General features: G+C 63.9%; 54 protein-coding genes and 1 tRNA gene (2 of these 55 only partly in view). 39 read left to right on the top strand and 16 right to left on the bottom strand.

Annotation, left to right across the window (positions count from 1 at the left end):
* On the top strand, positions 1-359 hold the 3' portion of the coding sequence (locus FHS78_RS08320; RefSeq protein ID WP_167093098.1) for an HlyD family secretion protein. It extends 751 nt beyond the left edge of the window; only the last 359 of its 1,110 coding nucleotides appear in the window; its start codon lies off the left edge, out of view; it ends in the stop codon at positions 357-359.
* A 22-nt stretch (positions 360-381) separates the two neighbouring features.
* Complete coding sequence (locus FHS78_RS08315; RefSeq protein WP_167093079.1) at positions 382-1,974, top strand: DHA2 family efflux MFS transporter permease subunit; 1,593 nt, start codon at positions 382-384, stop codon at positions 1,972-1,974.
* Between the two features lie 119 nt (positions 1,975-2,093).
* On the opposite strand, the gene FHS78_RS08310 is transcribed toward FHS78_RS08315, so the two are convergent.
* The gene (locus FHS78_RS08310; protein WP_167093077.1) at positions 2,094-3,266 is read right to left on the bottom strand and encodes an acetyl-CoA C-acetyltransferase; all 1,173 of its coding nucleotides are present in this window, start codon (positions 3,264-3,266) and stop codon (positions 2,094-2,096) included.
* Positions 3,267-3,547: 281 nt separating this feature from the next.
* Between FHS78_RS08310 and FHS78_RS08305 the strand changes: the two genes are divergently transcribed.
* Together FHS78_RS08305 and FHS78_RS08300 are read left to right on the top strand one after the other, a co-directional pair.
* Positions 3,548-4,816: a cytochrome P450 gene (locus FHS78_RS08305; RefSeq protein WP_167093075.1), complete on the top strand. Its 1,269-nt coding sequence runs from the start codon at positions 3,548-3,550 to the stop codon at positions 4,814-4,816.
* Positions 4,817-4,925: 109 nt separating this feature from the next.
* The gene (locus FHS78_RS08300) at positions 4,926-6,248 is read left to right on the top strand and encodes an MFS transporter (protein WP_167093073.1); all 1,323 of its coding nucleotides are present in this window, start codon (positions 4,926-4,928) and stop codon (positions 6,246-6,248) included.
* Between the two features lie 4 nt (positions 6,249-6,252).
* On the opposite strand, the gene FHS78_RS08295 is transcribed toward FHS78_RS08300, so the two are convergent.
* The 5 genes from FHS78_RS08295 to FHS78_RS08275 all read right to left on the bottom strand — a co-directional run bounded on the left by FHS78_RS08295 (position 6,253) and on the right by FHS78_RS08275 (position 12,846).
* Complete coding sequence (locus FHS78_RS08295; RefSeq protein WP_167093071.1) at positions 6,253-7,749, bottom strand: bifunctional 3-(3-hydroxy-phenyl)propionate/3-hydroxycinnamic acid hydroxylase; 1,497 nt, start codon at positions 7,747-7,749, stop codon at positions 6,253-6,255.
* Positions 7,750-7,771: 22 nt separating this feature from the next.
* On the bottom strand, positions 7,772-8,644 hold the full coding sequence (locus FHS78_RS08290) for a fumarylacetoacetate hydrolase family protein (protein ID WP_167093069.1): 873 nt from the start codon (positions 8,642-8,644) through the stop codon (positions 7,772-7,774).
* Positions 8,645-8,660: 16 nt separating this feature from the next.
* On the bottom strand, positions 8,661-9,590 hold the full coding sequence (locus tag FHS78_RS08285; RefSeq protein WP_167093067.1) for a VOC family protein: 930 nt from the start codon (positions 9,588-9,590) through the stop codon (positions 8,661-8,663).
* A gap of 43 nt (positions 9,591-9,633) precedes the next feature.
* Entirely contained in the window at positions 9,634-10,320 is a 687-nt protein-coding gene (locus tag FHS78_RS08280; RefSeq protein WP_167093065.1) for a TetR family transcriptional regulator, read from the bottom strand.
* A gap of 162 nt (positions 10,321-10,482) precedes the next feature.
* Positions 10,483-12,846 (bottom strand): efflux RND transporter permease subunit, encoded by a 2,364-nt coding sequence (locus FHS78_RS08275; protein WP_167093063.1) that lies wholly within the window; start codon positions 12,844-12,846, stop codon positions 10,483-10,485.
* A 622-nt stretch (positions 12,847-13,468) separates the two neighbouring features.
* Here FHS78_RS08275 and FHS78_RS08270 point away from each other — a divergent pair.
* The 11 genes from FHS78_RS08270 to ccoS all read left to right on the top strand — a co-directional run bounded on the left by FHS78_RS08270 (position 13,469) and on the right by ccoS (position 26,924).
* Entirely contained in the window at positions 13,469-14,527 is a 1,059-nt protein-coding gene (locus FHS78_RS08270; protein ID WP_167093061.1) for an HlyD family secretion protein, read from the top strand.
* A 16-nt stretch (positions 14,528-14,543) separates the two neighbouring features.
* Positions 14,544-17,273: a ribosome-associated ATPase/putative transporter RbbA gene (gene rbbA, locus FHS78_RS08265; protein ID WP_167093059.1), complete on the top strand. Its 2,730-nt coding sequence runs from the start codon at positions 14,544-14,546 to the stop codon at positions 17,271-17,273.
* Position 17,274: 1 nt separating this feature from the next.
* On the top strand, positions 17,275-18,399 hold the full coding sequence (locus tag FHS78_RS08260; RefSeq protein ID WP_167093057.1) for an ABC transporter permease: 1,125 nt from the start codon (positions 17,275-17,277) through the stop codon (positions 18,397-18,399).
* A 272-nt stretch (positions 18,400-18,671) separates the two neighbouring features.
* Positions 18,672-20,321: a cytochrome-c oxidase, cbb3-type subunit I gene (gene ccoN / locus FHS78_RS08255; protein WP_246220408.1), complete on the top strand. Its 1,650-nt coding sequence runs from the start codon at positions 18,672-18,674 to the stop codon at positions 20,319-20,321.
* 16 nt (positions 20,322-20,337) lie between these two features.
* Complete coding sequence (gene ccoO, locus FHS78_RS08250) at positions 20,338-21,072, top strand: cytochrome-c oxidase, cbb3-type subunit II (protein ID WP_167093053.1); 735 nt, start codon at positions 20,338-20,340, stop codon at positions 21,070-21,072.
* 51 nt (positions 21,073-21,123) lie between these two features.
* Positions 21,124-21,345 (top strand): cbb3-type cytochrome oxidase subunit 3, encoded by a 222-nt coding sequence (locus FHS78_RS08245; protein ID WP_167093051.1) that lies wholly within the window; start codon positions 21,124-21,126, stop codon positions 21,343-21,345.
* Positions 21,342-22,223 (top strand): cytochrome-c oxidase, cbb3-type subunit III, encoded by an 882-nt coding sequence (gene ccoP / locus FHS78_RS08240; RefSeq protein ID WP_167093049.1) that lies wholly within the window; start codon positions 21,342-21,344, stop codon positions 22,221-22,223. Before FHS78_RS08245 ends, ccoP begins: the two co-directional genes overlap by 4 nt.
* Positions 22,224-22,403: 180 nt before the next feature.
* Complete coding sequence (gene ccoG, locus FHS78_RS08235; protein WP_343041942.1) at positions 22,404-23,906, top strand: cytochrome c oxidase accessory protein CcoG; 1,503 nt, start codon at positions 22,404-22,406, stop codon at positions 23,904-23,906.
* Positions 23,903-24,427 (top strand): FixH family protein, encoded by a 525-nt coding sequence (locus FHS78_RS08230; protein ID WP_167093045.1) that lies wholly within the window; start codon positions 23,903-23,905, stop codon positions 24,425-24,427. The genes ccoG and FHS78_RS08230 overlap by 4 nt, the downstream gene beginning before the upstream one ends.
* Positions 24,428-24,467: 40 nt before the next feature.
* Positions 24,468-26,717: a heavy metal translocating P-type ATPase gene (locus tag FHS78_RS08225; RefSeq protein ID WP_281356605.1), complete on the top strand. Its 2,250-nt coding sequence runs from the start codon at positions 24,468-24,470 to the stop codon at positions 26,715-26,717.
* An 18-nt stretch (positions 26,718-26,735) separates the two neighbouring features.
* Positions 26,736-26,924: a cbb3-type cytochrome oxidase assembly protein CcoS gene (ccoS, locus tag FHS78_RS08220; protein ID WP_167093043.1), complete on the top strand. Its 189-nt coding sequence runs from the start codon at positions 26,736-26,738 to the stop codon at positions 26,922-26,924.
* A 6-nt stretch (positions 26,925-26,930) separates the two neighbouring features.
* On the opposite strand, the gene FHS78_RS08215 is transcribed toward ccoS, so the two are convergent.
* Positions 26,931-27,728, bottom strand: a complete 798-nt coding sequence (locus tag FHS78_RS08215) for a DUF2189 domain-containing protein (RefSeq protein WP_167093041.1) — start codon at positions 27,726-27,728, stop codon at positions 26,931-26,933.
* Between the two features lie 222 nt (positions 27,729-27,950).
* Here FHS78_RS08215 and msrA point away from each other — a divergent pair, with 222 nt between their 5' ends.
* Together msrA and msrB are read left to right on the top strand one after the other, a co-directional pair.
* Complete coding sequence (msrA, locus tag FHS78_RS08210) at positions 27,951-28,637, top strand: peptide-methionine (S)-S-oxide reductase MsrA (protein WP_167093039.1); 687 nt, start codon at positions 27,951-27,953, stop codon at positions 28,635-28,637.
* A gap of 33 nt (positions 28,638-28,670) precedes the next feature.
* Positions 28,671-29,207 (top strand): peptide-methionine (R)-S-oxide reductase MsrB, encoded by a 537-nt coding sequence (gene msrB / locus FHS78_RS08205; protein ID WP_167093037.1) that lies wholly within the window; start codon positions 28,671-28,673, stop codon positions 29,205-29,207.
* On the opposite strand, the gene FHS78_RS08200 is transcribed toward msrB, so the two are convergent.
* The gene (locus tag FHS78_RS08200; protein ID WP_167093035.1) at positions 29,204-29,668 is read right to left on the bottom strand and encodes a YaiI/YqxD family protein; all 465 of its coding nucleotides are present in this window, start codon (positions 29,666-29,668) and stop codon (positions 29,204-29,206) included. The genes msrB and FHS78_RS08200 overlap by 4 nt on opposite strands.
* A gap of 68 nt (positions 29,669-29,736) precedes the next feature.
* On the opposite strand from FHS78_RS08200, the gene FHS78_RS08195 reads away from it, so the two are divergent.
* The 5 genes from FHS78_RS08195 to FHS78_RS08175 all read left to right on the top strand — a co-directional run bounded on the left by FHS78_RS08195 (position 29,737) and on the right by FHS78_RS08175 (position 32,748).
* A complete protein-coding gene (locus FHS78_RS08195) occupies positions 29,737-30,996 on the top strand; it encodes a TIGR03862 family flavoprotein (RefSeq protein ID WP_167093033.1) in 1,260 nt (419 codons plus the stop codon).
* A gap of 65 nt (positions 30,997-31,061) precedes the next feature.
* Entirely contained in the window at positions 31,062-31,388 is a 327-nt protein-coding gene (locus FHS78_RS08190) for an ArsR/SmtB family transcription factor (RefSeq protein ID WP_167093032.1), read from the top strand.
* 10 nt (positions 31,389-31,398) lie between these two features.
* Positions 31,399-31,716, top strand: coding sequence for a rhodanese-like domain-containing protein (locus FHS78_RS08185; protein ID WP_167093030.1), 318 nt, complete (start codon positions 31,399-31,401; stop codon positions 31,714-31,716).
* 167 nt (positions 31,717-31,883) lie between these two features.
* Positions 31,884-32,138, top strand: coding sequence for a DUF5132 domain-containing protein (locus tag FHS78_RS08180; RefSeq protein WP_167093028.1), 255 nt, complete (start codon positions 31,884-31,886; stop codon positions 32,136-32,138).
* 1 nt (position 32,139) lies between these two features.
* Positions 32,140-32,748 (top strand): HMA2 domain-containing protein, encoded by a 609-nt coding sequence (locus tag FHS78_RS08175; RefSeq protein WP_167093026.1) that lies wholly within the window; start codon positions 32,140-32,142, stop codon positions 32,746-32,748.
* 20 nt (positions 32,749-32,768) lie between these two features.
* On the opposite strand, the gene FHS78_RS08170 is transcribed toward FHS78_RS08175, so the two are convergent.
* Both FHS78_RS08170 and FHS78_RS08165 read right to left on the bottom strand, forming a co-directional pair.
* The gene (locus FHS78_RS08170; RefSeq protein ID WP_167093024.1) at positions 32,769-35,822 is read right to left on the bottom strand and encodes a cation-translocating P-type ATPase; all 3,054 of its coding nucleotides are present in this window, start codon (positions 35,820-35,822) and stop codon (positions 32,769-32,771) included.
* A 203-nt stretch (positions 35,823-36,025) separates the two neighbouring features.
* Positions 36,026-36,232, bottom strand: a complete 207-nt coding sequence (locus FHS78_RS08165) for a dodecin (protein ID WP_167093022.1) — start codon at positions 36,230-36,232, stop codon at positions 36,026-36,028.
* Positions 36,233-36,399: 167 nt separating this feature from the next.
* Between FHS78_RS08165 and FHS78_RS08160 the strand changes: the two genes are divergently transcribed.
* Together FHS78_RS08160 and FHS78_RS08155 are read left to right on the top strand one after the other, a co-directional pair.
* Positions 36,400-37,815 (top strand): NfeD family protein, encoded by a 1,416-nt coding sequence (locus tag FHS78_RS08160; protein WP_343041941.1) that lies wholly within the window; start codon positions 36,400-36,402, stop codon positions 37,813-37,815.
* Positions 37,816-37,824: 9 nt separating this feature from the next.
* Positions 37,825-38,577, top strand: coding sequence for a slipin family protein (locus FHS78_RS08155; RefSeq protein WP_167093020.1), 753 nt, complete (start codon positions 37,825-37,827; stop codon positions 38,575-38,577).
* Between the two features lie 78 nt (positions 38,578-38,655).
* Here the strand turns inward: FHS78_RS08155 and FHS78_RS08150 are convergent, their stop codons facing one another.
* The 3 genes from FHS78_RS08150 to FHS78_RS08140 all read right to left on the bottom strand — a co-directional run bounded on the left by FHS78_RS08150 (position 38,656) and on the right by FHS78_RS08140 (position 40,556).
* Positions 38,656-39,363, bottom strand: coding sequence for a sulfotransferase family 2 domain-containing protein (locus FHS78_RS08150; RefSeq protein WP_167093018.1), 708 nt, complete (start codon positions 39,361-39,363; stop codon positions 38,656-38,658).
* A gap of 153 nt (positions 39,364-39,516) precedes the next feature.
* On the bottom strand, positions 39,517-40,272 hold the full coding sequence (locus FHS78_RS08145; protein ID WP_167093016.1) for a glycosyltransferase family 25 protein: 756 nt from the start codon (positions 40,270-40,272) through the stop codon (positions 39,517-39,519).
* A 194-nt stretch (positions 40,273-40,466) separates the two neighbouring features.
* Positions 40,467-40,556, bottom strand: a tRNA-Ser gene (locus FHS78_RS08140).
* Between the two features lie 171 nt (positions 40,557-40,727).
* Between FHS78_RS08140 and FHS78_RS08135 the strand changes: the two genes are divergently transcribed.
* The 15 genes from FHS78_RS08135 (at position 40,728) to FHS78_RS08065 (ending at position 54,911) form a co-directional block, all read left to right on the top strand.
* Complete coding sequence (locus tag FHS78_RS08135) at positions 40,728-41,495, top strand: CDP-alcohol phosphatidyltransferase family protein (RefSeq protein ID WP_167093014.1); 768 nt, start codon at positions 40,728-40,730, stop codon at positions 41,493-41,495.
* Between the two features lie 154 nt (positions 41,496-41,649).
* On the top strand, positions 41,650-41,961 hold the full coding sequence (gene rplU, locus FHS78_RS08130) for a 50S ribosomal protein L21 (RefSeq protein WP_167093012.1): 312 nt from the start codon (positions 41,650-41,652) through the stop codon (positions 41,959-41,961).
* Between the two features lie 22 nt (positions 41,962-41,983).
* Positions 41,984-42,259 (top strand): 50S ribosomal protein L27, encoded by a 276-nt coding sequence (gene rpmA / locus FHS78_RS08125; protein ID WP_167093010.1) that lies wholly within the window; start codon positions 41,984-41,986, stop codon positions 42,257-42,259.
* Between the two features lie 119 nt (positions 42,260-42,378).
* A complete protein-coding gene (locus FHS78_RS08120; RefSeq protein ID WP_167093008.1) occupies positions 42,379-42,921 on the top strand; it encodes a GNAT family N-acetyltransferase in 543 nt (180 codons plus the stop codon).
* A gap of 11 nt (positions 42,922-42,932) precedes the next feature.
* Entirely contained in the window at positions 42,933-43,988 is a 1,056-nt protein-coding gene (gene obgE, locus FHS78_RS08115) for a GTPase ObgE (protein WP_167093005.1), read from the top strand.
* Positions 43,985-45,121, top strand: coding sequence for a glutamate 5-kinase (proB, locus tag FHS78_RS08110; RefSeq protein ID WP_167093003.1), 1,137 nt, complete (start codon positions 43,985-43,987; stop codon positions 45,119-45,121). Before obgE ends, proB begins: the two co-directional genes overlap by 4 nt.
* Positions 45,122-45,364: 243 nt before the next feature.
* Complete coding sequence (locus tag FHS78_RS08105; protein ID WP_167093240.1) at positions 45,365-46,639, top strand: glutamate-5-semialdehyde dehydrogenase; 1,275 nt, start codon at positions 45,365-45,367, stop codon at positions 46,637-46,639.
* 33 nt (positions 46,640-46,672) lie between these two features.
* Positions 46,673-47,326, top strand: coding sequence for a nicotinate-nucleotide adenylyltransferase (locus FHS78_RS08100; protein ID WP_205305248.1), 654 nt, complete (start codon positions 46,673-46,675; stop codon positions 47,324-47,326).
* A gap of 165 nt (positions 47,327-47,491) precedes the next feature.
* Positions 47,492-47,923 (top strand): ribosome silencing factor, encoded by a 432-nt coding sequence (rsfS, locus tag FHS78_RS08095; RefSeq protein WP_205305247.1) that lies wholly within the window; start codon positions 47,492-47,494, stop codon positions 47,921-47,923.
* A 75-nt stretch (positions 47,924-47,998) separates the two neighbouring features.
* A complete protein-coding gene (gene rlmH, locus FHS78_RS08090; RefSeq protein WP_167093001.1) occupies positions 47,999-48,481 on the top strand; it encodes a 23S rRNA (pseudouridine(1915)-N(3))-methyltransferase RlmH in 483 nt (160 codons plus the stop codon).
* 123 nt (positions 48,482-48,604) lie between these two features.
* Complete coding sequence (locus FHS78_RS08085; protein WP_167092999.1) at positions 48,605-50,182, top strand: hypothetical protein; 1,578 nt, start codon at positions 48,605-48,607, stop codon at positions 50,180-50,182.
* Entirely contained in the window at positions 50,175-51,530 is a 1,356-nt protein-coding gene (locus tag FHS78_RS19650; RefSeq protein ID WP_167092997.1) for a peptidoglycan DD-metalloendopeptidase family protein, read from the top strand. The genes FHS78_RS08085 and FHS78_RS19650 overlap by 8 nt, the downstream gene beginning before the upstream one ends.
* On the top strand, positions 51,531-52,859 hold the full coding sequence (locus FHS78_RS08075) for a S41 family peptidase (RefSeq protein ID WP_167092995.1): 1,329 nt from the start codon (positions 51,531-51,533) through the stop codon (positions 52,857-52,859).
* 115 nt (positions 52,860-52,974) lie between these two features.
* Positions 52,975-54,336: a divergent polysaccharide deacetylase family protein gene (locus FHS78_RS08070; protein ID WP_167092993.1), complete on the top strand. Its 1,362-nt coding sequence runs from the start codon at positions 52,975-52,977 to the stop codon at positions 54,334-54,336.
* A 50-nt stretch (positions 54,337-54,386) separates the two neighbouring features.
* Complete coding sequence (locus FHS78_RS08065; RefSeq protein WP_167092991.1) at positions 54,387-54,911, top strand: RNA pyrophosphohydrolase; 525 nt, start codon at positions 54,387-54,389, stop codon at positions 54,909-54,911.
* A gap of 3 nt (positions 54,912-54,914) precedes the next feature.
* Here the strand turns inward: FHS78_RS08065 and FHS78_RS08060 are convergent, their stop codons facing one another.
* The 3 genes from FHS78_RS08060 to atpD form a co-directional block, all read right to left on the bottom strand.
* Entirely contained in the window at positions 54,915-55,739 is an 825-nt protein-coding gene (locus tag FHS78_RS08060) for a ferritin-like domain-containing protein (RefSeq protein ID WP_167092989.1), read from the bottom strand.
* Between the two features lie 172 nt (positions 55,740-55,911).
* Positions 55,912-56,310 (bottom strand): F0F1 ATP synthase subunit epsilon, encoded by a 399-nt coding sequence (locus FHS78_RS08055; protein ID WP_167092987.1) that lies wholly within the window; start codon positions 56,308-56,310, stop codon positions 55,912-55,914.
* A 53-nt stretch (positions 56,311-56,363) separates the two neighbouring features.
* A protein-coding gene (gene atpD / locus FHS78_RS08050; RefSeq protein WP_167092985.1) for a F0F1 ATP synthase subunit beta crosses the window boundary here: on the bottom strand, positions 56,364-57,007 show its 3' end. The gene runs 793 nt beyond the window's last position; only the last 644 of its 1,437 coding nucleotides appear in the window; its start codon lies off the right edge, out of view; it ends in the stop codon at positions 56,364-56,366.

Raw genomic sequence — 57,007 nt, 5'->3', positions numbered from 1 at the left:
ACTTCAAGGAAACGCAGATCGAGAACATGAAGGTCGGCCAGACCGCGACCATCGTCGCCGATGCCTGGCCGGATACCGAGATCGAGGGCAGGATCGAAAGCTTCTCGCCCGCCAGCGGCCAGGTCTTCAGCCTGCTGCCCGCCGAAAACGCCACCGGCAATTTCACCAAGATCGTGCAGCGCGTGCCCGTGCGCATCGCCATGCCCGACGACAACAAGCTCGCCGGATATCTCCGCCCCGGCCTTTCCGTGACCGTCACCGTGGACACGCGCACCGGCAAGAGCGGCCGCGCCGCCAATGCCGGCGACGTTTTCGGCACGGCGCCCGAAAAGCATCACGCGCTGGCGAAGTCCCGCTAGGCGACGCTGAAGGGGACACGCCATGGCAAGCCTCGATACAACCGATGACGGCGGCGCGGGCGAATTCTCCGCCCGGCGCGTGGCGGGCTTCCTGTTCATGGTCGTCGGCATGTTCATGGCGATCCTGGACATCCAGATCGTCGCCAGTTCCATCGGCGACATTCAGGCCGGGCTCTCCGCCAGCACCGAGGAAATCAGCTGGGTCCAGACCTCCTACCTGATCGCCGAAGTGGTGATGATCCCGATGTCGGGCTGGCTCTCCCGGCTCCTGTCCACGCGCTACATCTTCGTGATTTCCGCGGGCGGCTTTACCTTCATGAGCCTGCTCTGCGCCACCGCGACCAATATCGAAACGATGATCGTCTATCGTGCGCTGCAGGGCTTCATCGGCGGCGCCATGATCCCGTCGGTTTTCTCCGCCGCCTATGGCAATGTCTTCCCGCCGGAAAAACGCGCCAATGTCTCGGTGATGATCGGCCTTGTCGTGACGCTGGCGCCCACCATCGGCCCGACGCTGGGCGGCTACATCACCGATGCGCTGTCATGGCACTGGCTTTTCCTCATCAACGTCATTCCCGGCATCGTCGTCGCCACGGCGGTGTGGTTTCTCGTCGATCTCGACGAGCCGGATTTCTCGCTCCTGAACAAGATCGACCTCGCCGGCATCGGCCTGATGGCGCTCTTTCTCGGCTCGCTCGAATATGTGCTGGAGGAAGGCCCCCGCAACGACTGGCTCAACGACAACACCATCTGGTGGTTCAGCGTCGTCTGCGTCATCTCCGGCGCCTATTTCATCGCCCATGTGCTGACGCGCGACGACCCGATCGTCGACCTCAAGGCCTATCGCAATGCGAATTTCGCCATCGGCTCCATCCTCAGCCTCTTTCTCGGCGTCGGCCTTTACGGACTTACCTATCTCTACCCGCTTTTCCTGTCCGAAGTGCGGGGCCTAAGTGCAAGCCAGATCGGCCAGATCATGTTCGTCACCGGCATCTGCCAGTTCCTGTCCGCCCCGCTCGCAGGCGTTCTGAGCCAGAAAATGGACATCCGTATACTGATCTCCATCGGCTTCGGCATGCTGGCCGTTTCCAACTACCAGATGCTCGGCATCACATGGGAATGGGGCTTCGACCAGCTCTTCTGGCCGCAGGTCATTCGCGGGATCGGCCTCATGTTCTGCATCGTGCCGGTGAATACGCTGGCGCTCGGCACGCTCTCGCCCGAACAGCTCAAGAATGCGAGCGGCCTTTACAACCTGATGCGCAATCTCGGCGGCGCGCTGGGCCTTGCCGTCATCAACACGGTGCTGATCAACCGCATCGACCTTCACAAGGACCGGCTGCGCGACTTCTTCGTCCATGGCCGCGCGGCGACGGATCAGGCGCTCGCAGGCCTTAGCGCCCATATCGGCCAGACGCCCGGTATCGACGCGCCGCTTGCGACCGTGAAGCAGCTCTACGGGCTGATGACGCGCGACGCGACCGTGATGGCCTTTGCCGACTGCTTCTTCGTGCTCGCGATCTGCTTTGCCGCCATGCTTCTGACCATGCCGATCCTGAAAAAACCGGAAGTGATCGGCGGCAGCGGCGGAGGAGGAAGCGGCGGCGGGCACTGACCCGCGGCGGCATTTGTTCGCGTCTCCCCCTCGCGTGTCCCCTCCACGCTGGCGCGAACAAAAAGGGCGGAGCAGCCTGGCTGCTCCGCCCTTCGATTTTCAGGTGACGAAAAACGCGATCAGAGGCGCTCGACGATCGTCACATTGGCAAGGCCGCCGCCCTCGCACATGGTCTGCAGGCCGTAGCGCTTGTTGTTGTTCTTCAGCGCATAGACCAGCGTGGACATGAGCTTGGTGCCCGACCCGCCCAGCGGATGGCCGAGCGCGATGGCGCCGCCATTGACGTTGAGGCGTTCCGGATCGGCGCCAAGCTTCTGCAGCCAGGCCATCGGCACCGAGGCGAAGGCTTCGTTGACCTCGAAGATGTCGATGTCGTCGATCTTCATGCCCGCGCGCTTCAGCGCCTGCTCGGTGGCCGGGATCGGCGTTTCCAGCATGACGACCGGGTCGCCGCCCGTCACATGCATGTGATGGACACGCGCCAGCGGCGTGAGGTTGTGACGCTTCAGCGCCTCTTCGCTGACGACGAGCACGCCGGAAGAGCCGTCGCAGATCTGCGAGGAAGAAGCCGCGGTCAGCGCGCCGCCCTCGGCCAGAAGCTTCACGCCCTGAATGCCTTCGAGGCTCGCATCGAAGCGGATGCCTTCATCCACCTTGTGCATTTCCTTCGAGCCGTCTTCCAGCGTCACTTCCACCGGCACGACTTCCTCGTCGAAAGCACCGGCCTGCGTCGCCTTGATCGCCTTCTGATGGCTCTGGAAGGAGAACTCGTCGAGCTGATCCTTGGACAGATTATATTTCTTCGCGATCATCTCCGCACCCGCGAACTGCGAGAACTGCACGTTCGGGTACTTCTCGACGATCTTCGGGCTCATATAGTTGCCGAAACCGTTCTTGGCCGGCAGCGCCGCGGAAAGGCCCATCGGCACGCGCGTCATGCTTTCGACGCCGCCCGCGAGCACCATGTCCATCGCACCCGACATCACCGCCTGCGCCGCGAAGTGAAGCGCCTGCTGCGAGGAACCGCACTGACGGTCCACCGAGGTCGCGGGCACATGTTCCGGCAGCTTGGAAGCGAGCACGGCATTGCGCGCAATGTTGATCGCCTGTTCGCCGACCTGGCCCACGCAGCCGAAGATCACATCTTCCACTTCGCCGCCATCGATGCCGGTCCGCTCCACGAGCGCATCGATCACCGCGCCGCCGAGATCGGCCGGATGCCAGTCCTTGAGACGGCCGCCCTTGCGGCCGCCGGCCGTGCGCGCGGCTGCTACGATATATGCTTCAGCCATTTCCTCATCTCCTTCGAGTGCTTGGTGACACCGGCAAAAGCCCTTGCCACACCGCCTGTTTCATCTGTTTCTGCAGGCACGATGCCAGCCTTTTCGGCGCCATCTTGTACATGGAATCGCGCTTGTCCAGCCCCGCATGGCTGGCCTATCGTCCTTCACGACACTGAAAAACGCGTCGCAGGGAATTGACGCAACGTAACCGCCGCGCCCGTCCGGGATAAGAAGAAAAACAAAATCCGGACCCCGTTTGCGGCACGCCGAAGCCTGAGGAAAACCCAGCCATGTTTGAAAATGCAGACCGCAAAACGATCGACAATGCCGTTGCCGACCCGCTGACCTATGCCCATCCGGAGCGCTATCACGACCTCTTCGCCTGGCTCCGGAAAAACGATCCCGTGCGCTGGGTGGAGCCGGACGGCTACCGCCCCTTCTGGGTCGTGTCCAAGCACGCCGACATTATGGAAGTCGAAAAGCAGAATGACATCTTCCTGAACGATCCGCGCCTGACGCTCCAGACCGTCGAGACCGAACAGGCGGTGCTCGACTATACCGGCGGCAGCCACCACATCGTCCGCTCGCTGGTGGATATGGACAATCCCGACCACCGCAATTATCGCGGGCTCACACAAGCCTGGTTCATGCCGCCAAACCTGAAAAAGCTCGAAGCCGATATCGGCGATCTCGCCCGCATGTATGTGGACCGCATGGAAGCCCTTGGCGGCGAATGCGACTTCGTGTCGGAAGTCGCGGTCTGGTATCCCTTGCGCGTCATCATGACGGTGCTGGGCGTTCCGGCGGAAGACGAAGCCTTCATGCTGAAACTGACGCAGGAGCTTTTCGGCTCCACCGACCCGGACATGAAGCGCGAAGAGAACACCGACTTCAACAACACGGTCGCCGACTTCTTCAACTACTTCACGGCCATCACCGAAGACCGCCGCAAGAACCCGCGCGACGATGTGGCCACCGTCATCGCCAATGCGACGATCGACGGCGAACCCATCGGCCATCTCGAAGCGATGTCCTATTACGTCATCGTCGCGACGGCGGGACATGACACGACAAGCTCCTCGACGGCGGGCGGACTGCATGCGCTGCTGGAAAACCCCGGCGAGCTCGCCAAGCTCCGCGCCAACCCCGAAGAGATGCTGCCCAAGGCGGTGGACGAGTTCATCCGCTGGTCGACGCCGGTAAAACACTTCTTCCGGACGCCGAACGCGGAATACGAACTCCGTGGACAGAAGATCAAGCCGGGCGAAAACATGATGATGTGCTACTGGTCGGCCAATCGCGACGAGGAGGTGTTCGAGGATCCCTTCACCTTCCGTATCGACCGCACCCCCAACAAGCACCTCCCCTTCGGCTACGGCGCGCATCTGTGCCTCGGCCAGCATCTGGCCAAAATGGAAATCCGTTCCCTCTACAAGGAACTGCTGAACCGGCTCGACCATATCGAACTGGCGGGCGATCCCGCCTGGGTGCAGGCCTCCTTCGTCAGCGGGCTGAAACGCCTGCCGATCCGCTACTCCATGAAGAAGAACGCCGCCTGAGGCAAAACCGGCCCGGCGCCCGACACGCATAAGGGCGCCGGACTTGCCTCCGGGCGCGGACGGCCTATTCTCTCTCGCCATTCACGGGCAAGGGGGCCTTCCGCGCAGCATGGCAACGCAGGACACGACACTTTCAAAACAGATCTACGATCTCGCCATCGGCGAGGATGCCGCACGCCTCTGCCGCGACATTCCCGAAGCCGCCTGCCACGAACAGCCCCGCAATTTCGTCCGCACCACGCTGTCGCAGGCGATGAGCCAGATTTCCGACGGGCTGGTCAATCCCAAGACCGTGCTGCCCTGGCTCCTCGCCGCCATCGGCGCGCCCGCCTTCATGCTGAGCCTTCTGGTGCCGATCCGCGAGGCGCTGGCGCTCTTCCCGCAATTGATCGTGGGCAGCGTGGTACGCCATTTTCCGGTCCGCAAATGGTTCTGGGTCGGCGGCGCCGTCGCGCAAGGCCTGGCGGCGCTCGCCATGGCGGGGATCGTGCTGGCCGGGCTCGGCGGCACCGCCACGGGCTGGTGCATCGTCGGGCTGCTGACATTTCTGAGCCTGGCGCGGGGCGTCTCCTCCGTCGCCTCCAAGGACACGCTCGGCAAGACCGTCTCCAAGAACCGCCGAGGCCGCGTCTCCGGCTATGCCACGCTGATCGGCGGTATCGTCATGGCCTGTGTGGGCGCGGCCGTCGCCCTGATGCCGGAACTGCGCGAACGACAGGACGTCATTCTGGCGCTGATCGCGGCGGGCGGCGCCTTCTGGATCGGAGGAGGCATCGTCTTTGCCGGGGTGGAGGAAGTGCCCGGCGCGACGGAAGGCGGCGTCGGCTTCCTGGACAGCCTGAACGAGATGCGCGGCATTTTGCTGAGCGACCGGGAGTTCCGGCATTTCCTCGCCGCCCGCATCCTGCTGCTCAGCTCGGCGCTGTCGCCCCCGATCTATGTCTCCATCGCGCATGACGCGACCGGCGGCGCGCTGTCGAGCCTCGGCCTGCTGATAGCGGCAACCGGCGTCGCAGGCGCGGTCAGCGCCTCCATCTGGGGCTCGCTTGCCGACCGCTCCAGCCGCATGGCGATGGGGCTCGGATCGGCCATCGCGGGCATCCTGGCCGCCATCGTCGCCGCGCTCTGGGTCTTCGCGCATTCGGCGCTGGCATATCCGCCGGTGCTGGTGGCCGCGCTCTTCATCCTCTCCATCGCCCATGCAGGCATCCGTATCGGCCGCAAGACGCAGCTCGTGGATATGGCGACCTCGCAAACGCGCGCGCAATATACCGCGCTCGCCAACACGCTGATGGGGATCGCTCTGCTCGTCTATGGCGCAATACTGGGCGTCATACTGAGCGCCAGCACGCTGGCCGCGCTCATCTTCCTGTCCGCTTCGGCGCTGGCCGGAACGGCCATGTCCTTCGCGCTCAGGAATGCGCAGGAGTGAGGCCTCAGGCGGCCGCCCGCATCTCCGCCCGGCCCGTCTTGAGATAGGCCGACCACGCCGCCAGCAGCGAGGCAGGCTCGCCCGTGCCGAACACATAGCGGTCGGGCCGAACCAGCATGGCGGGCGCATCGCCCAGCAAAGCGCGGAACGGCGCTTCGCCCTCCCCCTCATGCTCGTCCAGCGCGATAACCGCCATGCCGCCCCCGTCGACCGGGACGTCTGCCGGGGCGTCGGCCCGCCGCGCCCCGACCAGACAAGGCCTCATGCCGAGCAGGACATCCGGACGCGCGCCGCCTTCGCCCCTGAGACAGGGCGCCACCGCGCCGCCGCCTGCGATCACACCGGATGCGAGCCCCGCCAGCGCGGGCGTCGCATCGAAACGCGCCGCCTCCGGCTTTTGCATCATGTCGGCATCGCGCGCGGCGGCCAGCGCCTCGTCCTGCGTACAGACGATCTTGCCCATGGCGACCGCCATCTCGGTGATGGCGCGCACATGCGGCTCGCGTTCCGGCTGGAAACTGTCCAGCAATGCCTGATCCGCCTCGCCCCTGACGACGGCGGCGAGCTTCCATGACAGGTTCGCCGCGTCGCGCACGCCCGAGCAAAGCCCCTGCCCCAGGAAGGGCGGCATCTGATGCGCCGCGTCGCCCGCCAGGATCACATGGCCGTCGCGCCAGCGTTCTGCGAAAACGGCATGGAAGCGATAGAACGCCCGCCGTTCCACGCTCAGGCTTTTCGGGTCGGCAAAGGGCGCGATCATTGCCTCGATCGCCTCGTCCGTCATGACGTCTTCCGGCGTCTCGCCGTCCAGCAACATGAACTCCCAGCGATGCCGCCCCGGCGCCATGGGCATGGAGGTAACGGGCCGCGCCGGATCGCAATGCTGCAACCCGATGGTGGAAAGCCGCTCCGTACCGTCTTTCAGCAGCGTGTCGATGACGAGCCAGGGCTCGTCGAAGCCCATATCGTCGAGACCGATCCCGGCAAGACGACGGACCGTGCTCTGCCCGCCATCGCACCCGACGAGATACTTCGCAGCGATCTGCGTTTTGCCGTCCGGCCCTTCGACCTCGACCGTCACGCCGTCGGGGCCGTCCGTATAACCGATAAGCGACACGCCCAGCCGGACGGATGCATCGGGCTCCTCGGTCAGCGCCTCGCGCATGGCGATTTCCAGCGTCGGCTGATGGAACATGGAGGTATAGGGCCAGCCCGTATCGGCCAGCGCCGCCGGCGGGCGGAAGCCCAGCAGCAGATCGCCCTTCGCATTGCGGAACTCATAGGAGGAAAGCGGCTGACTGTTGCCGGCGACCGCCACCGCGCCGCCCGCGAGGTCCAGAAGGCGCATCGTCTCATGATCGAGATGCGCCGCCCGCGGCATCGGATAGACCTCAATCGTCTTTTCGACAACGATCACCTTCACGCCCGAGCGCGCAAGATAGACGCCCAGCGCGGCGCCCACGGGCCCGAGACCCGCTATCAGCACATCCGTCTTTTCCATCTCTTTCCTCCCGCGACCATCGTCAGCCGATGAGCGTTTTCCTTTTCTGTGCGACGACCTTGTTCTCGACGGCGCCGAGACCTTCCACCTCGACGCGCACGACATCGCCTTCCTTGAGGAATTGCGGCGGCTTCATCGCCCCGCCCACGCCGGAAGACGTGCCGGTGAAGATCACGTCGCCCACATCGAGCGTGAAGGCGGTGCTCAATTCCGCGATCTGATCGAAACAGTTGAAGATGAGATGTCTTGTGTTGGAGTTCTGGCGCAGCTCGCCATTCACCCAGCATTTGATGTCGAGCGCATGCGGGTCCGCGACCTCGTCCGCCGTGGTGATCCATGGCCCGATGGGGCCATGCGTGTCGAAGGACTTTCCCATCGTCCAGGAGTTCGCACGGAGCTGCCAGTCGCGCACGCTCACATCGTCGCCGACGAAATAGCCTGCGATCACTTCATGCGCGCGGTCCGCCGGCACGTCCTTGCAGCGCTTGCCGATCACGAAACACATCTCCGCCTCGTAGTCGAGAAGAGCCGAGACTTCCGGCAGCTCGATAGGCGCGTAGGGCCCATTGATGCAATTGTGCTGCTTGGTGAACCAGATCTGGTGCTTGGGCACCTCCATGCCGGACTCTTCCACATGGTCCATATAGTTGAGCCCGCAGGCGAGCACCTTGCCGGGCCGAAGCACCGGCGCTTCGAGCGTCACCTCGGAAAGCGGAATGGCGGACGCGCTATCGACCGCCTTGCGCGCGGCATCCATCGCCGTGTCGCCCGCTTCCAGAAAAGCGATCATCTCGGTCGGCAGGGCGGGCGCGGCGGCGGAAAGATCGACGATCCCCTCGCCCTCGACCACGCCGATGCGCGTTTTGCCCTGATGCGTAAAAGTCGCGAGTTTCATGTCTTCTCCCGGTTCCTTATTCGGCCATGGCGGGCGGGGCGTCCGGGCCCCATTGCGCGCCCATCAGCGCTTCGAGCCCCGCCTTGCCCGGCGGCGTTTGATTGTTGAAGAGATCGCCATCGGTCCAGTGCTCGACCTTGTGCCCCCAGGGATCCTTCCAGTAGTCGAAAATCTGGCTGCCGAGGACATGACGGCCCACGCCCCAGACATGGGTCTCGCCGGCCTGTTCCAGATGATTATGGCCGGCCATCAGGTCGTCGAAATTCGCCACCTGCCAGGCGGCATGGTTGAAGCCCGGCGTACCGGTGCCGACGAGGAAAAGCGTGTGGTGGTCGACATAGCGTTCGCCGCCGTCGCAGCGCATGAAGGCGCCGAGCGGTGCGTCCGGCGCCAGTTCGATCTCGTCGGAGGTCACGAAGCCGAGGCGCGCCTTGTACCAGGCCTCGCTTGCGCGAAAATCCGTGACATTGAGCACGGCATGACCGAGACGCATCACATGCGACGGCCCCGCCGCGATGCGCTTCGTCGAGCCGAGGCGCGGATATCGGTCGTCGGCATTGAAGGCGAGCGGTTCCGGCAGCGGCAACGGTGTCGCCGGTGTCTGCCCGGCCACGACATCGATGGGAAAACCATCCGGATCGGTGAGCCGCACACGGGCACCCCCGCCCGGCGCATCGGATGCCTCCACGGTCAGGCCTTCGGCATCGGCCAGTTTCGCAAGGTCGCCCTCGCCTGCCGCGTAAAATCCAAGCCCGACGAAACCGGCCTCGCCCTTATGCGTCACATGACAGAAGGGCGCCGGGCCGTTCGCACGCATATAGAGCGTGTCGTCGCTCCGGTCGGCCACATGCAGGCCGAAATCCCCGAGAAAGGCTTCCATCCGATCGAGGTCGGGCGCGGAAAAGCGCACATAGGCGATATCCGTCGCCTTGATGAGGCTGCTCATGGTCTCCTCCTATTCGGCCTTTTGCCGATTGTTTCGGGCCTGTTCACGACGGCTTGCGGAATACGGAAAGATGAGACACCTCGAATGGCCGCTTCAGAATGCCGTCGATCTCCGCCCGCGAAAGGCCGAACCCCTGAAGCAACATGACCGTCATCTTGCGGGCATAGCCTTCGCCGCGCGCGACCTCTTCCGGCGCGCCTTCATGGATGAGCGCCGCCAGCGCGGCGGTCGCCACGCCGAGAACGAAATGAAGAACGGTCTCCCTGTCCGGCGCGGCGATGCGTCCTTTGGCAAGGCCGTCGTCGATATCGCCCAGCAGATGCTGGTTGAGCCCGCGATGCATATCGATGCCGCCGTCATAGATGCGGGCCAGCATCTGCGCCTTCACCGGCTCCAGCACGACCATGGCCATATAGAGCCGCACGCCGCGTGAAATCCGTTCCGCCGGATCCTCGATCCCCTGATTGAGCTCCTCGACGGCATCGTTGATTTCGGCACGGATGGTCCGGGCGACCTCGCGCGCAATCTCGGTCCGGTCGGTGAAGTAATTGTAGAAGGTGCCCTTGGCGACGCCCGCCGTCTCGACGATCTCGTCGATCGTGGTCGCGTCCACGCCCTGCCGCGCGAACAGACGCATCGCCGCCTCGACCAGAATCTGCCGCATACGCTCGCGCCGGCGCGAAATCACCGGCCCGTCCGTCTCGGTTTTTACAAGGCGTTCTCCAGCCACGCGGCTCCTCCCGAAATTCGATATGACTATTTAGTCATAAAATGACTACTTAGTCAAATCTGGAGCGGCAGCGCATTGGACCGGGCAAAAGACCGGACAAAAGAAAAGGGCGGCACCCGTTGCCGGGGCCGCCCTCATTCAGCGTTTATGTAAAGCGCGGGGTCAGTGACCGCGCTTGATGGCGCTTGCCTCTTCCGGTGAAAGCGGCTCGCGCTTCAGCGGGAAGAAGTACTCCACCACCGCGACCAGAGCCGGGAGCAGGGTCACCGCGCCGACCATGTTCACCAGGAACATGAAGGTGAGCAGCAGACCCATATCCGCCTGGAACTTGAGCGCGGAGAAGATCCAGGTCGACACACCGATCGCCAGCGTACCGCCGGTGAACATGGTAGCCGAACCCACATCGTTCAGCGCCTGCAGATAGGCTTCGTAAGGCGTGAGCCCCATGCGCAGATAGCGCTGGATACGGTTGTATTCGTAAATGCCGTAGTCCACGCCGATACCCACCGCGATGGCCAGCACCGGCAGCGTGGAGATCTTGAGGCCGATACCGAAGGCCGTCAGGAACCAGTCGCCGATGATGGTAGCAAGAACCAGCGGCAGCACGCAGACGAGCGAACCGCGCCATTCGCGATAGGTGAGGATCACGAGCGACATTACCACCAGATACACATAAAGCAGCATCGGAAGTTCCGAGGTCGCCACTTCATGGTTGGTCGCCGCCACGATCGGCACGTTACCCGTACCGATCAGCAGATCCAGATCGTCGCGAGCGTTCTCGGGGTTGGCCTTCCACTCCTCGACCGCGCCGACGACCGTGTTCACGGTCTTCGCCTTCGTATCGGTCAGGAAGATCTGGATGGCCGCCGTCGTACAGTCGGCGTTCACCAGACCCGTGGAACTGCCCACGCTGGACGTCGCCTGGGCGAGCGCGGCGGGATTGCGCGGCAGCGCCTGCCACTTCAGATTGCCTTCCTGCCACAGCGCGTTGATCTGCTTGCCGACGATCGGCAGCGACACCACCGACTGCACGCCCGGCACATTGCGCATGTACCAGGAGAACCGCTCCAGATAGTGCATCTTGGAGTAGTCGATGCAGATCACCTCGTTCTTCGTCTCGGCGATCACGCCGAGCACGTTGAGACCGAGAGCGAAATGCTCGGCGATGTAGCGGCTGTCGCGGTTATAGCGGCTGTCCGGCCAGAGTTCGCCGGCACCGGCATGCACGTCGCCGATCTGCTTGTCGCGGGACTCGTAGAGCCCGACCATGCCGACCACCAGGCAGATGCTCACAAAGACCATCGCCACACGCGGCCGGGCAAGACCGGCAAGATACGGCCAGAGATGGGCCCGCGTCGCCATCGCCTTGCGGACCTTCTCGCCATATTCCGGGCCCGGCGCGATGTAGGACACGAGCAGCGGCAGCATGATCAGGTTGGAGATGATCTTGAAGCCGATACCGATGGAGGCCGTCACCGACAGCTCTTTGATCATGCCGATCGGAATGATGTAGAGCGTCGCGAAACCGGCCAGCGTCGTCAGCAGCGCCACGGCGCCCGGACGCAGCAGGAAGGAGAAGGTCGCGCGCGCGGCCTGTTCCTTGTCGAGACCGGCGGCCATTTCCGCGCCCACCATGTTCACCTGCTGCACGCCATGGCTGACGCCGATGGCGAAGACCAGGAACGGCACCAGCACCGCGAGCGGGTCGAGACCGTAGCCGAGAATATGCAGCAGGCCGAACTGCCAGATCACCGAACACAGCGAGGCGCCCACCGTCACCACCGTAAGCGGCAGCGAGCGGCAATAGAGCCAGAGCATGAAACAGGTGAGCAGGAAGGCGACGATGAAGAAGTACACCACCGACTTCGCGCCGTCCGCGATATCGCCGGTGAGCTTCGCGAAGCCGACGATTTTCACATCGGTGTCGGCATCGACATATTTGTCGCGAATGTCTTTTTCGAGTTTGGCCGCCACGTCGAAATAGTCGAGCGGCTTCTGCGTCTCGGGATTCACATCGAGCAGCTCGGCGCGGATCATCGCCGATGCGAAGTCGGACGAGACCAGCCGGCCCGGCAGGTTCGCCCGCAGCACGTTTTTCATCACGCGCTGGATGCTCTCCTCATTCGGTTTGAAATTCGCCGGAATGACGTCGCCGGCTTCAAGCCCCTGCTCCGTCACCGCGATATATCGCGTGTTCGGCGTCCACAGGGAGGTCACCGTATGACGGGCGACGCCGGGGATGTAGAACACATCATCCGTGGCTTCCTTCAGCTTCCCCAGAAACTCCGGGGTGAAGATGTCACCCTTCTTGTTTTCCAGGACGACGAGAATGCGGTTACCGCCGCCGAAGCCCTCGGAGTATTCGAAGAAATTCTCGATATACGGATTATCGATCGGAAGCATCTTGGTGAAGCCTGCGTCCATCCGCAGGTTCATGGCGAAGTAGCCCATCACCACCGTCATGATACCGAGCGCGATCAGGATGACCGCGCGCAGGGCAAACACGATGTTTTCAATACGCTGCAAAATAACCTCCCCTTGGGACGAGCATCCTTTTGCAAGAGAATGCCTCGAAGGTCACATCAAACCGCTGGAGCGTTCGCTCTTCTTTTTTGTTCTTTTGAGTACGTGCCCGGAAGGCGCGCACCCGACTGCCCGACATTCGTTCCCACTTGATCGTCACCGCGCCCATAGCCATTTGTTTTTCTGGCGCGGTCGAGGCAGACAGCCTCGGGACCGACGGGCCTCCTTCCGTCGCCCAGATGACGCCGGAGGTGGAGGATCGCCTTTCGGAGGGTCTCGTTCGCAGGAGGGCCCCCATCCGGGCGGCTCTCCATATCACGACACGTCTGATTGGCACAGTCCCATTGTCAATCAAAATTGCCCGCAAATTGTATTGATGTCTGATCTTCGTCGTCAGACTACCTAATTCCGCAGGTACCGGGGACGATACACTTCATTACGCTTAGTTAATGCGGTGTCGTACTCCGTAGTTGATTCAAACAGAACCTGTCGAATGGCGCCGGTCCGTCCTGCCCGCCTCTTACTTTCCGGTTTTTGATCCAGGTTCCGGTATCGCGCCGACAAAGCTGATAATGGCTGCTATTCCTATGTGAGTTTGTTCCTTTAAGCGCATTCGCGAGGCCCCATGTCCGACCTGCCGATCTATCAGGATCCTCGTTACAGAAAATACCTGGCCATCGCGGTCGCCATCCTCGTCGCGTCGGCGCTCGGGTTCTACTGGTATGACAGCCTGCAGGACGAGCTTCCCGACGGGATCGCCATGTCGAACGGCCGGATCGAGGCCGAACAGATCAATGTGGCAACGAAATATGCCGGACGCATCGACGACATTTATGTGCGGGAAGGCGATTTCGTCGAAGCCGGCCAGAAGATCGCGTCCATGGACGCCGTCCAGACGAAGGCCCAGGTGGCCGCGGCCAGGGCCGAGGTCAGCCGCGCCGAACATGCCAAGTCGCAGGCCGCCGCGGCCATCGCCCAGCGCGAGGCAGAACTCGACCTCGCCCGGGCCGAGTACGAGCGCGCGGTCACCCTGAACAGGAAAGGGCATCTTTCCACCGAGACGCTCGACCAGCGCCGCGCCCGGCTCCGCTCCGCCGAGGCCGCGCTCACCACCTCCAGGGCCGCGGAAGCCGAGGCCGTCTCCGCCATCGAAGCCGCCCGGGCCCGGCTCGACCAGCTTCAGAACATGCTGGACGACATGGACCTTGTCGCGCCGCGCGCAGGCCGCGTCCAGTACCGCGTTGCCGAGCCGGGAGAAGTCCTCGCCGCCGGCGGCACGGTCGTCACGCTGCTCGACGTCTCCGACGTCTATATGACGATCTTCCTGCCCGCCCGTCAGGCGGGACGTCTCGCACTTGGCGACGAGGCCCGGCTGATCCTCGACCCGGCCGCCGACTACGTCATTCCTGCCAGAGTGACTTTCGTATCGAGCGAGGCGCAATTCACGCCGAAGTCCGTGGAGACGCAGGAGGAACGCGACAATCTGATGTTCCGGATCAAGCTCAGCCTCGACCCCGAGCTGCTCGCCCGCTTCGAAAAACGGGTGAAAACGGGTGTGCGCGGCGTCGGCTATGTGCGGCTCGACCCCGCCACCGCCTGGCCCGACCGGCTCCGGGTGAAGCTGCCCGAAGGCGCCCCCGCGCAGGACACACCGGCAGCCGCCGCCGGATCGGATCAGGGCTGATACGGGAAACGGCACCATGCAGGAGGTCGCCCCGAAGGTCGCGCAGATCCGCTCCCTCACCCATCGATACGGCGACAACGCCGCGCTGGAGGACGTGTCTCTCGACATTCCCGCCGGGTGCATGGCCGGGCTCATCGGACCGGACGGCGTCGGCAAATCGACGCTTCTGGCCATTCTGGCAGGCGTCCGCCGCATTCAGTCGGGACAGGTGAACGTACTGGACGGCGACATGACGGACCGCGTCCATCGCAGCCGCTGTCACGTCCGCATCGCCTATATGCCGCAAGGCCTCGGCAAGAACCTCTACCCGACCTTGAGCGTGGAGGAGAATCTCGACTTTTTCGGACGGCTGTTCGGCCTGACCCCCGCCGCCCGGCGCGAGCGGATCGACGAACTTCTCGCCGCGACCGGGCTTGCCCCTTTTCCCCACCGCGCGGTCGGGGCGCTTTCGGGCGGCATGAAGCAGAAGCTCGGGCTGTGCTGCGCGCTCATTCACGATCCCGATCTTCTCATTCTCGACGAACCGACGACAGGCGTGGACCCGCTGTCGCGCCGCCAGTTCTGGGAACTGATCGACCATATCCGCGCCCGGCGGCCGCAGATGAGCGTGCTCGTCGCCACCGCCTATATGGAAGAAGCCGAACGCTTCGACTGGCTGGCGGCGATGGATGACGGCCACATTCTCGCAACCGGCACGCCGGACGAGGTCCGCCGGGCCGGGGGGCACGAGACGCTCGAGGAAGCCTTTATCGAACTGCTGCCGGAGGAAAGGCGCAAGCGGCACCGGGCGGTCACCGTGCCGCCGAGACAGGCGGACGGCGATACGGCGGCGATCGAGGCGGAAGGGCTGACGCGGCGCTTCGGCGATTTCGTCGCCGTGGACAATGTGAGCTTCCGCATCGAGCCCGGCGAGATTTTCGGCTTCCTCGGCTCCAATGGCTGCGGCAAGACCACCACCATGAAAATGCTGACGGGGTTGCTGCCCGCCAGCGAGGGCGTGGCCAGGCTCTTCGGCAAGCCGCTCGATGCCCGCGACATGGCCACGCGACAGCGCGTCGGCTACATGTCGCAATCCTTCTCGCTCTATAGCGAACTGACCGTACGGCAAAACCTCGAACTGCATGCGCATATCTTCGAGCTGCCATACGACGAAATCGAACCGCGCGTCCTCGAAATGCTGAAGAGCTTCGAGCTGGAGGACGTGGAGCACAGCCGCCCGGACGACCTGCCACTGGGCATCAAGCAGCGCCTGCAACTCGCCGTGGCGGTGATCCACCGGCCGGAAGTGCTGATTCTCGACGAGCCGACATCGGGCGTCGATCCGATCGCCCGGGACCAGTTCTGGCAGTACCTGCTGGACCTGTCGCGCAACGACGGTGTCACGATCTTCATCTCCACCCATTTCATGAATGAGGCGGAACGCTGCGACCGCGTCTCGCTGATGCATGCGGGCCGCGTCCTGGCCGTCGGCGTACCGCGCGACCTGGCCGAAAGCAGCGGCGGAGGCTCTCTGGAAGAGGCCTTCGTCGAATATCTCGAGAAAGCGGCGGCGCCATCCCGGATGACGGACGGCGTTATCGGACGGGCCATGCCCGAACCGGATCAAAACGGACGCGGGAAAGCCGGAAGGCGCAGTTTCAGCCTGCAGCGCCTGTGGGCCTATACGCGACGCGAAGCGATGGAACTTCTGCGCGACCCCATCCGCCTGACCTTCGCACTCGCCGGCCCCGTCATCCTTCTGCTCGCCTTCGGTTACGGCATTACCTTCGATGTCGAGGATTTGCCCTATGCCGTTTTCGATCAGGACCAGTCGCTCGAAAGCAGGACCCTTATCGAGGGGTTCGAGGGATCCCGGTATTTCGACGAAAAAACGCCGGCCCGTTCGGAAACCGAATTGATCCAGCGGCTGAAGAGCGGAGAGATCGTCATCGGCGTGGAAATTCCCTCGGGTTTCGGCCGCGACCTTCTCGGCGGACACCACCCCGAAATCAATCTGCTGGTCGACGCCGCCTCGCCCTTCCGCGGCGAGACCGCCGCGGGTTACGTGAGCGGCATCGCGCAGCAATATCTCGCGGAACGATATCCGGGGCTCGCGGCCAACATATTCTCGGTCGAAACGCGGATGCGCTACAATCAGGCCTTCAAGAGCGTCTACGCCATCGTGCCAAGCGTCTTCACGCTGATTCTGACGATGATCCCCGCCATGATGACCGCCGTCGGCGTCGTGCGGGAAAAGGAATACGGCTCCATTGCCAATTTCCGGTCGACGCCCGTGACCCGGCTGGAATTCCTGCTGGGCAAACAGGGACCCTATATCGTCCTCGCCTATATCAACTTCCTGACGCTTCTCGCGATGGCGGTCTTCATCTTCGGGGTGCCCGTCAAGGGCTCATTGCCCGCACTGCTTCTCGGATCGCTCCTCTATGTGGCGGGCACCACCGGGTTCGGCGTGCTGATCTCGTCCTTCACCAATACGCAGGTGGCGGCCATGTTCGGGGCGGCCATCATCTCGATCATCCCGGCGGTCAATTTCTCGGGCCTTCTCGTTCCCGTCTCCTCTCTCTCCGGCGCGGGGCAGATCATCGGCCTGTCCTTTCCCTCGGGCTGGTATCAGCCCATCTCCGTCGGCGCGATGACCAAGGGCCTCCACCTCTCGGATATGTGGACATCCTTCGCGATGCTGGTCCTGTTCGCGCTGGCTTACCTGTTCGTCGCCCGTATCGCGCTCAGAAAGCAGGAGCGGTGACATGATGCATTTCGTCCGGAATGTCTGGCGCCTCGGCGTGAAGGAATTGCGCTCCTTCCTCGCCGATCCGATCCTGCTGGTTCTCGTCATCTACATCTTCACCGTCGCCGTCTATTCGGTGGCCACGGGGGCCAAGACCGAAGTGGTCAACGCGGCCGTCGCGGTTGTCGACGAGGACCGCAGCCCCCTGTCGCGCCAGATCGCCGCCGCGCTCCTGCCACCCTATTTCCAGCAGGCCCGCTACATCGATGCGGAAGAAGCCATCACCGGCATGGACAGGAACGAGTTCGTCTTCCTGATCGATATTCCGCCGAACTTCGAACGCGACCTGCTGCGCGGCGACAAGCCGTCCATTCAGGTCAGCGCGGATGCGACCGCCATGTCGCTGGCCGGAATCGGGGTCAACTATGTTTCCTCCATCATTTCCCAGGAAATTTCGGTCGCGCTCAGGGAGCATGGCGTATCGAGCGACCAGCCGATCAATCTCGTCTCCCGATACCTGTTCAATCCGAATGCCGATTCGCTCCGCTACACCTCCGTCATGCAGGTAATCAACAACGTCTCCATGCTGGCGATCATCCTGGCGGGTGCTGCGCTGATCCGCGAACGCGAACGCGGCACCGTCGAACACCTCCTCGTCATGCCGGTGAGCGCCGCCGAGATCATGGTCGCCAAGATCTGGGCGAACGGCCTGGTGATTTTGATAGGCGCTCTCATCTCCCTCTCTCTGGTCGTGCAAACGATTCTGGGGATACCGATCGCAGGCTCGCTGACGCTTTTCGCAGTGGGAATAGCGGTCTATCTGACGGCCGCGACGGGACTGGGGATCATGCTGGCCACTTTCGCGTCCACCATGCCGCAATTCGCCCTGCTCGCCATACCGGTGCTCATCATTTTCGAGCTCCTGTCGGGCAGCGCAACGCCGATGGAGAGCATGCCGGTCTGGCTGCAGGACGTCATGCAGCTCTCGCCCTCGACCCATTTCGTGGCTTATGCACAGGCGATTCTCTACCGCGGGGCGGGACTTTCCATCGTCTGGCCCAAACTGGCCATGATGGGGGCCATTAGCGTGGCGTTCTTCGTGATCGCGCTGGCCCGCTTCCGAAAGGCGCTGCTGAACGGCTAGCCCGTCCCCGGGTGAGACATCTGCAGACAGGGAAGTACGTAATTGTCCGAATGCGACATTTCGCAGCGCGGCAAGCTGGTCTGTTCTTGCCTTTCCCACAATCATGTTATGGACTTGGTTAGCTGGCGATGCGGGGCGTAGGCAACACCACTCATCCGCCAGAGGGGAATTCAGCACTTTCGTCCGGGGCCACCCGGATTTTGAGGCACAGCTTAAAAGGAGATCGTCACATGGCGGTTTCGAGTGAACCGAGGGACCACATCCCCGGCACCATGACAGCCGCGTCCTACGCGGTTATCGGGGCGCTGATCGTGGGGGCGCTTTGGAGCGTCATCACGGCGGCAAAGGCAACCGACTGGCAGATGGCCGCCCATGCATGGGTTTTCGCCTTCGCCTTCGTCGCTGGCATCTTCCTGATCGGCCAGCGCCATTTCAACGCGATGGAGAGCGGGTCGCCGGAAGAAGGGCACCGCTACAATGACGGCGTCGTCAAGGCAGGCGTCATCGCGACGCTCTTCTGGGGCATAGCGGGCTTTCTGGTCGGTGTCGTCATCGCCTTCCAGCTCGCCTTTCCGGTGCTGAACTTCGACATCTCCTTCATCAATTTCGGACGTCTGCGCCCGTTGCACACCTCCGCGGTGATCTTCGCCTTCGGCGGCAACGCGCTGATCGCGACCTCCTTTTATGCCGTGCAGCGCACCTGCCGCACGCGCCTGGCAGGCGATATCGCGCCCTGGTTCGTGTTCTGGGGCTACCAGCTCTTCATCGTGATCGCCGCCACCGGCTATCTGATGGGCGTCACCCAGAGCCGCGAATATGCCGAACCGGAATGGTATGCCGATATCTGGCTCACCATCGTCTGGGTGGTCTATCTGCTGGTGTTCCTGGTCACGATGGCCAGGCGCAAGGAACCCCACATCTATGTGGCCAACTGGTTCTATCTCGCCTTCATCGTCACCATCGCGATGCTGCACCTGGGCAACAATCTGGCGATCCCGGAGAGCATCTTCTCCTCCAAGAGCTACGCCATGTTCGCCGGCGTGCAGGACGCGCTGATCCAGTGGTGGTACGGCCATAACGCGGTGGGCTTCTTCCTGACCGCGGGCTTCCTCGGCATGATGTACTACTTCGTGCCCAAGCGCGCCGAGCGGCCGGTCTATTCCTACCGCCTCTCGATCATCCATTTCTGGTCGCTGATCTTCATCTACATCTGGGCAGGCCCGCACCATCTGCACTTCACGGCGCTGCCCGACTGGGCGCAGACGCTGGGCATGACCTTCTCGATCATGCTGTGGATGCCGAGCTGGGGCGGCATGATCAACGGCCTGATGACGCTGTCGGGCGCCTGGGACAAGCTCCGGACCGACCCCGTCATCCGTATGCTGGTCGTCTCGGTCGCCTTTTACGGCATGTCGACCTTCGAAGGTCCGGTCATGTCCATCAAGGCGGTGAACTCCCTCTCCCACTACACCGACTGGACCATCGGCCATGTGCATTCCGGTGCGCTGGGCTGGGTGGGCTTCGTCTCCTTCGGCGCGGTCTACTGCCTCGTGCCGTGGCTGTGGAAGCGCGAGCGGCTGTATTCGCTGGCGCTGGTGAGCTGGCACTTCTGGATCGCCACCATCGGCATCGTGCTCTACATCACCGCGATGTGGGTGTCGGGCATCCTGCAGGGCCTGATGTGGCGCGCCTACGATGCGCAGGGCTTCCTCGAATATTCCTTCGTGGAAACGGTCGAGGCCATGCATCCCTTCTATATCATCCGTGCGCTGGGCGGTGTGCTCTTCCTCACGGGGGCGCTGATCATGGTCTATAATTGCTGGATGACCATACGGGGACGCGAACGCGCCGGCGAAGCCGCGCAACACCCCGCCATCGCTTCCGGCCTCAACGCTGCGCCCGCCGCGCAGCCCGCCGAGTAAGGGAGGTCATACAATCATGGCAAACAACACTTTCTCTCACGAACGGGTCGAGAAGAATTCGATCCTGCTGCTTGTCCTGATCCTGATCGCGGTCGCCATTGGCGGCCTGGTCGAGATCGTGCCGACCTTCCTGATCAAGAGCACCATCGAGGATGTGGAGGGCGTTCGCCCCTACTCCCCGCTGGAGCTGGAGGGCCGCAACATCTACATCCGCGAGGGCTGCTATCTCTGCCACAGCCAGATGGTCCGCTCGCTGCGCGCGGAGGTGGAACGCTATGGCCACTACTCGCTGGCGGCCGAGAGCAAATACGACCATCCCTTCCAGTGGGGGTCGAAGCGGACGGGTCCCGACCTTGCCCGTATCGGCGGCAAATATTCCGACGAGTGGCACCGGCTTCACATGGAGGACCCGCGTTCCGTGGTGCCCGAATCCGTGATGCCCGGCTATCCGTTCCTCGCGGAAACGCCGCTCAAATACGGCGAGATCCAGGACGATCTGAAGGCGCTGCGCGTCACCGGCGTGCCCTATTCCGACGAGGACATCGAGAACGCCAAGGCCGACCTTCTGGCCCAGGCGACCCCCGATGCCGACACGGAAGAGCTCATGCAGCGCTACCCCAAGGCGGTGGCCCGCGACTTCGACGGCAACCCGGAGATGATTTCGGAGCTGGACGCCCTCGTCGCCTATCTGCAGATGCTCGGCACGCTCGTGGACTTCAACGCCTATGAGAATGCCGACTTCAAGCAATAGTCCCGGATCATCGGGAACAACGTCATCACAGGACGACCGGAGACGCAGAATATGACAGGTCAGGAAGCATACGATTTCTCGAGGACATGGCTCGCCACAGGCGGTCTGATCTTCCTGTTCGTGCTCTTTCTCGGCATCGTCGCCTATGCGCTCTGGCCGTCCAACAAGAAGACATTCGACCGCATGGCCAGCCTGCCGTTGCAGGATGACGACGACACGCCCCAGGGCGCGGATGCGGCCGCACATAAGGACGAGACGGAGTCCGACAAATGAGCGAAAAGCACAAGGACGAGATCACAGGGGTCGAGACCACCGGCCATAGCTGGGACGGGATCCGGGAACTGAACAACCCGCTTCCCAAATGGTGGCTCTATACCTTTTACGCCAGCATCATCTGGTCGATCGCCTACTGGGTCGTGATGCCCGCCTGGCCGGTTATCTGGAACGGGCAATGGACCTACACCGAAGGCGTGATCGGCTATACCAATCGCAACAGCGTCGCCGACGAACTTGCCGCCGTGGCGGAGGGCCGCTCGGAAGTGATGCGGGAGATCGCCCAGACCCCGCTGACCGAACTGGCGCAGGACCCCAAGCTCAGCGAAGTGGCGCTCGCCGCCGGCAAGGCCTCATTCGGCGACAACTGCGCCCCCTGTCACGGCTCCGGCGCAGCGGGCGGCGAAGGCTTCCCCAACCTCAATGACGATAACTGGCTCTGGGGCGGCACGCTGGACGATATCCACACCACCCTGCTTCACGGCATCCGCTGGGAAGCGGACGAGGAAACCCGCCTGAACGTGATGATGGCCTTCGGCGATCTGGGCATGCTCGACCGCAAACAGGTCAGCGACGTTGCCGAATATGTGCTGGAAATTTCCGGTCAGGAACACAACGCCGGGGCGGCCGGCCGCGGCGCCGAGATATTCGCCCAGAACTGCGTCTCCTGCCACGGCGAGGACGGAACCGGCAACCAGATGCTGGGGGCGCCCAATCTCACCGACGCGATCTGGCTCTATGGCGGAGACAAGGCCACCATCGAACAAACCGTGTCAAAGGGACGCAGCGGCGTCATGCCAGCTTGGGGCGGACGCCTTGACGAAGGCACTATCAAGTCGCTGACGCTCTATGTGCATTCGCTGGGCGGCGGTGAGTAGCAGCCGCCTCACAGCGTAGCGAGAGATCAGCCCGGCCTGCGAGAGCAGTGCCGGGCTCTTCTTTGACCGGTCGGTTTTGACAGAGGTCATGGAGCGTTCCCGGTCAGCCCGCTACAGTTCAGATAGCTCAGAGTTTGGCAGAAGCAGATGTCCGAAACCTTGTCCCCGGAAAATAGTGGTGTGAACAGCGGTCTCGATGCCCTGGTCGCGGAAGCCTCCGCCAATGCGGGCGGTGGGGAAGAGGCGGTGACCCCGGTCAACGCCCAGAAGAACCGTCCCCTCTACGAGTCGCGCCAGAAGGTTTACCCCAAGCTCGTCCACGGCAATTTCAGGAAGCTGAAATGGCTGGTGATGGCGCTGACGCTGGGCGTCTACTACACGCTGCCCTGGATCCGCTGGGAACGCGCGCCGGGCCTGCCGGATCAGGCCGTGCTCCTCGACTTCCCCGCGCGGCGCTTCTACTTCTTCTTTCTCGAAATCTGGCCGCAGGAATTCTACTACATCACCGGCCTGCTCATCCTGGCCGCGCTCGGCCTCTTTCTCATCACCTCGGTCGCAGGCCGCGTCTGGTGCGGCTACACCTGCCCGCAAACGGTCTGGACCGACCTGTTCATCCATATCGAGCGCTTCTGGGAAGGCGACCGTTCCGCACGCATCCGCCGCGACAAGCAAAAGTTCAAGCCCGCCAATATGGCCCGCAAGCTCGGCAAGCATGTAAGCTGGGTACTGGTCGCCATCGCGACGGGCGGCGCCTTCGTCTTCTATTTCGACGACGCCCCCACGCTCGCGCAGCAATTCCTGCAATTCGATGCCGCGCCGGTCGCCTACATCTTCGTCGCGCTCTTCGCCTCCACGACCTATCTGCTGGGCGGCCTCGCGCGCGAACAGGTCTGCATCTATATGTGCCCCTGGCCGCGCATCCAGGGCGCCATGTTCGACGAGGAATCCCTGCTGGTTTCCTATGAAATCGACCGCGGCGAACCGCGCGGTCCCCACAAGAAGGGCGCAAGCTGGGACGGCCGCGGCGACTGCATCGATTGCGGACAATGCGTGGCCGCCTGCCCCATGGGCATCGACATTCGCGACGGCATGCAGCTCGAATGCATCCAGTGCGCGCTCTGCATCGACGCCTGCAACGAGATCATGGATCGGGTCGAGCGGCCCCGGGGCCTGATCGGCTACGACACCATCCAGAACATGGAACGCCGCAAGAACGGCGAAAAGCCGCGTTTCCGCATTATCCGGCCGCGCACCATCCTCTATACGGCGGTCTGGGCGCTGGTCGGCGTCATCATGCTCGTCGCGCTCCTCAACCGGGACACGCAGACTATCAGCGTGCTGGCCGACAGAAACCCGCTCTTCGTGCAGCTTTCCGACGGCTCGATCCGCAACGGTTTCGAGGTTAAGATCATCAACAAGGAGCACAAGCCGCAGACCTTCGATGTCAGCGTCGACGGCCTCAACGGCGCGGTGCTGCTGCGCGGCGGTGCGACGGACGCCGACGACACCGAAGTCGACGTCGCGCCGGACGACCTGGCATCCGCCAAATTCTTCGTGGCGCTGCCTGCCGACAGGCTGAGCCAGCTCAAATCCGGCGAAGCCGCCTTCACCTTCAAGGCGACCAATCTGGAAACCGGCGAAGTGTCGGCCAAGGACGTGAATTTCAAGGGACCGGAGAAATGAGCAACGCGGAACAAACGCAAAAGCCCGGCTTTTTCGGCCGCCTGACCGGATGGCACGTCCTCGGCATCTTCCTGCTCTTTTTCGGCATCGTTTTCGGCGCCAATGGCTACATGGCCTATTGGGCGATCTCGACCTTCTCCGGCATCGAAATCAACGACGCCTATCAGAAGGGCCGCGCCTATAACCATAATCTGGAGGCCATGGAGGCGCAGAAGAAGCTCGGCTGGACCGCCGATATCGAGGAAAAACTCATTCTCGGCCCGGGCAACAAGACGCATCTCCGTGTCCGCTTCGCCGATGCCGGGGGGACGCCATTGACCGGGCTCCGCGTCAACGGCACCTTCTGGCGGCCGGTGGCCCAGGGCGGCGACCGGACGCTTGCCCTCGTTCAGACCGCGCCCGGTCTCTATGAAGGCGACACGGACCTGGAATGGACGGGGAACTGGCTGGTGCGCATTTCGGCCGAAGACCCCCAGGGCAAGAAATTCGTGCAGGAAAAGCGCGTCCTGATCGGCCGCTGAGCCAACATCGGCGGCCCCGCCTCGGGAAAGGGGCAACCAATTGAACGAGACAGCAGCAAGCGAAACCGGCAGCGGCCGGGGGGCGGACAAGGCAAAACCGGCCGGACCGAAAGCCGGGCGCGTCGACCCGTCTCTCTTCGTGCGCAAGACGCCCGACGGCCTCAACCAGATCGATCTCGTGGTGCAGGACATGCACTGCGCGGGTTGCCTCAGAAAGGTCGAGCGGGGCCTGGGCGAATTGCCGGGCGTGGAATATGCCCGCGCCAACCTCTCGACCAAGCGCGTCGCCGTCCGCTGGCAGCCGGCCCGGCTGAAACCCGCCGACATCGTGGAAAAGCTCGCCGATACGGGCTTCGAGGCCGTTCCCTTCGACCCCAAATTGCTGAGTGCGCTCGACGAGACCGAAGAGCGCCGCCTGCTGCGCGCGCTCGGCGTGGCAGGCTTTGCCGCGGCAAATGTGATGCTCATTTCGGTGGGCGTCTGGGCCGGGCTTGCCAGCGACATGGAGCTTTCCACCCGCGCCTTCTTCTACTGGATCTCGGCGCTGATCGCGCTGCCCGCCATCGCCTATGCGGGCCAGCCCTTCTTCCGCTCCGCGCTTCGCGCCCTCAGGGCGCGCAGCATGAACATGGACGTGCCTATTTCGCTGGCCGTCTTGCTGGCGACGGGCATGAGCCTCGTCCAGACCATCGTCAATGCGAGCCATGTCTATTTCGACGCGAGCGTGACGCTGCTCTTCTTCCTGCTGATCGGACGTTATCTGGACGTTCAGGCGCGGGCGAAAGCCTGTTCCGCCGCACAGAACCTGCTCGGCCTGCGCGCCATGGCGGCGACCGTGATCGGGCCGGACGGCACGCAGCATTCCGTCCCGGTCGAGAACCTCGAGCCCGGCATGAAGGTGAGCGTCGCCTCGGGTACGCGGATCCCCGCTGACGGCGAAGTGCTGACGGGCCGCGCCGACATCGATACGAGCCTCGTCACGGGCGAAAGCGTGCCGACCGCCGTGTCGCCGGGCTCGAAGGTCTTTGCGGGAACGCTCAACATTTCCGCGCCGCTTACCTTGCGCGTCACCAAGCGCGACGACGATTCTCTGCTGGCCGAAATCGTGCGGCTGATGGAATCGGCCGAACAGGGCCGCGCCGGCTATGTACGTCTGGCTGACCGTGCCGCCCGCATTTACGCCCCCGCCGTGCATGTTCTGGCCGCCGCCACGCTGGCCCTCTGGTTCGCACTCGGCGCGGGCTGGGAAACGGCCTTCACCCATGCGATCGCCGTCCTCATCGTCACCTGTCCCTGCGCGCTCGGCCTTGCCGTGCCCGTGGTACAGGTCGTGGCGACCGGCAGGCTCCTGAAACATGGCGTCCTGGTCAAGGCATCGGACGGCCTTGAAAAACTGGCCGACGCGGACACCATCGTCTTCGACAAGACCGGCACGCTGACGCTGGGCGAGCCGGAACTCGTCTCGGCGGGCGATGCGGGCCCGGTGGAGATCGCACTCGCCGTGGCGCTCGCCCGGCAAAGCCGCCACCCGCTGGCGCGCGCGCTGGCCGCCCATGGCGCCGATATCGCCGCGCCTGCCCTTTCCGACATCCACGAAGTGCCCGGCATGGGCATGGAAGCGATGCTGGATGGGGAAACGGTGCGTCTCGGCAATCGCAGCTTTACAGGCGCCGACGACGAAGTCTCCTCCCATGCGGGCCCCGAACTCTGGCTCGCCAAAAGCAGCGACGCGCCGCGCCGGTTCCAGTTCGCGGACAGAGCCCGAAGCGACGCCGCCGAAACCATCGCCCGGCTGACTCACGAGGGTTTCGCGATCGAACTCCTGTCCGGCGACCGGGAGGAAGTCGTCCGCGAGCTTGCGGCCGACCTGAACATTGCCGATTGGCGCGCCGAAGCGCGGCCCGACGAAAAGATCGCCCGGCTGGAAGAACTGCGCGCGCAGGGCCGCAAGGTCCTGATGGTGGGCGACGGCCTCAACGATGCGCCTGCGCTGCGGGCCGCCCATGTCTCCATGTCGCCCTCCAGCGCCGCCGATGTGAGCCAGACCGCCGCCGATTTCATCTTCCAGGGCGCCGACCTCAGGCCCATCGTCGAAACGATCCGTATCGCGCGCGGAGCGCGGCATCTGGTTGTGCAGAACTTCGGACTGGCGCTGGTCTATAATGCCGTGGCGGTGCCGCTGGCCGTTGCCGGCTATGTGACCCCGCTCATCGCGGCAATCGCGATGTCCTCCTCCTCGATCACCGTCACGCTCAACGCGGTGCGCCTCAACTGGCGCCGGATCGACTGACCTTGCGAGGGAAGATTTATGGCTGTCCTGATCTATCTCGTCCCCGCCGCCCTCGTTCTGGGCGGGCTGGGGCTTGCCGCCTTCCTCTGGTCGCTCAAAAGCGGCCAGTATGACGACATGGAAGGCGCCGCCCAGCGCATCCTTTTCGACGACGACGAGATGGAAAACCCGCCGCCGCCGAAAAACGACCCTGAAAAGAAGGACTGACCGGCTTCAGCTTTTCACCAGCGCGCGATAGGCATGCCATGTGGCGTGGCCCACCAGCGGGAAGGTGAAGATCATGCCGATGAAAAGCGTGGCGATGCCGAAGCCCATCGCAAAGGCGATGATCCAGCCCCAGAGCATCATCGGCCAGAAATTCTTCTGCACGGCCTGAACGCTGGCGATGACCGCCGTGACGGCATCCACGTCCCGCGCCATCAGAAGCGGCACGGAAATCGCCGAAATGGCGAAGGTGAAGACCGCCAGCACCGCGCCCACAATGGTGCCCACCACCAGCAGGCCCAGCCCATGCGGCGTCAGCAGCAATGTGGGAATGAAATCCGGCAAGGGCGGAAAACCGCTATCCCCGAAAAAGAGCGCAAAGAGCAGCGTTGCGAGCCGCATCCACACAAGGAACACGCCCATCAGCATGATGCCCATGAAGGCAAGCTGGGCGGGACTGCGCGTGGACACGAAAAGCACGTCGAAAAGTGCCACATGCCGCCCGCTTTCCATGCGACGGCTCGCCTCGTACATGCCGACGGCCAGCATCGGCCCGACGATCATGAAGCCGGCGCCCGCGGCCAGCGCGAGCGAACTCGCATCGAGCCAGAACATGGCGGCGACCAGCGCGGCGGAAATGACAGAGAACCCCAACCCGTAGCTCAGGCTGACGAGGGGCGCCCGGCCCATATCCGACCAGCCGCGCCGGATCCAGACCCATGGATCGTCCGCCGTGATCTTCGCGATTTCGATGGCACCGGATCCACCGCCTGCTTTCCGGCCTTCATGACTGATGGCTACGCCCATGGCCGCCTCCTCCCGACAAAACCATATTTCCAAAAAGGATATGTCAATTTGTCGCATGACGTCCATGGCATAGATCAACAAACGGGACGCAGCGAGCGCACAAGCCTGCTCGCGCAAGCGTGATCGCTTGTGTGAGGAAAGGGACCGCCGCGAGGACTACATTCAAGGGCAAGGCGGCGTGACCGCGAGATTTCCAAAGATCAAGGACCAGGAAAGACGACCATGCCATTGCAGACCGGAAAGACCCTCGGCCTTGCCGCCCTGACCGTCATGGCGCTGCTGCTGATCGCGGCCCTCGGCACGCGCGGCGCGGGCGCGGAGGAAACGGCCATGATGCCGTCATCTGATGACGGCGCCCCTCTGGCGGTCGCCACCTTTGCCGGCGGCTGCTTCTGGTGCATGGAGCCGCCTTTCGAAAAGCTCGACGGCGTGAAAAAGGTCGTCTCCGGCTATACCGGCGGCAAGGTGGCAAACCCGACCTATGAACAGGTTTCCGAAGGCGGTACGGGACATGCCGAAGCGGTGGAGATCACCTACGACCCTGCCAGGGTCAGCTACAAGAAGCTGCTCTATATCTTCTGGCGCAACACCGATCCGCTGCGCAAGAACGCGCAGTTCTGCGATGTCGGCAATCAGTACCGCACCGCCATTTTTACCCACGGGCCGGCGCAGAAGAAGCTCGCCGAGGAAAGCAAGGCGGAACTGGAAAAGTCCGGCCGCTTCGACAAGCCGATCCGGACCCGGATCGTGGAGGCGGGGCCCTTCTACCCGGCCGAGACCTACCATCAGGACTACTACCGGAAGAATCCGCTCCGCTACAAATTCTATCGCTGGAATTGCGGTCGCGATCAGCGCCTCGACCGGCTCTGGGGCGATGAAGCGCGGGGCGGCGAGCCCGCGGAACACTGAACGAGCGGACCATTGAACAAAAAGGAGGCGACCATGAACAAGACGACACGACGCGGCTTCCTGGCAAGCGTAAGCGGCGCGGCTCTTCTCGGCGCAGGCGCTTGGGCGTGGCGAAGCAATGCCGACGCCGCCCCGTCATCCGCCGGCGGCAAGACCTTCGAGGTCACGAAAACGCCCGCGGAATGGAAGGCCCAGCTCACCGAGCAGCAATATTACGTGCTGCGCGATCACGGGACGGAGCGCGCCGGGTCGAGCCCGCTCAATGACGAAAAACGCGCAGGTCTCTATCATTGCGCCGGCTGCGATCTCGCTCTCTATTCGTCCGAGGCGAAATTCGACAGCGGCACCGGCTGGCCGAGCTTCTACGAACCGCTGCCCAATGCCGTCGGCACCTCGGAAGACCGTTCCTTCTTCATGACGCGCACGGAAGTGCATTGCCGCCGCTGTGGCGGACATATCGGTCATGTCTTCGATGACGGCCCGCCGCCCACGGGCCTTCGCTACTGCATGAACGGCGTGGCTATGACCTTCGCAGCGGGCGAAACGCCGGAGGACGCCAAGGCGAGCTAACGCGCGCGCAACCGCTCCTGTACGGCGCTCTCCAATGCGCGGAGAAAACGGGAGCGGTCGTCGCGGGTGAAGCCGCGACCGCTCCCTTTCACCTCGCCCGTTTCGCGCAAATCTTTCATCAGGTCGCGCATGGCCAGCGCCATGCCGATGCTGGAGGCGGTAAACGGCTTGCCGTCATGTCCGATTGCGGCAGCCCCTCTTTCGAGGCAGCGCGAAGCAAGCGGAATATCGCCCGTGACGGCAATATCCCCCTCGCCGATATGCTCGGCAATCCAGTCATCCGCCACGTCCGGCCCTTCCGGCACCACGACCGGTTTCAGCAACGGATTGCCGGTCGGGCGCATCCCGCTATTGGAAACGATATGGACGGTAAGCCCGTGACGCGTCGCCACGCGCTCCACCTCCGCCTTCACGGGGCAGGCGTCGGCATCGACGAAAATTTCAGGAAGCCTGTCGGTCATGATGTCAGCATCGTTCTGAAAGGAAATCCGCTTCTATCACAATCGGAAGCCGATTAAGGTCGCGCGCCATGAAAGAGGATAGCCCCAAAGCGATCATCATAGGCGGCGGCCCGGCAGGCCTGATGGCCGCCGAGACGATTGCCGACAGGGCGCCGGGCGTCGCCGTCCATGTCTATGACGCCATGCCGTCATTCGGACGGAAGCTCCTGATGGCAGGGCGCGGCGGGCTCAACATCACCCATTCGGAACCTTTCGACGCCTTTCTGGTGCGCTATGGCGAAGCGGCGGACTGGCTCGAACCGGCCTTGCGCGCCTTCGGGCCGAAAGAGGTGATCGCCTGGGCGGAAAGCCTGGGCCAGAAAACCTTTATCGGCTCGTCGGGCCGCGTCTTTCCCGAAAGTTTCAAGGCCTCGCCCCTGCTGCGTGCGTGGCTGCGCCGCCTGAACGAAAAGAGCGTGGCGCTGCATACGCGACATCGCTGGACCGGCTGGGACGATACGAACGCCCTGACCTTCGACACGCCGGAGGGCGAGATCCGGATTGCGCCGGATGCAACCGTTCTCGCGCTTGGCGGTGCAAGCTGGCCACGGCTTGGCGCGCGGGGCGACTGGACGGGATTGCTGGCGGCGCAGGGCGTGGACATACGCCCCTTCCGGCCCGCCAATTGCGGCTTCGAGACCGTCTGGTCTGCACATATGCGCGAGCGTTTCGCGGGCGCCCCGGTGAAACCGGTGGCACTCACCGTCGCGGGAAACCGGCTGGAGGGCGAATTCGTCGTCACGGCGTCGGGGGTCGAGGGCGGCGCCATCTATGCGCTTTCCCGCCTTCTGCGCGACGAAATCGAGCGGTCGGGCGAGGCAACGCTCCGGCTCGACCTTGCGCCCGACCGCAGCCGGGAGAGGCTCGTCCGCGATCTTTCGCGTCCGCGCGGCAAGGCCTCACTGGCCAATCATCTGCGCAAGGCGGCCGGCATTTCAGGGGTGAGGGCCGCCCTCTTGCGAGAATGCGCGGCAAAAGAGGCGTTTCTTTCGCCCGAAACGCTCGCCGACGCCATCAAGGCATTGCCGCTGCGCCTCGACAAACCATCTTCCATGGAGAGTGCCATAAGCGTGGCGGGCGGCATTGCGCAGGATGCACTGGATGGAGCTATGATGCTCAAGGCCCTCCCCGGCGTTTTCTGCGCGGGGGAGATGCTCGATTGGGAAGCGCCGACGGGCGGCTATCTCCTGACCGCCTGTCTTGCCACCGGCCTGAGGGCGGGCCTGGGGGCAAGCCGCCAACTTTCACCTTCGATCTCCGGATCGGGAGACGATCCGACCGGGACTTGAATATATCAATTAGTTCTTATATAAGTAACACATGAAAGGCTGCGGGGCAGCCGGGAGTGGGCAAGATGGCCGAAACGGTCGATGCAACCATCATGGAACTCGAGCAAAGCGCGGCGGATGCCGCTCAACTATTGCGTGCCATGTCGAATGAGCGCCGCCTGCTCATCATGTGCCAGATCGCGGACAGGGAACTGTCGGTTGGCCAGATACAGGATCTGATCGGCATCGGCCAATCGGCCCTGTCGCAGCATCTGGCCGTTCTGCGCGATCTCGGCCTTGTCGAGACGCGGCGCGAAGCACAGACCATCTACTATCGCCTCGCCTCTCCCGCCGCCCTCGCCATTATCAACACGCTGGTCGATATCTTCTGTCCGCCCGGCGTGAAGAAATGAGGAACGAACAATGTCTTTGAAGCCCGTTGACGTGACGACCGTGGAAAAATGGCTCGCCAATGGCGATTGCGTGCTGGTCGACATTCGCGAACCGAACGAGACCGCCGCCGAGCGTATTCCCGGCGCCAAACTCGTCCCGCTCTCCGGCATCGGCAACGACCCGATCGCCGGTCTCGGCGACAAGCCGGTCGTGTTCCACTGCAAGGGCGGCATGCGCACCCAGAAATTCGAGGACCAGCTTTCCGGCTGCGCGGGCGGCTGCGAAGGATTCTATCTGGAAGGCGGCATCGAAGCCTGGAAAAAGGCCGGCCACAAGGTCGAACGCTGACGACAGCGGCGGCTTTCATCGTAGCGAAGGATTTCGGGAGCGCCCTTTCATGAGCGCTCCCTTTTCGTTTTCCGCGACGCTTCTTTTTGCGGTTGTGCCCGTCACATTGCGAAAGCACACTCTCTGTCTGGAATTTGACTGAAAGCCACCCAACGCGGGAGGAAAGCTTGTCTGCACGCCTCACATTCGGTCTGGCCGCCCTCGGCACGGCAGCCGCCGGCGCCCTCGTCTTCGGCCCCGTCATCGCGCCCGCCCTGCTGCGCGCGGCCAAACCGGCGGCAAAGACCGCGACCAGGACGGCGGTCATTCTCGCCGAACGCGCCGGCGAGAGCTTCGCCGAATTCATGGAAATCGTCGAAGACGCCTATGCCGAGGCGGAAGCGGAACTCGCCGAAAGCCGCGCCCCCTCCAGCGAGAGCTGACATGCCCGCGAAGAAACAGGACGGCCCGGAAAAGAAGACCGGCAAGAGCGCAACCGCCAGAAGCACAACGGCCCGCAAACCCGCTGCGAAGCGCCGTGCCACGAAACGCACCGCGCCGCCGCCCCCTTCCGCGACCCTCGAACATCTGACGCGTGACCGCGCACGCCTCCGCCTGCCCTCGCTCAGGCGCGAGCGCGAGGCGCTGGAAGAACTCGCCCATGCGATGGTCGACCTGCCCGGCGTCTATTCGGTGGAAGCCAACCCGCTGACGGCAGGCATATTGATCCGCTATCAGGGGGATTTCGACGAGCTGAGCAAGGGTGCGCTCGGGGCGGGCCTCTTCATCATGGAAACTCCCGAACCGGGGCCCGACGTCATGCAAGGCCTGCGCGGGCGAATGCGGGACATGGAGAAACTGCTCCGCCGCAATTCGGCCGGGTCGATCGACGTCAACACCGCCGCCTTTCTCTTTTTCTCGCTTGTCGCAATGGTGCAGCTTGCGCGCGGCCGCATCGCCATGCCCGCCTTGTCGGCACTCTGGTATGCGCTGAACTCGCTGCGCTCCTCATCGTTCGAGGAAATGAAAACGACGGACGACACGAAGAAATAGCCTCCGGCGCCGCGACGAGCTCAAGCGACGGGTTGCGGTCCCGCATTCTTCATCGTCCGCCGCGCCAGCAGATATTCCGTGCCGGCGAAGGAAGCGAGCATGCTGCCGCCGATGACGAGCCCGTCCGAAATTCCGATGGGCGCCAGCCCCAGCAGCCGGCGGAGCGGCGGCCAGGCGAGCGGCAGAATCTGAAGCGCGCCCGCCGCGGTCAGCGTTCCGTTCAGATATTTATTCCCGAACAGCCCGCCGCCCGAGAGCCCGTGGAAGCGGTCGTGACGGCATGACAGCGCAAAGAGAAGCTGCGACCCGATCAGAGTCGAGAAGGTGATGCTGCGCGTGCGCGGCCCCGGCCCGTAGCGCAGCAGGCCGTATCCATGCGCGGCCAGCGACGCCGCCGAGATGATGCCTGCCTCGCTTGCCAGCATCTTGTAATAATCGGCCGTGAACATGGGCGCCTCGGGATCGCGCGGCGGCACCGACATGATGCCCTGCTCCGGCTCTTCCAGCGCAAGCCCGAGCGCGGGCAGAATATCCGTCACCAGATTGATCCAGAACATTTCCATGGGCGATTCGAGCTGGTCGCCCGGCGCCATCGTCTCCGCCGCGACAATCGCGATTTCGGAGAGGTTGGTGGCCAGCAGAAAATGGATCGCCTTGCGGATATTCGCATAGGTCGCGCGGCCCTGCGCGATGCCTGCGCCCAGCGTGGTGAGATCGTCGTCGCGAATGACCACATCGGCGACATCCTGCGCCGATTGCGCACCGCCCTGCCCCATGGCGATGCCGACATCGGCGGCCCGGAGCGCCGGACCGTCATTGATGCCGTCGCCCGTCATGCCGACACGCATCCCCGTTTCCTGAAGCGCCCGAATGATTTCGAGCTTTCGCGCAGGGCTCACCCGCGCGAATACATTGCCGCCCGCGACGGTGCCGCGAAAGGCCTCCGGCGACAAACCGTCGAGTTTCGCCGCATCGACGATCACCGGCTCCGCCGCGCCCGCCAGACCGACTTCTCTGGCGATGGCATATGCCGTGGCGGGCTGATCGCCCGTAATCATGACCGTGCGGATGCCCGCCTTGTGGAATTCCGCCATCAGATCGGCCATGCCGCCGCGCAGCGGATCCTTCATCGCCACAAGACCGAGCCAGATGAGGTCCTTAGGCTCTTCCGGCGCATTTGCCGGATCGTGGCTATAGGCGAGCCCCAGAACCCGCAGCCCCTCGCTCGCGAAGCGCTCGTTCTCCGCCAGGATTTTTGACCGCGCTTCGCCGTCCAACGCGGCGAGGGAACCGTTCACCTCCATCACGCGGCACCGCTGCAACACCTGATCGGGACTGCCTTTGACGGCGAGCGAAATCTTTTCTTCCGACAGGCGGTGGTGACGCGAGACCATGAACTTGCGGCTCTCGGTGCGATAGGCCACCCGGTCCACCGGATTGTCGCCGCGCACCGCCGCGACATCGACACCGCCCCGCGCGGCGAGATCGACAAGCGCCACCTCCGTGGGCGAGCCGTGAAACAGCGGCCCATTGCCGTTCTCTTCGATCTTCACCTCGGAGCAAAGCGCGGCCACTTCCAGGAATTTCTTCATTTCATGGCGCTTGAGATCGGCATGACCGTCTTCGGTGCCGAAACCGTCCGTCCCCAGATGGAGCGTTTCCGCCCCCACCAGCAGGCTCTCGACCGTCATACTGTTCTGGGTCAGCGTGCCCGTCTTGTCGAAACAGAGCACATTGAGCGAGCCGAGCCCTTCCACCGCCTCCAGACGCCGCACCAGCACATTCTTCTTTTTCAACTCGCCGAGACCGAGCGCCAATGTGCTGGTGGCGATGGCGGGTAGGCCTTCCGGCACCGCGGCGACCGCCAGCGCGACCGCGCTTTTGAGCATCGGCATGGTGCCCAGACCGCGCGCCACGCCCAGCGCGAACACGCCGCCGCAGACGCCGAGCGAGAGATAGACGAGATGGCGCCCCATCCGTTCCAGCTCGCGCTCGATGGGGGTCTGGGGCGGGCGCGCTTCGCCGGTCAGCGCCTGAATGCGCCCGATCTCCGTGTCGGCGCCCGTGGCCATGACAACGGCAAGCCCGCTGCCGCCATCGACGATGGTGCCGCGAAAGACGCTATTGGCGCGCTCGCCCAGCGGCGCATCGCGATCGTCCAGCGTGCCCGCATGTTTGGACACGGGCACGCTTTCTCCCGTCAGCGAGGATTCATCCACCGTCAGCCCGACCGCTTCGACGATACGCGCATCGGCCTCGATGAAGGCGCCGGGCGTGAGCACTACCACATCGCCGGGCACGACCTCGCGCGACAGAATGTCCCGCACGGCACCTTCGCGCCGGACCAGCACACGATGCTCGCCACGCCCCGTAATGTCGTGGATCGTCTTCTCCGCGCCCGATTCCATCGCATAGCCGATGCCGCCATTGGCCCCGACGACGCCCAGCGTCACCAGCGCGTCGAGCGGACTTCCTGTCGCCAACGACATGGCGGCCGAGCCGCCCAGCATGGCGACCGGCAGGCTCTTGAACTGGTCGATGAAGACCGCGAGGTCCGAGCGCGGTTTGGCGACCGGCAATTCATTGGGACCGTGTTCGCGCAGACGCGAGGCCGCCTCTTCCACGCCCAGCCCCTCGCGGCGGCTGGCGACGGCGGCAAGCGCCTCTTCCGCCGACACGGCATGGCCTTTCGCACCGGGGCTCTCATGGACCGGCGGAGGCTTTCCCCCGCCCGCCTTTTTTTCCCGGGCAGGCGCCTGCTTCTTTGCGCCTTTCGGTATCGCGCATTTCCCGGCCAACAGCCTGTCGATACGCCAGGCCATCTCCGCATGGCTCAGCGCCCGGTCGAATTCGACCAGCAGATTTCCCGTCCGCAGGTCGATGCGGGCGCGCGTCACCTGCGCATCGCCCGCCAGCCCATGTTCGAGCGTCGCCCGCATGGCGGCGGAGCGGTAAAGACCGTCCACAGAATATCGCCCCCGCCCCGGCACCGCGCCATGGCGCAAACCCACGCGCGCCGGGAAGGAGGGGGGATCGGACGGCTTCGCACGGCCGGATTTTTTGCGAACGCTCATAGGCAGCAGTATCGACGCGGGGATGACGGTTTTATGTGCGCCGCCTCCCCCGACGGAAAGCCGGCGCCCGCCCGAGCATATCCCGAGCGCGGCCCGTGACACAGGGCTCGATACGGAAATGCGCATCTGCCCCGTCCGAAGCTACTGCAAAGCCCCGTAAAAGGGAGGCGGGTGCGGCGGGTCGCCGCGCCCTGACTTACGGGTCAGTCGAGCGTGAAAGCGACTTTCAGGCGAACCTGATAATGGCCGATCTTGCCGTCTTCGATATGACCGCGCGATTCCACCACTTCAAACCATCTGAGGTTGCGCAAGGTTCTCGTCGCCCTTTCGATCGCATTTTCAATGGCGGCGTCCTGGCCCTTGGGAGAGCTGCCGACGATTTCCTCGATTTTATAGACACTGTCGGTCATTTGAGAGGGTCCTTCTTCCGGATGCCCCCGAAAACGGCCCCGTAAGACACGTAAGAAGCCGTTGGCGCCCTGCAAGGGCGGGCGGAGCGCATTCCCGGAATGCCTTGGTGTTGTCGCCGCCCTCTGGCAGACTTGGCCGCCCGGGAGGAATAAAGGGAAAGAAAAAGGTGAAAACCGGTCCCGCAACGATACGCCGCCTCGCAGCCGCCGCTCTGGCGCTGGCAGGGCTCCTTCTATGGGCCGCGGCGCCCGGCGCGGCCGAGCAGGAACAGCGCAGCGGCATCGCCGCCCTCTCCGATATTACCGGCGCCATCGGCCCCGCCACAGTGAAGCAGATCGGCGAAGCCATCGAGACCGCGGAAGCGGAGCGCGCCAATATCCTCATCCTGCGGATCAATACGCCGGGCGGGCTGGTCGACTCTACACGGGACATTATCTCGCTCATCACCACCGCCGATATTCCCGTCATCGGCTATGTCGCACCCGCAGGCGCCCACGCGGCCAGCGCCGGCACCTACATCATGTATGCGACCGGCCTCGCCGCCATGGCGCCGGGGAGCAATCTCGGTGCCGCAACGCCCGTACAGATGGGCGGCGGCGGCCTGCCGGGACTGGGCGAGGACGACAAGACGCCGGACCAGAAGGATGCCGATGGCGGCAACGCGCCCGCCGGGGACGACAAGGCCCCGTCCGGCGGCACGGCGATGGAACACAAGATCGTCAATGACGCCGTCGCGCTCATTCGCGGCCTGGCCGAACTTCACGGGCGCAATGCAGACTGGGCGGAAGAGGCCGTGCGCGAAGGCGCAAGCCTGACCGCGAGCGAAGCCGTGCAACGCAATGTCGTCGAACTCCTCGCGGGCAATGTCGGCGAGCTGCTGGAAAAGGCCGACGGGCGCGAAGTCGTGACCGGCGCGGGCAAGGTGACGCTCGAAACCAAGGGCCTCATCGTCCGGACCATCGAGCCCGGTTTCCTGACGAAACTGCTCTCGCTCATCAGCCACCCCAATGTGGCCTTCGTGCTGATGATGATCGGCATTTACGGCCTGATCTTCGAGTTTTCCAATCCGGGCAGTTTCGGCCCCGGCATTATCGGCGCGATCTGCCTCGTGCTCGGTTTCTATGCGCTGAACCAGCTGCCGCTCGACTATGCGGGGCTTGCGCTCATCGCGCTCGGCGTGGGGCTGATGGTGGCGGAAGCCGTGACGCCCACTTTCGGCGCGCTGGGGCTGGGCGGGCTCGTCGCCTTCGTCATCGGCGCCACCATGCTGGTCGACAGCGATGCGCCCGAATTCCAGCTTTCATGGTCGGTCATCGCCATCACCACCATTGCGACCGGCCTGCTGCTCATCCTGCTGCTGGGCTATGTCTGGCGCGAACAGCGCCGCCATGTCACCACGGGCCGCGAGGGCATGACGGGCGTCAAGGCGCGCGTCGTCGAATGGCGCGAGGGCGAGGGATATGTCCTCGCCCAGAGCGAGCGCTGGCATGCCCGCGGCCCCCGCGACCTCAAGCCCGGCGACGAAATCGCCGTCACCGGTCTCGACGGCCTCACCCTCATTCTCGGCGAACCGCAAGGTTAGGAGCCCCCCATGAACTTCGCATTCATTGCCTTCATTCTCTTTGCGCTGGTCATCTTTCTGGCCTCCGCCATCCGCATCCTGCGCGAATATGAACGCGGCGTTATCTTCACGCTCGGCCGCTATACACGAGTCGCCGGACCCGGCTTCATGATCCTGATCCCCGTGATCCAGCAAATGGTGCGGACCGACCTGCGCACCTTCGTGGTGGACGTGCCGAGCCAGGACGTGATTTCGCGCGACAATGTGTCGGTGAAAGTGAACGCGGTTCTCTATTACCGGATTCTTGAGCCGAACAAGGCGATCCTCAATGTCGAGGATTACATGGCGGCGGTCAGCCAGCTTGCGCAGACCACGCTGCGCTCGGTCCTCGGCAAACACGAACTCGACGAAATGCTCGCCGAACGCGACAAGCTCAACGCCGACGTACAGGCGATCCTCGACGAACAGACCGATGCCTGGGGCATCAAGGTCGCCAATGTCGAGATCAAGCATGTCGATATCGATGAGAGCATGATCCGCGCCATCGCTAGACAGGCCGAAGCCGAACGCTACCGGCGCGCCAAGATCATCAATGCGGAAGGCGAACAGCAGGCCGCCGAAAAGCTCGTCGAGGCCGGACGTCAACTGGCGACGGAACCCGCCGCGATGCAGCTTCGCTATTTCGCGGCGCTGCACGACGTCGCAGGCGACAAGACCAACACCATCATGTTCCCGCTGCCGGTGGACCTGCTGTCGTCACTGAAACCGGCCGACAAGGCGTGACGGGCGGACTGCTATTCTCCGCAGCTCGCCCAGCGCGTCATACCGTCATCGCGCACGGGCCCATATAGCGGCGCGGCGTCAATCGTACCCGAAAGCGTCGAAGTCTTCGGCATAAAAATCCTGAATTCGTCGGAGCTGCCGGGGAGACGGCTCGAATTCATCGCCCCCCCTGTTGCTGGACCGGTTGAAATTGGCGCCCGTCAAAAATCTGTCGACAACGTCGACCGCCCCTGCACGCTCGAATACCTGCCGTATATCCCGTTCCAGAAATTCCAGCTTGCCGATGAAATCGTAATCGATCTCGCCATAGGCGATGTTATCCACCTGGGGACGCCAATGCCGATCCGTGTAAAGACGACTTTGCTCGAAGCTCATCTCGATATAGTCGAGGAACCGGTCGAAATTTCGATCAAGCGGATCTTCGAGATCCAGCCCCAGCGCCGCCATGTTCCCCATGTGTTGCTCAGGGGAAATGTTTTTCTGGTCGATGAAGAAATTGAAGAAGGCGGACCTCACACGGTCGAGCGGATGCCTGACAATCGTGAACCGGGTCGTGTCCGGGTTGGCCAGCGCCTCCATATGCAGGCGCCAGTTTTCGAGGCCATGGGGAATATCGTCACATAGATGGATATTCCCTTCGAAAAACCGGCCGAAAACATAGGCATGGATCAGCTGCGAAACCGTCGTGCATCCGCATTTGGAGTTACGGACATAGAAAAAACGCCGGTCCTCTGTTGTGAGCGCTACAAAAAAGGTTGTCGCCAACCTTTCCGGCAAAGCCGCCATCGCACGCTCTTCGCGATACTTCTCGCGAAACGGGGCCAGAACTTTCGCCTTCAGGCGCTGCTTCGGCTTGTCGTTGAAAGGTATGTCCAGCTTTCCCGCAACACTCATGTCCACTCTTCCCATAGCTCCGCAGCGCGCTCCCGCACCCCGGCGCTAAATAAACGGAACGACCATCCGTCTGTTCGTCACACGCCGCCCCGTATCGGCCAGCTGCCGAATGGGACGTCCTCCCTCGCGAAGGATTTTTTTCAGCCCCCGCGGTTTTTCCTCCACCGGCTCCAGGGATCTGTCGGTAGCAATGTCGCTGACCGACCCGCCATCCGGCGACAGCATATCCTGCATGCAAGGTGCCGGGACGACCTGCATGACGTCCACGGCACCGCGTTTGCGCGCCGTCTCGAAGATCATGTTGTCGATAGGGCGTTCAATGCTGTGCGTTGCATTCAGCAGGGCCTCCGCCCCGCCCCTGCTCACAATATAGGCGCCCGTGCCGCCGTGAAAGCTGTTGAGAAAACGAAGCTCCCTCTCCCCCGCCTGCGATACGATATCCCGCGCCAGATAGACTTTGACCTTCATCGTCTCCAGCTTGATGAGGTCGAACCCGTCGGGCAGCCACTCGTCATCTTTCATAAGCTTGGGAAATTCGTCAGAAAGCAGAACATCGTCTTCGATGATGCAGGCGCTTGCGATATCCTCCGAGAGAAGCTGTTTCCATATCTTTCTGTGACTGAGCGCACAGGCCGCTTCGGAAATCGAAATGGCCGGCTCGCCATTCCCGCCCGTATAAGCTGCAAGCTCCGTGGACGACAGCTCCTGGCCGTCGATCGCATCGACTCGCTCGAACGGCGTGCCCTGAAGACGCACCGCCATCGTTTCCAGACGGTCCGGGCGCCGCGCCAGATTGATCAAAAAAACCGGAATCTCTTGTCCCATTCTCATGCGGGCCGACTGTCTTCAGGGAGATAAAATCCGCCCTATTCTCTGAAAGGGCGCCCGAGTGTCAAATTCAGGCATTTAAAACATAAAAAAAGCAGCGAAAAACGCTCGGTGCGGACAGCTTTGCACGATACCGACTTGGGCTTGCCGATTGTAAAATGAAAGTCTGGCGGAGAGGGAGGGATTCGAACCCCCGATAGAGTTACCCCTATACCGCATTTCGAGTGCGGCGCTTTCAACCACTCAGCCACCTCTCCAGACGCAGCTGCGGATGCGACGAAACCGCCGCGATCCGGGAAACGGCGCGGAATGTAGACCGGGGATGCCCTGCCGCACAACCCCGCATTGCACGATCATTACATGCCTTTGCACATGCCTGTGGAGATGGCGCCGGGGCTGTTACACTACCGCCCATGGCGGAGGGGCGGATGGACCGGAACGACAACGCAGTTGAAAACCCCAAAGGGACGAACAGGGCCCGCGTGGCCGCGGCCTGGGCGGTCCATGCCTTTACCGCGTCGGGCGTCATCGCCGCGCTTCTGGCCATTGCCGCCCTCATCGCGGGCGATCCGCGCATGACGCTGATCTGGCTCGGCGTCTCCCTCCTGATCGACGGCTTCGACGGCCCGATGGCGCGCAAGCTCCGCGTCACCGAGTTCGCGCCGCGTTTCGACGGGGCGATTCTGGACCATGTAATCGATTATCTGACCTATGCGGTGATTCCCGCCCTCATGGTCTATCGCTTCGGCCTGGTGCCGCCGGGCTGGGAAATCCCCGCCGCCGGCTGGATCATGACGAGCGCGCTCTATTGCTTCGGCAACCGCGAAATGAAGACCTGGGACAATTATTTCTCCGGTTTCCCCGCCACCTGGAACCTCGTCGTGCTCTGTTTCTGGCTGGCGGCGACGGGCCCCTGGACCAATCTCGTCATCATCGCCCTGCTGGGGCTTCTCACCTTCGTCCCGGCGAAGTTCGTCCACCCTTTCCGGGTGGCAATGCTGAGGCCCCTGACGCTGGCCGTGACGGCGCTCTGGGCCACGCTCACCCTCTGGCTAGTGGCCGCGACCCCCGCCGCCATCGCCCCGGCGGACGCCTTTCCGGGGGCTTTCGGCCTCTGGACGGCGGCATCCCTCTATTTTCTGGGGCTCTGCGCCTGGCGCACGGCAAGCCCGCTCTGGGGCCGCCGGGACCGCTAGAGCCTCCGGAGCAGGATTTCCGGGCCAATCGGGCCGGATTCGCCCCGTCTTCGGCTTGACACATAAGGGCCGGCCTGTATATTCCCCGCCAATTCGGCCCGGGACGCTCCTTGAGCGCCTGCCCGGCCTTTTTCGTTTACATGGTGGTATTCCGATGTTCGCAGTCATCCGGACCGGCGGCAAACAGTATAAAGTCGCAAAAGACGACGTCCTGCAGGTCGAAAAGCTCGATGCCGAGCCCGGCGCCACGGTCGAACTGGCCGAGGTCCTGATGGTTGGCGGCGAAGGCGAGACCAAGCTGGGCTCTCCGCTTGTGGACGGCGCCAAGGTCACCGCCGAGGTGGTCGAGCAGGCCCGCGGTCCCAAGATCACGATCTTCAAGAAGCGCCGCCGTCAGAATTCGCGCCGCAAGAACGGCCATCGTCAGGACCTCACCGTCCTGAAGATCACCGGCATCGCCGGCTGAACGGCAGCAAGGAGCAGACAAAATGGCTCATAAAAAGGCAGGCGGTTCATCCCGCAACGGTCGCGACAGTGCCGGCCGCCGTCTCGGCGTCAAGAAGTTCGGCGGCGAGCAGGTCATCCCCGGCAACATCATCATCCGCCAGCGCGGTACGCAGTGGCACCCGGGTGAGAATGTCGGCATGGGCAAGGACCACACGATTTTCGCGAAGTCCGAAGGCGTCGTCGCCTTCCGTACCCGCAAGGGTGGCCGCGCCTATGTGTCCGTCGTACCGGCGGACATGCCGAAAGCGGCCGACTGACAAGGGCGGGGATGCCACCTCGCCGGTGGCGTCCATCCTGGGTTTCAAAGAGGGAGATGGGTCGCCATCTCCCTTTTTCTATGCGCTCTCCCCGGCGGGGGCGGAGGAGGAGAAACCCGATGCTGGAACAGTTGAAGACGGAACGGCTCATCTTGCGCCCCTTGCGGCCCGCCGATGCACGCCCGCTCGCCGAGATCGCCGATAACTGGAACATCGCCCGCATGCTGGCGCGCCTGCCGCATCCTTACGAATTGTCCGATGCCGAGGAGTGGATTGCTCTTCAGCCCGAACGGCGCAGAAGCGGGACGGAATTCTGCTATGGCGTGACGCTGGACGACCGGCTCATCGGCTCCTGCGGGACGCTGAACCTCGATGACGGCTCATACGAGCTCGGCTACTGGATCGGCGAACCCTGGTGGAACCGGGGCTACGCGACCGAAGCGTCCCGGGCCGTGATCGCGCAAACCGCCGAAACATTCGGCCCCGACCGGATCGTTGCCGGCCATTTCGCCGACAATCACGCCTCGGGCCGTGTACTGACCAAGCTCGGCTTCCGCTATACTGGCGAGGAAAAGCGCTGGTCGCTGGCCCGCAACGAGCATGTGCATGCGCTGCGCATGGTCCTCAAGCAAGAGGCAAAGGCCGGCCGGAACGCCGCCTGAAGGCAAAACAGATGAAGTTTCTCGACCAAGCCCGTGTCTTTATCCGCTCCGGCGACGGCGGGGCGGGCTCCGTCAGCTTCCGGCGGGAGAAATTCATCGAATATGGCGGCCCGGACGGCGGCGACGGCGGCAAGGGCGGCGATGTGGTGGTCGAATGCGTGGACGGTCTCAACACGCTGATCGACTATCGCTACCGCCAGCACTTCAAGGCCAAGACCGGCATGCACGGCATGGGGCGCAACCGCACCGGCCATCGCGGCGCCGATGTGGTGCTGAAAGTACCCGTCGGCACGCAGGTCTTCGAGGAGGACGGCGAAACGCTGATCGCCGACCTCACCGAAGTGGGCGAGCGCGTCATCATCGCGCGCGGCGGCAATGGCGGCTTCGGCAATGCCTATTTCAAAAGCTCGGTGAACCAGGCCCCCCGCCGCGCCAATCCCGGCCAGGAAGGCATCGAAAAGACGATCATCCTGCGGCTGAAGCTCATCGCCGATGCCGGGCTCGTCGGCCTGCCCAATGCGGGCAAATCGACCTTCCTTGCCGCGGTAAGCGCAGCCAAACCCAAGATCGCCGACTACCCCTTCACCACCATCCATCCCAATCTCGGCGTGGTGCGGGTGGAGGCGCGCAGCTTCGTGCTGGCCGATATTCCCGGCCTCATCGAGGGCGCGCATGAAGGCGTGGGGCTGGGCGACCGGTTTCTGGGCCATGTGGAACGTTGCGGCGCGCTGATCCATCTCGTGGACGGCACCGGCGACGACGTGGCGGAGGCCTATCGCGTCATCCGCGAGGAGCTTGACGCCTATGGCGCGGGCCTGACGGAAAAACCCGAAATCCTCTGCCTCAACAAGGCCGACGCCCTGCTGCCCGAAGACCGCGAGGAAAAACGCAAGGCGCTGGAAGAGGCGAGCGGCGGCAAGATCGAGATCATATCCGGCGTATCCGGCGAAGGCGTGGACAGGATCCTGCACAGGGTCGCCGACCTGGTGGACGCGGCCCGCGCGGCGGAAAAGGCCGAACGGGAAGCCGAAAATGCCGACGGCGAAGACGAGGGGTGGCATCCTTGATTTCACGACGCCTCGAAACCGCCCAGCGCATCGTGGTGAAGATCGGCTCTTCGCTGCTCACCGAAAGCATGACCGGCAAGCTGAACCGGAAATGGCTGGAAGCGCTGATCGACGATCTCGCCGCCATGCGCCATGCGGGACAGGAAGTGCTGATCGTTTCCTCCGGCTCCATCGCGCTCGGCCGCCATGCACTGAACCTGCCCTCCGGCAAGCTGAAGCTGGAGGAAAGCCAGGCCGCCGCCGCGGTGGGACAGATCTCGCTCGCCCATGCCTATCAGGAAATCCTCTCCGGTCATGAATTGTCCTGCGCCCAGATCCTGCTCACGCTGAGCGAAACGGAAGAGCGCCGCCGCTACCTCAATGCGCGCTCCACCATGAACACGCTGCTGCGCATGGGCGCGGTGCCCGTCGTCAACGAAAACGATACGGTGGCGACGACCGAAATCCGCTATGGCGACAATGACCGCCTCGCCGCCCGCGTGGCCGCCATGATCTCCGCCGACCTGCTCGTCCTGCTCTCGGATGTGGACGGGCTCTATACCGCGCAGCCCGGCACCCCGGGCGCGGACCATATCGCAGAAGTGCCCGCCGTCACGCCCGACATCGAAGCCATGGCCGGCGACGCGGCAAGCGAGTTTTCCCGCGGCGGCATGAAAACGAAAATCGCCGCCGCCCGCATCGCCACCGAGGGCGGCAGCCACATGCTGATCGCCAATGGCCGCGCGGAGCACCCCTTGCGCGCCCTGCGCGAAGGCAAAGCCCGTTGCACCTGGTTCGAGGCGCATGCGACCCCCCGCGCCGCCCGCAAGCGCTGGATCTCCGGCACACTGAAGGCGCTCGGCACGCTCGTCATCGACGATGGCGCGGTGGCCGCGCTGGAACGGGGCCGCAGCCTGCTGCCGGCCGGCATTACCCGCATCGAGGGAGAATTCGACCGGGGCGACGCCGTCAGCGTTTGCGACGGCGACGGCCATGAAATCGCCGTCGGCCTCAGCGCCTATTCCAGCCGCGACGCACGCGAGATCATCGGCCATTCGAGCCATGAGATCGAGGAACTGCTGGGCTATTCGGGCCGCGCGGAGATGATCCATCGCGATGATCTGGTGCTGAAGCGCCCCGGCCTGCCGGAATGAACCGGGGAGCGCCGCAAGGTCGTCGTCATTGCGAGCGCCCGTCAGGGCGCGCGGCAATCCAGAGGCCGCAGACGCAGTACTGGATTGCTTCGTCGCTCTGCTCCTCGCAATGACGCAAAAGTCGAATGCGACGGCCAACCGGCCAACCCGCATTTGGCGGCCCGCCTGCTCTGCGCTAGCTTGACGGGCCGATAGAGACGAAACCAACGGGTTCAGGGATTTAGAGCCGTGACGATTGTGAAAATGAAAGGCGACCACGCCGACATTCCCGGGCTGATGTCCGACATCGGCATGCGCGCACGCGACGCCGCTCGCACCCTTGCCCGCGCCACGACGAAGCAGAAGAACGCCGCCCTTCTCTCCGCCGCCATGTGCGTCCGCGCCAATATCGACGACATTCTGGAAGCCAATGCCGCCGACCTGAAAGCCGCCGACGAGCGCGGCCTCTCCGGCGCGCTGGTGGACCGGCTCACGCTCAACAAGGAGCGTGTGGAAGCGATTGCCAAGGCACTGGAAGACATCGCCGCGCTCCCCGACCCCGTCGGCACCACCATTGCCGAATGGGACCGGCCCAACGGCCTTCACATCCAGCGGATCCGCACGCCCCTGGGCGTCATCGGCATCATCTATGAAAGCCGCCCGAACGTGACGGCGGATGCGGGTGCGCTCGCCATGAAGGCGGGCAATGCCGCCATCCTGCGCGGCGGCTCGGAAGCGGTGCGCTCCAACCACGCCATCCACGCCTCTCTGGTTGAAGGGCTGCAAGCGGCCGGCCTGCCCGAAGACGCCATCCAGCTCGTACCGGTTCAGGATCGCGACTGCGTGGGCGAAATGCTGCGCGGCCTCAACGGCAATATCGACGTCATCGTGCCGCGCGGCGGCAAGAGCCTCGTCGCCCGTGTGCAGGAAGAGGCGCGCGTGCCCGTCTTCGCGCATCTGGAAGGCATCTGCCATGTCTATGTCGACCGCGACGCGGAACTCGACATGGCGATCAACATCGTACTCAACGCCAAGCTGCGCCGGACCGGCATTTGCGGCGCGGCGGAAACGCTGCTGGTAGACCGCGCCTGCGCGGACACGCATCTGGCGCCCATCGTGGAGGCGCTGATCGCGGAAGGTTGCGAAGTGCGCGTGGACGGCGAAATTCACCTGGCGGCCAAGCAGATAAAACCCGCCACGGAAGCGGACTGGTCCACCGAGTATCTCGACAACATCATTTCGGTGAAGCTGGTCGACGGCGTCAAAGGCGCCATCGATCACATCGAACGCTACGGTTCGCATCACACCGAATGCATCGTGACGAACAACGCAGAGACGGCGGGCCGTTTTTTTCACGATATCGACAGCGCCATCCTGCTGCACAACGCCTCGACGCAATTCGCCGATGGCGGCGAATTCGGCATGGGCGCGGAAATCGGTATCGCCACGGGCCGCTTCCATGCGCGCGGGCCCGTGGGGCTCGAACAGCTCACCAGCTTCAAATATCTGGTGCGCGGCGACGGCCAGACCCGGCCCTGACGCCCATGACACGCACATCATGACCGACACACCATGACAGGCGAGATCACCCCGCCCGGCGCAGGCGACGACAGACGAGACGAAATGCTGACGCCGGGCCTGCGCGTCGGCCTGCTGGGCGGCTCCTTCAACCCCGCCCATGAAGCCCATCTCCTGGTTTCGCGCATGGCGATACGTGCCCTCGGCCTCGACCGCGTCTGGTGGCTCGTCTCGCCCGGCAATCCGCTGAAGCCCGAAAAGGGCATGGCCTCCCTTACCGAGCGTCTCGCCTCCGCCCACGCCATGGCGCGCGATCCGCGCATCTGCGTGACCGATATCGAGCGCCGCTTGGAAACGCGCTACACGGTCGATACCATCGCCTCGCTCGTCACCCTCCACCCGGATGTGCATTTCGTCTGGCTGATGGGCGCCGACAACATGATCCAGTTGCCGCGCTGGTATCGCTGGAAGGAGCTGACGCGCATGATCCCGATCGCGATCTATCCGCGGCCCGGCTACACGCTGAAAGCACGCCTCTCGCCCGCCGCACAGGCGCTGCGCGACGCGACCCTCGATACCGGCGACGCCCGCCGCCTCGCCACCGCCGGAACGCCCGCGCTCTGCTTTCTGGAGGGCCCGGTGAGTTCGCTCTCGGCAACGCAAATCCGCGAAAGCGAGGGCTGGCCCACCGGCCGGGAAACAGGGTGAATACCCGTAAGTCCCTGTCACAGAGCGGTAAAATCACGCTCATTGAAACGACATGGACGGGGCTTTATCTTTGGAGGGCAGGCAAAGACCTGCTTGTCTTAAGTTCGGGAGACCAAAGGGAGTATTTTCCTGAGCATTGAACCCAGGGACCAGACGGTCCAGCGCATGCCCGAAAGGGCGGACGACGGGAGCGACATTCCCGCTTCCAGCGCAACGGCGGCAACGCATGACGCGGCCCCCGCCGAGAGCGAACAGAGTTCGGCCATGCTGGCGGCGGTGCTTGCCAGCCTTGACGACGACAAGGCCGAAGACATCGTTTCCATCGACCTGCAAGGCAAGACCCCCATGGCCGACCATCTCGTGGTCGCCAGCGGGCGTTCGCAGCGCCATGTCGGCGCCGTGGCCGACCATCTTGTCCGCAAGCTCAAGGAAGCGGGCTTCGGCAAGGCCGATGTGGAAGGCCTCAACCAGGCGGACTGGGTATTGATCGATGCCGGAGACGTCATCGTTCATATCTTCCGGCCTGAAGTGCGCGAGTTTTACAAACTGGAGAAGATGTGGGCCGCGGATATTCCGCCAGACGCCCAGCATCACTGACGTCCGGCGCTCCGCCGCCCGTCCTCCATGCAAGCGCTGCCTGAATGAAGGCAGGGTGGGAGATATTGTTACCCGATGCGGCTGCGGATCTGCGCCGTCGGCCGCTTGCGGGCCGGCCCCGAACAACAACTCGTCGAGGATTATCTGGCGCGTCTTTCCGCTACGGGACGCGCCATCGGTTTTTCGTCCGCCGCGCTGACCGAAGTCGAGGAGAAAAAACGCCTCGAAGGCGCGGCGCTGATGGCCCGCGAAGCGGAACTGCTGCTTGCCCATGTCCCTCCCGGCGCCCGTGTGATTGCGCTGGACGAGCGCGGCAGGAACGAGGGCAGCGAAGCCTTCGCGGCGCGTCTCGGCGCCTGGCGCGACGAAGGCACGCCTGAGGCTGTGTTCCTGATCGGCGGCGCCAACGGCCTTGCGCCGGAAATCCGGGAGCGCGCCGACCATCTGGTGAGTTTCGGGAAAATGACGTGGCCTCATATGCTGGCGCGCGTCATGCTTACTGAACAGCTCTATCGGGCGATCACCATTCTCGCAGGCCATCCCTATCACCGCGTGTGAGGAACGGATGAGCCCGTCTCGCATCATGGACACGCAACCGGTGTTCCATTACCTTTGAACGTCTCGCGGGCCTGACGATTCGCCCGGGAATGCGGCAACATTTTCACCACACTCCGAAAGATCATGAACGGCGTCCGACCCCTTGTCCTCGTAACACTGGACGGCTGGGGACTTCGCGCGGAACGCGAAGCCAACGCCATCGCCTTGGCGCGTACGCCGATCTTCGATCGGCTTGCCGGCAAGGGGCTGGAGACCTCGCTCGTCGCATCCGGCGAGGCCGTGGGCCTTGCCCCCGGCCAGCCCGGCAATGCGCAGGCCGCCTATCAGACGCTTGGCGCGGGCACCCCCGTCGAACACCCGTTGCTGAAGGTCAACCGGGCGCTCGAAGCGAGCGGCGAAGACGCCATCACCAATCATCCCGTCATCCGCCAGCTCATCGCCAGGGCCCGCCCGCTGGGCGGCGCGGTGCATCTCATCGGCATGGCCTCGCCCGCCGGGATCGCGGGCCATCAGAACCATCTCGCCGTTCTTGCCGCCCTGCTCAGCCATGAGGGCATGCAGGTCTGGGTTCATGCCGTGATGGACGGACAGGATACGCCGCCCCAGGAAGGCATCGTCCATCTGGCCGAACTCAACGAAGACCTCGCAGGCGCGGAAAGCGCCGAACTCGGCAGCGTGATGGGACGGCGCTACGGCTTCGATGCGCGTTGCGACCCCGCCCGCGTGGAAGCAGCCCTGAAGGCGCTGGTCGAAACGGATGCTCCGAGGGCGGAATATCTCTCCGTTCATCTGGACAATGCCTATAACAAGGGCTTGGCCGACGACGACGTGCCACCCGCCATCTCGCAGAATTATCGCGGTATCCGGGCCGACGACGCCGTGCTGCTGGTCAATCTCCGCCCCGATCACGCCCATTCGCTGATTTCGGCGCTGACGGGCCCCGAGGCACGGCCGCACGCCCCGGTCCTCTCCGGCGTCTATTCGCTGCTTCGCCTGTCCGGTCCCCTCGATACCGAGGTCGAATGGATGTATGAGCCCGAACGGGCCCCGACGACACTCGCCGAAACGCTGTCCGGCGCCGGCCTCACGCAACTCGCGCTGTGCGAAACGGCGGCGGAGGCCAATCTCTGGACCTTCGCCCGCGCCGGCCGCGATACGCTTCTGTTCGGCGAAACGGTGCTCGTCGCGGACACGCCGCCGCCGGCGAAACTTCTGCGCCGGGGCGAACTTGCCGCTGCCGAGATCACCAGCGAGACCGTGAGCGCCATCAAGAAGGCCAGCCACGACCTGATCGTCGCGAACTATCCCAACGCCGCCCTTCTCGGCCGCACCGGCAATCTGAAAGCGACGGTCGCAGCCGTGGAAGCGGTGGACAGGCAGCTCGGCAAGATCGCCGCCCAGATCGAAAAGAGAGGCGGCACGCTTCTCATCTGCGGCACCTATGGCAAGGCCGAGCGGATGACCGACCCCGGCTCCGGCGAACAAAGCCGCGTCACCACTGAGGCGCGTGTGCCCTTCGTGCTCGCCTCGCCCGCGAACGGGCTCGCATTGCGACCCGGTACGCTGGCCGATGTGGCGCCCACCCTGCTGAGCCTTCTCGATGTCGATATCCCCGCTTCGATGCGCGGCCGCCCGCTGATCGTCCCCGAAAACGAGGAGGCGGGCGACCCGGCCTCCGCGCCGGGCCGGATCGGTGTCTGAAGCCGGCCCCATACCCGCATCCCGGCGCGCCTCGCAGGCGGTGCGCACCGCCCTTCTCGGTCTGTGCCTGGTCGTTCCGGTTTCGGCGCTGGCCGATACCGCGCCCGACGATGTGGCCGAACCCGGCGACCTGAAGAAGATCGAGACCCAGCTCGAAAAGGCTCGCGAACGGCAAAAGCAGTTCGAAGCGGAATCCCGCGCCATGGCCAGCGAGATTTCCTCGCTGCGCGAAAAGCTGATCGAAACGGCCGCCAGCGTGCAGCAGCGCGAGCAGGCGGTCACCGGCTCGGAAGACCGGCTGAAAGGATTGAGGGCGGCGGAAGCCGTCGTTACCGCCCAGCTCGAGCGCCGCCGTGCCGATATGGGCGACCTGCTGGCGGCACTGACCACGCTGGACCGCCATCCGCCCCCCGCCCTCGCGGTAAGACCCGATGACGCGCTGGCCGCCATCCGCTCCGCGGCGCTGCTCGGCTCCATTGTGCCCGAACTCCGGCGCGAGGCGGACGACCTCAAGGCCCGTCTGGAGCATCTGGCCGCCTTGCGCAAATCCATCCTGGACGAGCGCGACACGCTTTCCACGGCCAAAACCGAGCTTTCCGCCGAGCGGGCGAAACTTCAGGCGCTGCTCGACAGGAAAACGACGGCTCAGGAAAAGCTCGACGCCCGCGCCCAGGCCGAGGCGGAACGTGCCCGGACACTATCCCGCAAGGCGACGAGCCTGAAGGACCTGATCGCCCGTCTGGAAGCCGATGCGGCGTCCAGACTTCCCCCGTCCCGGCCGGACCGCCGGCCCGAAACCGCCCCGACGGGAGCCCCCGGTTCGAACCACAACGGGACACGTAGCGAAAACACGCAGATGGCCGCCATCGCGCCGCCCCGCCCCTCAACGGTGCTGCCGCCTTCCAAACGCCGTTTTTCCCAGGCAAAAGGGCTCATTCGACCGCCCGCCACTGGAGAAATTGTTCAGACTTTCGGGGGCAGAATACCCGAAGGGGGCGTTTCCAGGGGTATTCGGGTCGCCGCGCGGCCGAATGCCCAGCTGATCGCCCCGTTTGATGGGAGGATCGTTTATGCAGGGCCGTTCCGCCGCTATGGGCAGCTCTTGATCCTGTCGGTTGGAGAGGGGTACCATGTGCTTCTGGCGGGCATGAAACACATCGATGGGAAGGTGGGTCAGGATATACTCGCCGGCGAACCCATCGGCATGATGGGCCCGTCGCCAGATGAGACAGGCCGGGAGACAGCCACCGGCGCAAGGCCTACCCTCTATATCGAATTTCGCAAGGACGGGGACCCGATCGACCCGCGTCCCTGGCTGTTGATGAGTGACGAAAAGGCGCGTGGATAAATGAACAAGTCTGTTGTCGCCGGCTTTGCCGTCGGAACCTTTCTCTCGGTACTGGCCGTGTTCGGCATGCAGCAAGGCGGGCTGGACATACCCGCCCATGCGGAAGGCTCCGACACCTTCCGCCAGCTCGATCTCTTTGCCGACGTGTTCGAGCGCGTCCGCGCCGACTATGTCGAGCCGGTCGACGACAGCAAGCTGGTGGAGAATGCCATCAACGGCATGCTCACCTCGCTGGACCCGCATTCGAGCTACATGAACCCGAAACACTTCCGGGACATGCAGGTTCAGACGCGCGGCGAATTCGGCGGTCTCGGCATCGAAGTCACCATGGAAAACGGCGTGGTGAAGGTCGTTACCCCGATCGACGATACCCCTGCCAGCCGCGCCGGCATTCGCCCCAACGACTACATCACCCATATCGACGGCAAGGCCATTATGGGCATGACGCTGAGCGACGCGGTAGACAAGATGCGCGGGCCGGTCAATACCGCGGTGAAACTGACCGTGGTGCGCAAAGGCAAGGACGAACCCTTCGACGTCAGCATCACGCGCGACATCATCACCATCAAATCGGTGAAGTACCGCCGCGAGGGCGACATCGCCTATATCCGCATCACCTCCTTCAACGAACAGACCTCCGACCTGCTGGACGAAGCGGTCACCGATCTGCGCCAGCAGATCGGCAAGGCGAAGCTGAAGGGCTACATCATCGATCTGCGCAACAATCCCGGCGGCCTGCTCGATCAGGCGATCGCGGTCGGCGACAGCTTCATCAATGGCGGCGAGATCGTGTCCACGCGCGGCCGCCATCCGCAGGACACGCAGCGCTACAACGCCCATTCCGGCGACGAAACGGGCAACAAGCCGGTTGTCGTGCTGGTGAATGGCGGCTCGGCCTCCGCCTCGGAAATCGTGGCGGGCGCACTGCAGGATCACCGCCGCGCGACCATTCTCGGCACGCGGTCCTTCGGCAAAGGCTCGGTCCAGACCATCATCCCGCTCGGTTCCGACGGCGCGCTGCGGCTGACGACGGCGCGCTATTACACGCCCTCGGGCCGGTCCATCCAGGCCAAGGGCATCGAGCCCGATATCCAGGTCCGCCAGAACCCGCCCGAAGACAAGAAGAAACTGCCCATGATCCGGGGCGAAGCGGAACTGCCGGGACATCTGGCAAATCCGGACGGCGACGAGGAATCCGGTTCGGACTCCTATGTGCCGCAAGACAAGGCCGACGACACACAACTTCTTTACGCTATTGATCTATTGAACGGTAAACGGCAGGACAAAGCCTTTATCCGTGTGCCCGGCCAGAGCGCCATGGCGAACTAGGATGGCCGCCGGCTAGGACGGTCATCCGGGATGCGATCCGGCGGGGCTGCCGGACGCACCGGAAAAGGGCGGACACCGAATGCTTTGTCCCGCCCTTTCTGTTGATGTGGGGAACATGACGGCGGAAAGCCCGGGACCGAATCAGATCGAGGAAGCCCCCAGCGAGGCTCCCAAGGAAACAGCCGTCGAAGCCGGATCGGCCGGCGACGAGGCCGGCGCGCGCAGGCGCGGCCCCGGCCTGCTATCTATCGTGACGATTCTGGTTGCCCTTCTCTATGGCGGCACCCTCGCCTGGCTCGTGCTTGGCGATCACGATCTGGCAGGCGAACCCGTGGCCACCCTTTCGCTTCCCGCGCCCGAAACGGAAAACGGTCCGGCCAAGACCGAAGAAACGCCCGATATGGGCGTGGACGGCATCTCGACGGATCCCGCGCAACAGGCCGCCCCCCCGAAAAACACCGCACATGCCCCCGAAGACCGGTTACCGGCGGACAAGACGGCCCCGGACGCCGCCAACGACAATCTGAGCCCCGCCGAACGGGAGTTGATGGCCGCCGCCGACCGGCAAAGCGCCGCCGAAATCGCCTCGCAGGTAAAGATCACCGGCGCGGCGAGCGTGGACGGCATTTCCGCTCCGGAGAGCGCGCCCGTCATGCATGGCAGGCTCTCCGGCCCGCTGCCTGTCGTACCCGACAGGGCCCTGGTCGAAAGCACCGCGCAGGGCCCGTTGCCGCAAATCGGCCCCCAGGGCCGCAAGCCCTGGCGCATCTACGCCCGGCCGGTGCCGTCGGGCCTTCCCGCGAAAGGCCGTATCGCCATCGTGGTGAGCGGCATGGGGATTTCCGAAAGCGCAACGACCCATGCGATCGAGACCTTGCCGCCGGAAGTAACCCTCTCCTTCGCGCCCTATGGCCCCGGCCTCCAGAACTGGATCGACAAGGCCCGCACAGCCGGACATGAAGTCCTGCTGGAACTGCCGATGGAGCCCTATGGCTACCCGCAAAGCGATCCCGGCCCCTACACGCTCCTGACCTCGCTTCCCGAGAAGGAGAACCAGGCTCGCCTGAACTGGCTGATGAGCCGCTTTGCCGGCTATGCGGGGGTGATGAACTATCAAGGGGCGCGCTTTTCCACCTCCGCCACGGCGCTGGCGCCCGTGCTCGAGGCGCTCGACAAGCGCGGCCTGATGTATATCGACAATGGCGCCTCCGCCCGCAGCCTCGCCCCCTCCATTGCCGAAGAGGAAGGCCTGCCTTTTGCGCGCGCCGACCGCATCGTCGATCCGCAGCAAAGCGCGGAGGTGATATCCAATTCGCTCGATGCGCTGGAAGTCGCCGCGAAACAATCAGGGACCGCGCTCGGCGTCGCCTCGGGTTTCCCGGCAACCGTCGACGAAATCAACGAATGGGCCGCCGGCCTCGGGGCCAGAGGCCTTACCCTGGTGCCCGCCACCGCCGCCATACGCGAAAGCCGCTGACAACCGGCCAGACCGCCCCACGGACCGACCACCCGGAACGGAAAACGCCCATGCCCCGACATGCCGATACGCCGCGCGACCTGAAAGCCGAAGACCTGCCCTACCGCCCCTGTGTCGGCATCATGCTGATCAATGCCGAAGGGCTCGTCTGGGTCGGCAATCGCATTCAGGAAGTAGATACCGGCTCGCCCCTGACCTGGCAGATGCCGCTAGGCGGGATCGACAAGGGCGAGGAGGCGACTGCCGCCGCGTTGCGCGAACTGAGGGAAGAAACCGGCACCGACAAGGCGGACATTCTGGGCGAAACCGAGGGCTGGCTGCATTACGACCTGCCCGATCATCTGATCGGCGTCGCCCTCAAGGGCAAGTTTCGCGGGCAGGCCCAAAAATGGTTTGCCATGCGCTTCACCGGCCAGGATGGCGATATCGACATTGCCGCCGACGATCATCAGGAATTCAGCGAATGGGCATGGGTGCCGATCGACGAACTTGTCGAGCTGATCGTACCGTTCAAGCGAAGCGTCTATGAGCAGGTCATCGCCGAACTCGGGAAATACGCCGTTCCCGCGGGCTGAGGCTTAAATCGCCACCCGGGCGAGCTGCTTGGCACGGCGGTCCCAGAAGGCCCAGACCAGCTTCGACAGATTGCGCATCAGCCAGCCATGCGGCTTCACGCCGGTGGCCTTGGCGACCATGGACACCAGCCGCTCGACATGCTGGCGCCGGTAAAGCGCAAAGGCGCGTTTTTCATACGCCTTGGCATAGGCCTTCCGGTCATAGGCAACCGACCCGTCGAAGGGCGTATTGGCAGCATAGAAAGCCGAGGCCAGCTCGTCGTCATCCGCCTCCGAAACGCGACCGAGCGCCACGCGCGCACGGCCGAACCTGGAGGGCACCTTTTCCGTAAGGCTGTGAAACTGGTCGTAGAAAAGCTTGTAGTGGCGGAACTCGTCGGCCGCGACATTGCTTGCGATCTGCTTCAGTACCGGCTCGTCCGTCGCATCGCGAATGGCGCTGTAATAGGAAGAAGTGCCGCTTTCCACCACGCAACGGGCAATCAACTCGCCGCCCCGGCTGCCGCGAACCGATTCGATGGCATCGAGCGGGATCGAATAATTTTCGCGGAAACGGCGAAAGGCGTCCTCGAAGCTGAAATCCGGATCGGCCAGCTCCGCCCAGCGGGCCAGCGCCTGACCGTGTTGCACTTCCTCATCGCCCCATTTGTGAATGGCTTCCTTCACATCCGGGCAGTCGGAAAAGACGTTGCAGAGATAGGTCACATAATCCGGCGCATTGAACTCCACCAGCGCCGCCGCCTTCACGGCCTTCAGAATATCCGGATCCACCTTGGAGGCGTCGAAGTCCTCCCAGCGAATATCGTCCAGCGTCCAGTGTCGGCTCATCTCAATCACCTCGGAACATGGCAAAATGGCCAGTCAGCCTGAATATAAGCCAATCCCGGCAGCGTTTTAAGGGCCAGAACGACACACCCCACCCTTCGAAACGCGCCCTCAAAAGGAAACGGCGCCTCCCGGGGGAAGCGCCGTTGAATATCTTGCGCGGCTCTTGCGCAGCCTAGAGCATCTTGCGCAGGTCGCGCAGGTGATCCAGGCGCTCCTGGGCCCGCTGCCGCTTTTCTTCCGTCCGGGCGTCCTCGACATCTTCTTCGGCATTGCGAATTTCGCCGTCGAGATGCTCGGCGCTGAGATCGGTCAGCGGCACGGCATGCTCGGCAAGGAGCGTCAGGCCGCCCGCCGTCACTTCCGCGAAACCGCCGCGAACGAAATAGCGCTCCTTGGACTTGCCGCCTTCCTCGACGTCGATGACGCCGGGGCGCAGCACGGTCATGATCGGCGCATGGCCGGCCATGATGCCCATATCGCCTTCCTTGCCCGGCACGACGACCATATCGACATCGTCGGACAGCAGAAGCCGCTCGGGGCTCACCAGATCGAAACTCAGCTTGTCAGCCATCATCTAAGTCCTGTTGAGTGCCACGGTGACATGGCTGCCAGGCAAGCGGCGGGTTACGCCGCTTCCTTGGCCAGACGCTCGGCCTTGGCCACTGCGTCTTCGATGGTGCCGACCATGTAGAAGGCCGCTTCCGGCAGGTGGTCGTATTCGCCGTCGCAGAGCCCCTTGAAGCCCTTGATCGTGTCCTTCAGGTCCACGAGCACGCCGGGCGACCCGGTGAACACTTCGGCCACATGGAAGGGCTGGCTGAGGAAGCGCTCGATCTTGCGGGCGCGCGCCACCACGAGCTTGTCTTCTTCGGACAGTTCATCCATGCCGAGAATGGCGATGATGTCCTGCAGGCCCTTGTAGCGCTGCAGGATTTCCTGCACGCGACGGGCCGTCTCGTAATGCTCCTCGCCGACGACGCGCGGCTCGAGAATACGCGAGGTCGAGTCGAGCGGGTCCACGGCCGGGTAAATGCCCTTTTCGGAGATGGCGCGGTTGAGCACCGTCGTCGCATCCAGATGGGCAAAGGAGGTGGCCGGCGCCGGGTCGGTCAGGTCGTCGGCGGGCACGTAAATGGCCTGCACCGAGGTAATCGAACCCTTGGTGGTCGTCGTAATACGCTCCTGCAGCGCGCCCATATCGGTGGCGAGCGTCGGCTGGTAACCCACGGCGGAGGGGATGCGGCCCAGAAGCGCCGACACCTCGGAAC

It is taken from the genome of Parvibaculum indicum (assembly GCF_011762095.1).
Classification (GTDB): domain Bacteria; phylum Pseudomonadota; class Alphaproteobacteria; order Parvibaculales; family Parvibaculaceae; genus Parvibaculum; species Parvibaculum indicum.
The sequence above is the reverse complement of the archived record's forward strand: the minus strand, read 5'-3'. Positions and strand labels throughout refer to the sequence as shown.

Excerpts from the sequence above, each read along its gene's own strand:
- FHS78_RS08065 (WP_167092991.1), top strand. The coding sequence starts at position 54,387 with ATGCCCCGACATGCCGATACGCCGCGCGACCTGAAAGCCGAAGACCTG.
- ccoS (WP_167093043.1), top strand. The coding sequence starts at position 26,736 with ATGGCTGTCCTGATCTATCTCGTCCCCGCCGCCCTCGTTCTGGGCGGG.
- FHS78_RS08185 (WP_167093030.1), top strand. The coding sequence starts at position 31,399 with ATGTCTTTGAAGCCCGTTGACGTGACGACCGTGGAAAAATGGCTCGCC.
- rlmH (WP_167093001.1), top strand. The coding sequence starts at position 47,999 with ATGCGGCTGCGGATCTGCGCCGTCGGCCGCTTGCGGGCCGGCCCCGAA.
- rsfS (WP_205305247.1), top strand. The coding sequence starts at position 47,492 with ATGCCCGAAAGGGCGGACGACGGGAGCGACATTCCCGCTTCCAGCGCA.
- FHS78_RS08175 (WP_167093026.1), top strand. The coding sequence starts at position 32,140 with ATGCCCGCGAAGAAACAGGACGGCCCGGAAAAGAAGACCGGCAAGAGC.
- FHS78_RS08310 (WP_167093077.1), bottom strand. The coding sequence starts at position 3,266 with ATGGCTGAAGCATATATCGTAGCAGCCGCGCGCACGGCCGGCGGCCGC.
- FHS78_RS08190 (WP_167093032.1), top strand. The coding sequence starts at position 31,062 with ATGGCCGAAACGGTCGATGCAACCATCATGGAACTCGAGCAAAGCGCG.
- FHS78_RS08315 (WP_167093079.1), top strand. The coding sequence starts at position 382 with ATGGCAAGCCTCGATACAACCGATGACGGCGGCGCGGGCGAATTCTCC.
- FHS78_RS08100 (WP_205305248.1), top strand. The coding sequence starts at position 46,673 with ATGACAGGCGAGATCACCCCGCCCGGCGCAGGCGACGACAGACGAGAC.
- FHS78_RS08055 (WP_167092987.1), bottom strand. The coding sequence starts at position 56,310 with ATGGCTGACAAGCTGAGTTTCGATCTGGTGAGCCCCGAGCGGCTTCTG.
- FHS78_RS08200 (WP_167093035.1), bottom strand. The coding sequence starts at position 29,668 with ATGACCGACAGGCTTCCTGAAATTTTCGTCGATGCCGACGCCTGCCCC.
- FHS78_RS08195 (WP_167093033.1), top strand. The coding sequence starts at position 29,737 with ATGAAAGAGGATAGCCCCAAAGCGATCATCATAGGCGGCGGCCCGGCA.
- FHS78_RS08245 (WP_167093051.1), top strand. The coding sequence starts at position 21,124 with ATGACAGGTCAGGAAGCATACGATTTCTCGAGGACATGGCTCGCCACA.
- FHS78_RS08075 (WP_167092995.1), top strand. The coding sequence starts at position 51,531 with ATGAACAAGTCTGTTGTCGCCGGCTTTGCCGTCGGAACCTTTCTCTCG.
- FHS78_RS08155 (WP_167093020.1), top strand. The coding sequence starts at position 37,825 with ATGAACTTCGCATTCATTGCCTTCATTCTCTTTGCGCTGGTCATCTTT.
- rbbA (WP_167093059.1), top strand. The coding sequence starts at position 14,544 with ATGCAGGAGGTCGCCCCGAAGGTCGCGCAGATCCGCTCCCTCACCCAT.
- FHS78_RS08215 (WP_167093041.1), bottom strand. The coding sequence starts at position 27,728 with ATGGGCGTAGCCATCAGTCATGAAGGCCGGAAAGCAGGCGGTGGATCC.
- FHS78_RS08300 (WP_167093073.1), top strand. The coding sequence starts at position 4,926 with ATGGCAACGCAGGACACGACACTTTCAAAACAGATCTACGATCTCGCC.
- ccoN (WP_246220408.1), top strand. The coding sequence starts at position 18,672 with ATGACAGCCGCGTCCTACGCGGTTATCGGGGCGCTGATCGTGGGGGCG.
- FHS78_RS08260 (WP_167093057.1), top strand. The coding sequence starts at position 17,275 with ATGATGCATTTCGTCCGGAATGTCTGGCGCCTCGGCGTGAAGGAATTG.
- rpmA (WP_167093010.1), top strand. The coding sequence starts at position 41,984 with ATGGCTCATAAAAAGGCAGGCGGTTCATCCCGCAACGGTCGCGACAGT.
- FHS78_RS08290 (WP_167093069.1), bottom strand. The coding sequence starts at position 8,644 with ATGAAACTCGCGACTTTTACGCATCAGGGCAAAACGCGCATCGGCGTG.
- FHS78_RS08305 (WP_167093075.1), top strand. The coding sequence starts at position 3,548 with ATGTTTGAAAATGCAGACCGCAAAACGATCGACAATGCCGTTGCCGAC.
- FHS78_RS08105 (WP_167093240.1), top strand. The coding sequence starts at position 45,365 with ATGAAAGGCGACCACGCCGACATTCCCGGGCTGATGTCCGACATCGGC.
- ccoO (WP_167093053.1), top strand. The coding sequence starts at position 20,338 with ATGGCAAACAACACTTTCTCTCACGAACGGGTCGAGAAGAATTCGATC.
- ccoP (WP_167093049.1), top strand. The coding sequence starts at position 21,342 with ATGAGCGAAAAGCACAAGGACGAGATCACAGGGGTCGAGACCACCGGC.
- FHS78_RS08165 (WP_167093022.1), bottom strand. The coding sequence starts at position 36,232 with ATGACCGACAGTGTCTATAAAATCGAGGAAATCGTCGGCAGCTCTCCC.
- msrA (WP_167093039.1), top strand. The coding sequence starts at position 27,951 with ATGCCATTGCAGACCGGAAAGACCCTCGGCCTTGCCGCCCTGACCGTC.
- FHS78_RS08060 (WP_167092989.1), bottom strand. The coding sequence starts at position 55,739 with ATGAGCCGACACTGGACGCTGGACGATATTCGCTGGGAGGACTTCGAC.
- FHS78_RS08270 (WP_167093061.1), top strand. The coding sequence starts at position 13,469 with ATGTCCGACCTGCCGATCTATCAGGATCCTCGTTACAGAAAATACCTG.
- FHS78_RS08230 (WP_167093045.1), top strand. The coding sequence starts at position 23,903 with ATGAGCAACGCGGAACAAACGCAAAAGCCCGGCTTTTTCGGCCGCCTG.
- FHS78_RS08120 (WP_167093008.1), top strand. The coding sequence starts at position 42,379 with ATGCTGGAACAGTTGAAGACGGAACGGCTCATCTTGCGCCCCTTGCGG.
- FHS78_RS08085 (WP_167092999.1), top strand. The coding sequence starts at position 48,605 with ATGAACGGCGTCCGACCCCTTGTCCTCGTAACACTGGACGGCTGGGGA.
- obgE (WP_167093005.1), top strand. The coding sequence starts at position 42,933 with ATGAAGTTTCTCGACCAAGCCCGTGTCTTTATCCGCTCCGGCGACGGC.
- FHS78_RS08150 (WP_167093018.1), bottom strand. The coding sequence starts at position 39,363 with ATGGCGGCTTTGCCGGAAAGGTTGGCGACAACCTTTTTTGTAGCGCTC.
- FHS78_RS08295 (WP_167093071.1), bottom strand. The coding sequence starts at position 7,749 with ATGGAAAAGACGGATGTGCTGATAGCGGGTCTCGGGCCCGTGGGCGCC.
- FHS78_RS08070 (WP_167092993.1), top strand. The coding sequence starts at position 52,975 with ATGACGGCGGAAAGCCCGGGACCGAATCAGATCGAGGAAGCCCCCAGC.
- msrB (WP_167093037.1), top strand. The coding sequence starts at position 28,671 with ATGAACAAGACGACACGACGCGGCTTCCTGGCAAGCGTAAGCGGCGCG.
- rplU (WP_167093012.1), top strand. The coding sequence starts at position 41,650 with ATGTTCGCAGTCATCCGGACCGGCGGCAAACAGTATAAAGTCGCAAAA.
- FHS78_RS08285 (WP_167093067.1), bottom strand. The coding sequence starts at position 9,590 with ATGAGCAGCCTCATCAAGGCGACGGATATCGCCTATGTGCGCTTTTCC.
- FHS78_RS08135 (WP_167093014.1), top strand. The coding sequence starts at position 40,728 with ATGGACCGGAACGACAACGCAGTTGAAAACCCCAAAGGGACGAACAGG.
- FHS78_RS08170 (WP_167093024.1), bottom strand. The coding sequence starts at position 35,822 with ATGAGCGTTCGCAAAAAATCCGGCCGTGCGAAGCCGTCCGATCCCCCC.